The organism is Pseudomonas sp. B20, assembly GCF_020515755.1.
GTDB classification, from domain to species: domain Bacteria; phylum Pseudomonadota; class Gammaproteobacteria; order Pseudomonadales; family Pseudomonadaceae; genus Aquipseudomonas; species Aquipseudomonas syringae.
In genome coordinates, this window is sequence record NZ_JAHPJG010000028.1 from 1 (window position 1) to 55,962 (window position 55,962).

53 protein-coding genes and 1 tRNA gene (1 of these 54 only partly in view) are annotated in these 55,962 nt (G+C 59.8%); 35 read left to right on the top strand and 19 right to left on the bottom strand.

What is annotated here, in order from left to right:
* The first annotated feature begins 323 nt into the window (after positions 1-323).
* A complete protein-coding gene (locus LIX91_RS22965) occupies positions 324-542 on the top strand; it encodes a hypothetical protein (protein WP_226489219.1) in 219 nt (72 codons plus the stop codon).
* A 287-nt stretch (positions 543-829) separates the two neighbouring features.
* Positions 830-1,903 (top strand): PIN domain-containing protein, encoded by a 1,074-nt coding sequence (locus tag LIX91_RS22970; RefSeq protein WP_226489220.1) that lies wholly within the window; start codon positions 830-832, stop codon positions 1,901-1,903.
* A 192-nt stretch (positions 1,904-2,095) separates the two neighbouring features.
* Here LIX91_RS22970 and LIX91_RS22975 read toward each other — a convergent pair whose 3' ends face one another.
* On the bottom strand, positions 2,096-2,878 hold the full coding sequence (locus tag LIX91_RS22975; protein ID WP_226489221.1) for a DUF2786 domain-containing protein: 783 nt from the start codon (positions 2,876-2,878) through the stop codon (positions 2,096-2,098).
* 82 nt (positions 2,879-2,960) lie between these two features.
* On the opposite strand from LIX91_RS22975, the gene LIX91_RS22980 reads away from it, so the two are divergent.
* Positions 2,961-3,794, top strand: coding sequence for a hypothetical protein (locus LIX91_RS22980; protein WP_052810451.1), 834 nt, complete (start codon positions 2,961-2,963; stop codon positions 3,792-3,794).
* Positions 3,795-3,879: 85 nt separating this feature from the next.
* Complete coding sequence (locus tag LIX91_RS22985; protein WP_226489222.1) at positions 3,880-4,470, top strand: hypothetical protein; 591 nt, start codon at positions 3,880-3,882, stop codon at positions 4,468-4,470.
* 213 nt (positions 4,471-4,683) lie between these two features.
* Here the strand turns inward: LIX91_RS22985 and LIX91_RS22990 are convergent, their stop codons facing one another.
* Positions 4,684-4,872, bottom strand: coding sequence for a hypothetical protein (locus tag LIX91_RS22990; protein WP_226489223.1), 189 nt, complete (start codon positions 4,870-4,872; stop codon positions 4,684-4,686).
* 356 nt (positions 4,873-5,228) lie between these two features.
* Here LIX91_RS22990 and LIX91_RS22995 point away from each other — a divergent pair, with 356 nt between their 5' ends.
* On the top strand, positions 5,229-6,071 hold the full coding sequence (locus tag LIX91_RS22995; RefSeq protein WP_226489224.1) for a putative phage abortive infection protein: 843 nt from the start codon (positions 5,229-5,231) through the stop codon (positions 6,069-6,071).
* 477 nt (positions 6,072-6,548) lie between these two features.
* Here LIX91_RS22995 and yejK read toward each other — a convergent pair whose 3' ends face one another.
* Positions 6,549-7,556 (bottom strand): nucleoid-associated protein YejK, encoded by a 1,008-nt coding sequence (yejK, locus tag LIX91_RS23000; RefSeq protein ID WP_226489225.1) that lies wholly within the window; start codon positions 7,554-7,556, stop codon positions 6,549-6,551.
* A gap of 420 nt (positions 7,557-7,976) precedes the next feature.
* On the opposite strand from yejK, the gene LIX91_RS23005 reads away from it, so the two are divergent.
* Complete coding sequence (locus LIX91_RS23005; RefSeq protein WP_103377767.1) at positions 7,977-8,294, top strand: hypothetical protein; 318 nt, start codon at positions 7,977-7,979, stop codon at positions 8,292-8,294.
* A 28-nt stretch (positions 8,295-8,322) separates the two neighbouring features.
* On the opposite strand, the gene LIX91_RS23010 is transcribed toward LIX91_RS23005, so the two are convergent.
* The 9 genes from LIX91_RS23010 to LIX91_RS23055 form a co-directional block, all read right to left on the bottom strand.
* The gene (locus LIX91_RS23010; RefSeq protein ID WP_226489226.1) at positions 8,323-8,634 is read right to left on the bottom strand and encodes a hypothetical protein; all 312 of its coding nucleotides are present in this window, start codon (positions 8,632-8,634) and stop codon (positions 8,323-8,325) included.
* Positions 8,625-8,981, bottom strand: a complete 357-nt coding sequence (locus LIX91_RS23015; RefSeq protein WP_226489227.1) for a hypothetical protein — start codon at positions 8,979-8,981, stop codon at positions 8,625-8,627. Before LIX91_RS23015 ends, LIX91_RS23010 begins: the two co-directional genes overlap by 10 nt.
* Before the next feature lie 210 nt (positions 8,982-9,191).
* Entirely contained in the window at positions 9,192-9,398 is a 207-nt protein-coding gene (locus LIX91_RS23020; protein WP_226489228.1) for a hypothetical protein, read from the bottom strand.
* Positions 9,399-9,621: 223 nt separating this feature from the next.
* Positions 9,622-9,707: transfer RNA gene (locus LIX91_RS23030), tRNA-Leu, on the bottom strand.
* Positions 9,708-9,874: 167 nt separating this feature from the next.
* Positions 9,875-10,945 (bottom strand): DNA topoisomerase IB, encoded by a 1,071-nt coding sequence (locus tag LIX91_RS23035; RefSeq protein ID WP_226489229.1) that lies wholly within the window; start codon positions 10,943-10,945, stop codon positions 9,875-9,877.
* 89 nt (positions 10,946-11,034) lie between these two features.
* A complete protein-coding gene (gene modC, locus LIX91_RS23040; protein WP_003416950.1) occupies positions 11,035-12,123 on the bottom strand; it encodes a molybdenum ABC transporter ATP-binding protein in 1,089 nt (362 codons plus the stop codon).
* Between the two features lie 3 nt (positions 12,124-12,126).
* Positions 12,127-12,807, bottom strand: coding sequence for a molybdate ABC transporter permease subunit (gene modB, locus LIX91_RS23045; RefSeq protein ID WP_226489230.1), 681 nt, complete (start codon positions 12,805-12,807; stop codon positions 12,127-12,129).
* On the bottom strand, positions 12,808-13,575 hold the full coding sequence (gene modA / locus LIX91_RS23050) for a molybdate ABC transporter substrate-binding protein (protein ID WP_226489231.1): 768 nt from the start codon (positions 13,573-13,575) through the stop codon (positions 12,808-12,810).
* A gap of 101 nt (positions 13,576-13,676) precedes the next feature.
* A complete protein-coding gene (locus LIX91_RS23055) occupies positions 13,677-14,756 on the bottom strand; it encodes an NAD(P)H-dependent flavin oxidoreductase (RefSeq protein ID WP_226489232.1) in 1,080 nt (359 codons plus the stop codon).
* Between the two features lie 135 nt (positions 14,757-14,891).
* On the opposite strand from LIX91_RS23055, the gene LIX91_RS23060 reads away from it, so the two are divergent.
* Together LIX91_RS23060 and LIX91_RS23065 are read left to right on the top strand one after the other, a co-directional pair.
* Positions 14,892-15,551: a TetR/AcrR family transcriptional regulator gene (locus tag LIX91_RS23060; protein ID WP_226489233.1), complete on the top strand. Its 660-nt coding sequence runs from the start codon at positions 14,892-14,894 to the stop codon at positions 15,549-15,551.
* A gap of 49 nt (positions 15,552-15,600) precedes the next feature.
* Positions 15,601-16,584 (top strand): MDR family oxidoreductase, encoded by a 984-nt coding sequence (locus LIX91_RS23065; protein WP_003416941.1) that lies wholly within the window; start codon positions 15,601-15,603, stop codon positions 16,582-16,584.
* Positions 16,585-16,589: 5 nt separating this feature from the next.
* Here the strand turns inward: LIX91_RS23065 and LIX91_RS23070 are convergent, their stop codons facing one another.
* Positions 16,590-17,054 carry an antitoxin Xre/MbcA/ParS toxin-binding domain-containing protein gene (locus LIX91_RS23070; RefSeq protein WP_003416940.1) on the bottom strand — a complete coding sequence of 155 codons (465 nt, stop codon included), beginning with the start codon at positions 17,052-17,054 and terminating at the stop codon, positions 16,590-16,592.
* A gap of 223 nt (positions 17,055-17,277) precedes the next feature.
* Here LIX91_RS23070 and xerC point away from each other — a divergent pair, with 223 nt between their 5' ends.
* From xerC to LIX91_RS23125, 11 genes are all read left to right on the top strand, one after another.
* Positions 17,278-18,243 (top strand): tyrosine recombinase XerC, encoded by a 966-nt coding sequence (xerC, locus tag LIX91_RS23075; protein ID WP_103688580.1) that lies wholly within the window; start codon positions 17,278-17,280, stop codon positions 18,241-18,243.
* A 333-nt stretch (positions 18,244-18,576) separates the two neighbouring features.
* On the top strand, positions 18,577-18,969 hold the full coding sequence (locus LIX91_RS23080; RefSeq protein WP_003410749.1) for a cupin domain-containing protein: 393 nt from the start codon (positions 18,577-18,579) through the stop codon (positions 18,967-18,969).
* Entirely contained in the window at positions 18,962-20,461 is a 1,500-nt protein-coding gene (locus LIX91_RS23085) for a methionine--tRNA ligase (protein ID WP_226489234.1), read from the top strand. Before LIX91_RS23080 ends, LIX91_RS23085 begins: the two co-directional genes overlap by 8 nt.
* 14 nt (positions 20,462-20,475) lie before the next feature.
* Complete coding sequence (locus tag LIX91_RS23090; protein WP_003416927.1) at positions 20,476-21,630, top strand: NAD(P)/FAD-dependent oxidoreductase; 1,155 nt, start codon at positions 20,476-20,478, stop codon at positions 21,628-21,630.
* Positions 21,627-22,604, top strand: coding sequence for an ABC transporter substrate-binding protein (locus LIX91_RS23095; protein WP_226489235.1), 978 nt, complete (start codon positions 21,627-21,629; stop codon positions 22,602-22,604). The genes LIX91_RS23090 and LIX91_RS23095 overlap by 4 nt, the downstream gene beginning before the upstream one ends.
* Before the next feature lie 43 nt (positions 22,605-22,647).
* Positions 22,648-23,967 carry a lysine N(6)-hydroxylase/L-ornithine N(5)-oxygenase family protein gene (locus LIX91_RS23100; protein WP_100071776.1) on the top strand — a complete coding sequence of 440 codons (1,320 nt, stop codon included), beginning with the start codon at positions 22,648-22,650 and terminating at the stop codon, positions 23,965-23,967.
* A gap of 5 nt (positions 23,968-23,972) precedes the next feature.
* Positions 23,973-26,153, top strand: a complete 2,181-nt coding sequence (gene sbnB, locus LIX91_RS23105; RefSeq protein ID WP_226489236.1) for a 2,3-diaminopropionate biosynthesis protein SbnB — start codon at positions 23,973-23,975, stop codon at positions 26,151-26,153.
* Positions 26,153-27,901, top strand: coding sequence for an FAD/NAD(P)-binding protein (locus LIX91_RS23110; protein WP_226489237.1), 1,749 nt, complete (start codon positions 26,153-26,155; stop codon positions 27,899-27,901). The genes sbnB and LIX91_RS23110 overlap by 1 nt, the downstream gene beginning before the upstream one ends.
* A gap of 15 nt (positions 27,902-27,916) precedes the next feature.
* Positions 27,917-28,561: a LysE family transporter gene (locus tag LIX91_RS23115; protein ID WP_226489238.1), complete on the top strand. Its 645-nt coding sequence runs from the start codon at positions 27,917-27,919 to the stop codon at positions 28,559-28,561.
* A 23-nt stretch (positions 28,562-28,584) separates the two neighbouring features.
* Positions 28,585-29,739: an iron-containing alcohol dehydrogenase gene (locus LIX91_RS23120; protein ID WP_226489239.1), complete on the top strand. Its 1,155-nt coding sequence runs from the start codon at positions 28,585-28,587 to the stop codon at positions 29,737-29,739.
* Between the two features lie 3 nt (positions 29,740-29,742).
* Positions 29,743-30,933 carry a serine hydrolase domain-containing protein gene (locus tag LIX91_RS23125; protein WP_103697293.1) on the top strand — a complete coding sequence of 397 codons (1,191 nt, stop codon included), beginning with the start codon at positions 29,743-29,745 and terminating at the stop codon, positions 30,931-30,933.
* On the opposite strand, the gene ftrA is transcribed toward LIX91_RS23125, so the two are convergent.
* Entirely contained in the window at positions 30,893-31,846 is a 954-nt protein-coding gene (gene ftrA, locus LIX91_RS23130; protein ID WP_024665331.1) for a transcriptional regulator FtrA, read from the bottom strand. The two genes, LIX91_RS23125 and ftrA, sit on opposite strands and share 41 nt — an antisense overlap.
* A gap of 142 nt (positions 31,847-31,988) precedes the next feature.
* Between ftrA and LIX91_RS23135 the strand changes: the two genes are divergently transcribed.
* From LIX91_RS23135 to treS, 4 genes are all read left to right on the top strand, one after another.
* Positions 31,989-32,594 (top strand): DJ-1/PfpI family protein, encoded by a 606-nt coding sequence (locus LIX91_RS23135; protein WP_226489240.1) that lies wholly within the window; start codon positions 31,989-31,991, stop codon positions 32,592-32,594.
* Positions 32,595-32,823: 229 nt separating this feature from the next.
* Entirely contained in the window at positions 32,824-33,123 is a 300-nt protein-coding gene (locus tag LIX91_RS23140; RefSeq protein ID WP_003400996.1) for a LysR family transcriptional regulator, read from the top strand.
* Positions 33,120-33,689 carry a substrate-binding domain-containing protein gene (locus LIX91_RS23145; RefSeq protein ID WP_230412643.1) on the top strand — a complete coding sequence of 190 codons (570 nt, stop codon included), beginning with the start codon at positions 33,120-33,122 and terminating at the stop codon, positions 33,687-33,689. The genes LIX91_RS23140 and LIX91_RS23145 overlap by 4 nt, the downstream gene beginning before the upstream one ends.
* 164 nt (positions 33,690-33,853) lie before the next feature.
* Positions 33,854-35,917 (top strand): maltose alpha-D-glucosyltransferase, encoded by a 2,064-nt coding sequence (gene treS, locus LIX91_RS23150; protein WP_226489241.1) that lies wholly within the window; start codon positions 33,854-33,856, stop codon positions 35,915-35,917.
* A 50-nt stretch (positions 35,918-35,967) separates the two neighbouring features.
* On the opposite strand, the gene LIX91_RS23155 is transcribed toward treS, so the two are convergent.
* Complete coding sequence (locus LIX91_RS23155; protein ID WP_226489242.1) at positions 35,968-37,731, bottom strand: sigma-54-dependent Fis family transcriptional regulator; 1,764 nt, start codon at positions 37,729-37,731, stop codon at positions 35,968-35,970.
* A gap of 279 nt (positions 37,732-38,010) precedes the next feature.
* On the opposite strand from LIX91_RS23155, the gene LIX91_RS23160 reads away from it, so the two are divergent.
* From LIX91_RS23160 to LIX91_RS23170, 3 genes are all read left to right on the top strand, one after another.
* A complete protein-coding gene (locus LIX91_RS23160; RefSeq protein WP_046235138.1) occupies positions 38,011-39,492 on the top strand; it encodes a benzaldehyde dehydrogenase in 1,482 nt (493 codons plus the stop codon).
* Between the two features lie 86 nt (positions 39,493-39,578).
* On the top strand, positions 39,579-40,346 hold the full coding sequence (locus LIX91_RS23165) for a coniferyl-alcohol dehydrogenase (RefSeq protein ID WP_100071785.1): 768 nt from the start codon (positions 39,579-39,581) through the stop codon (positions 40,344-40,346).
* Positions 40,347-40,430: 84 nt separating this feature from the next.
* Complete coding sequence (locus LIX91_RS23170; RefSeq protein ID WP_226489243.1) at positions 40,431-41,378, top strand: transporter; 948 nt, start codon at positions 40,431-40,433, stop codon at positions 41,376-41,378.
* Positions 41,379-42,030: 652 nt separating this feature from the next.
* On the opposite strand, the gene mhpT is transcribed toward LIX91_RS23170, so the two are convergent.
* Complete coding sequence (mhpT, locus tag LIX91_RS23175) at positions 42,031-43,251, bottom strand: 3-(3-hydroxy-phenyl)propionate transporter MhpT (protein WP_226489244.1); 1,221 nt, start codon at positions 43,249-43,251, stop codon at positions 42,031-42,033.
* Between the two features lie 328 nt (positions 43,252-43,579).
* On the opposite strand from mhpT, the gene LIX91_RS23180 reads away from it, so the two are divergent.
* Positions 43,580-44,902: an OprD family porin gene (locus tag LIX91_RS23180; protein WP_226489245.1), complete on the top strand. Its 1,323-nt coding sequence runs from the start codon at positions 43,580-43,582 to the stop codon at positions 44,900-44,902.
* Between the two features lie 30 nt (positions 44,903-44,932).
* On the opposite strand, the gene LIX91_RS23185 is transcribed toward LIX91_RS23180, so the two are convergent.
* Positions 44,933-45,421 (bottom strand): MarR family winged helix-turn-helix transcriptional regulator, encoded by a 489-nt coding sequence (locus tag LIX91_RS23185; protein ID WP_226489246.1) that lies wholly within the window; start codon positions 45,419-45,421, stop codon positions 44,933-44,935.
* Between the two features lie 210 nt (positions 45,422-45,631).
* Between LIX91_RS23185 and LIX91_RS23190 the strand changes: the two genes are divergently transcribed.
* From LIX91_RS23190 to LIX91_RS23210, 5 genes are all read left to right on the top strand, one after another.
* Positions 45,632-46,462 carry a p-hydroxycinnamoyl CoA hydratase/lyase gene (locus LIX91_RS23190; RefSeq protein ID WP_003401024.1) on the top strand — a complete coding sequence of 277 codons (831 nt, stop codon included), beginning with the start codon at positions 45,632-45,634 and terminating at the stop codon, positions 46,460-46,462.
* A gap of 66 nt (positions 46,463-46,528) precedes the next feature.
* Positions 46,529-47,977 carry an aldehyde dehydrogenase gene (locus LIX91_RS23195; protein WP_226489247.1) on the top strand — a complete coding sequence of 483 codons (1,449 nt, stop codon included), beginning with the start codon at positions 46,529-46,531 and terminating at the stop codon, positions 47,975-47,977.
* Positions 47,978-48,160: 183 nt separating this feature from the next.
* Complete coding sequence (locus LIX91_RS23200) at positions 48,161-50,047, top strand: feruloyl-CoA synthase (RefSeq protein ID WP_180301176.1); 1,887 nt, start codon at positions 48,161-48,163, stop codon at positions 50,045-50,047.
* Complete coding sequence (locus LIX91_RS23205; protein ID WP_226489248.1) at positions 50,044-51,294, top strand: thiolase family protein; 1,251 nt, start codon at positions 50,044-50,046, stop codon at positions 51,292-51,294. The genes LIX91_RS23200 and LIX91_RS23205 overlap by 4 nt, the downstream gene beginning before the upstream one ends.
* A 132-nt stretch (positions 51,295-51,426) precedes the next feature.
* Positions 51,427-51,768, top strand: a complete 342-nt coding sequence (locus LIX91_RS23210; protein ID WP_226489249.1) for a hypothetical protein — start codon at positions 51,427-51,429, stop codon at positions 51,766-51,768.
* A gap of 19 nt (positions 51,769-51,787) precedes the next feature.
* Here the strand turns inward: LIX91_RS23210 and LIX91_RS23215 are convergent, their stop codons facing one another.
* A complete protein-coding gene (locus tag LIX91_RS23215) occupies positions 51,788-52,192 on the bottom strand; it encodes a RidA family protein (protein ID WP_003394156.1) in 405 nt (134 codons plus the stop codon).
* A 157-nt stretch (positions 52,193-52,349) separates the two neighbouring features.
* On the opposite strand from LIX91_RS23215, the gene LIX91_RS23220 reads away from it, so the two are divergent.
* A complete protein-coding gene (locus LIX91_RS23220; RefSeq protein ID WP_046237454.1) occupies positions 52,350-53,285 on the top strand; it encodes a LysR family transcriptional regulator in 936 nt (311 codons plus the stop codon).
* Between the two features lie 12 nt (positions 53,286-53,297).
* Here LIX91_RS23220 and LIX91_RS23225 read toward each other — a convergent pair whose 3' ends face one another.
* A complete protein-coding gene (locus tag LIX91_RS23225) occupies positions 53,298-54,215 on the bottom strand; it encodes a LysR family transcriptional regulator (protein ID WP_003410683.1) in 918 nt (305 codons plus the stop codon).
* 155 nt (positions 54,216-54,370) lie between these two features.
* Between LIX91_RS23225 and LIX91_RS23230 the strand changes: the two genes are divergently transcribed.
* Both LIX91_RS23230 and LIX91_RS23235 read left to right on the top strand, forming a co-directional pair.
* Positions 54,371-55,126 (top strand): 5-oxoprolinase subunit PxpA, encoded by a 756-nt coding sequence (locus LIX91_RS23230; RefSeq protein WP_003416851.1) that lies wholly within the window; start codon positions 54,371-54,373, stop codon positions 55,124-55,126.
* An 86-nt stretch (positions 55,127-55,212) separates the two neighbouring features.
* A protein-coding gene (locus LIX91_RS23235) for a 5-oxoprolinase subunit B family protein (RefSeq protein WP_003344902.1) crosses the window boundary here: on the top strand, positions 55,213-55,962 show its 5' portion. The gene runs 123 nt beyond the window's last position; 750 of the gene's 873 nt are visible here — the first part of the coding sequence; its start codon is at positions 55,213-55,215; the stop codon falls past the right edge of the window.

The following is a 55,962-nucleotide window of genomic DNA, read 5'->3' on the forward strand; positions in this document are numbered from 1 at the left end:
TCTGGGGGCAGTCCAACACATGGGCATGGTTCCTGGCGCGCCGCAGAAATAGCAGCCGGCAGGACCGCTATGGCAGATAGAGTGCAGAACCGGGAAACCGCTATTGCAACGAATGGCTGCGGCGTCGTATTCGACGCAGGGGATTCTTTCGGACATGACAGGTCTCCGCCCGCCGATTACCCGCAGGCTGTAAATGTTTTGGTGGGAGAGTGGACGTGCTTAACGTTTCGAGCTGGCTTTTGTATTTCTACCGCTCGTCAGAGCCCGAGCACGATCAATGAGATGGCTAGTCGATTGATAGCCAATAATTAAAATGGATCTTTATGAACACCAATTATTTCGATACAACCAACGCACATGATTTGGTGGGCGAGCTCGACAAGGCCACTGAAATAATGATGGCCCTGCATGTGGGGCAGGTTGGTGGTGAGCAGTGGAGGGATGCATGCTCGCGTCAGCAGAGCGCCTTTATGGAATGGCGTCAATATCTCTACCGGAAAGCTGATGAAAAACCGACAGCGCGGTTGCTTAGCATAGGCTGACGTCGTTGACGGAGTCTTCCGTCATCAAGCGCGCACCTGGTCGAAGTAAGCCTGCCTTACGGCTCGCACCTGATTGAAAACTCCGCACGGGTCGAGCTTTTGAACTTTGTCCTCGATGCGGCTGAACTGGGATCGGAGCCGATCCGGTATTGAGTGATTGCTCATCTGTGTTCCTTCGCGCATTGCGCATGTTTGATGTGGATGCCTTCGGGTTGTTGTGAAAAAAGCGCAGAGCAGGACTTCGTTTTTTGTGTGTACTATGGTCGAAGGACCGAATAGGAGGCTGTATGGAGCTAAAATCCAGGCTGGTATTTCTTGATACTAATATCTACGAGGGAAAGAACTTTCAGTTCTTAGAACACAGTCTGGGTTCGTTAAAGAAGCTAATAGACGATGCTGAGGTTCATCTTTTAATTACCGAAATAACAAAGCGTGAGGTCGTCTCGCATATAGCTAAGAATGTGAAGTATTCGGCTGCGCAAATAAACAAGATCAAAAAAAGTGCTATGATTTTCCGAAATGTCCCAAATGAGCGTATACACGCAATATTTGAAAAGCTATCTGTGCCCGATATTCAAGCGAAAATTGAAGCCGACTTTGCGCTTTTTCTGAGTTCAGAAAACGTAGAAATAGTTTCAGTTGATGGGGTTGCACCGAGCTACGTATTTGAGCGGTACTTTTCTGTGCTTGCACCTTTTGCTGCGGGCGATAAGGAAAAAGAATTTGCCGACGCGTTTGTGCTAAAAGCACTTTTAGATCTAGCAGAAGCTAGAGGGTATCAGATTCATGTAATATCAAGTGATAGTGACATGGCTCGCTTCGCGGAGCAACATTCACAGCTCATCTGTAATGATTCCATTGATGAGTACATCGATACTGTTAATAAAAGCGTATCTATTGAACCAGCAGAATTCGCTGCCAAAGCTTTGCAGAAGTTTGCGAGCACTCTTACTGAAATCGCCGGGGAAGCTATTCGTGAGCTGGATTATGAATTTCAGCGCTCTGGCGATATACAAGATATTGAGATTTTCGACGTGGAGTTAGTAGATAGTAGTTTGATATCCGTAGATGGCGAACAGTGCGCATATGAACTTAAGTTCTCGTTTAAAGCAACCGTCACTGAGTCTGAGAAAGACTATGACCGTAGTCCGTTTGATCATGAGGACGATAGGTATCCATTCGTGTTAGAGAATATTTTCGAGCGAACACAGGGCGGGGAGGCCACTATGCGGGTGACTCTTTGTTACCAAGATAAGCTGATAGATTCGGTTGAGTTATTCGATTATGAGTCCCCCACATTCGTTAGTCTTTCAGCGCCCTATAATGAAACTGTTCAATACCTGGATATTAATGGCGACTGATCAAGACTGCGCATTTCGGTTGAATCCCTCGTGTAAGGGGTGCGCTGGGCGCGGTTGATGAGCCAGGCAGCGATTGCCGGGCGCGCGAGTAGCTTGGCGAGCAGTCGCCAGAAGAGGTTGATCATGTAATGGCTCCGAATGGGCGTCAGCCTGTCGAGGCGCGCCGTGAATTGCGTGATGGGTAGTCTCGGGTCAGGCGCTGGCAGATAGGGCGGCCGCATGCTCGGCGCCATTGGCCAAGCCTGCATGCAAGTCGACCTTGGTGCCGGCCAGCATCCCGGAGATCTGGGCGTTGAGGTCGAGCTCTGCCTCTCTGACCTTCCTGGCTTTGCCGATCTGCTTGTCTGCGAGGTAGCTATCGATCAGCGCTTGGTGCTGGGCTTCTACTGCTACCAGCCCCTGTCCTGCGCCTTGGTGTTCTGGCGTTGTCGGGTCTTCACCACGTGGCACAAGCTCTTGCAACTTGCTCTCAACCGCGAACACCCAGGCTATGGCGAAGTGATCGCCGGCAGTAGGGGCGGAATAGCTGCTCCGGAACTTGCCGGCACGTACCCCGGAAACGTATGCGTTACGAGCCTGTGTCAGCTTCGCAAGAAGAGTTTCGTAGGCGTAGAGAGCGATATGCTGGGCAGGGCTCACCCCCACAAACTTTGCACGCTCGACGCGATTCTTTTTGGTCTCGCACCAATGGGTGTAACGCAGGGCCTTGACGTTGAACACCTTGGCCACAACCGCGCTCAGTTGTTGATCCCATAATGGGCGACGTGCAGCTCGCGACATCGAGGATTCGGCCTCGCCAACGTCGCTGACCTTTACGTCCGTTTCGCTGAGGTGGTATTCACGCATCAGCGCCTGCGCCTGGCGCATTGCTGTGGCCGCTTCGTTCTCGTTCGAGCTTTGCGAAAGCGCCAGGCAATGCTTGATCTTGCGGATTGCACGCTCAAGCTTTTTCGGGTCAATTGTTTTATCGGACATGGTTGTTCTCCACTTGATCGGATTTTTATGAGTCGTCATACTTGGGTTGTGTATTAACGGAAGTATCAGGCAGGGAACTCATATGATGATTTTTAGTGCTAGGCTATCTCGGCTGGCTAATGAATTAAAGATAAACTGGTTGATATATTCGGCTATAGTGCTTGCGGCTGTTGTAGTAGTTGCAGTATTGACGTTTTACTGTTTAAATTTTCCTTTCAATGTTTCGACCTCTCAAGAGATATGGGGGCAGTTCGGTGACTATTTTGGAGGGGTCTTGAATCCGATTTTGTCTTTTTTTGCTCTTACTGGGCTGATGATTACGTTGCGCGCGCAGCAAGCTGAAAGTAACAAAGCTGAAAAACGGCACGAAGCTTCAGCGTTTGATTCCCGACTTTTTCAACTTCTTTCATTAATGCATACCTCAGTATCTTCAGTTAAATTTGTGCGAACAGAACTTTTTGAGGCTTCGACCGAGTATGACGGTCACCGTGCAGTTGGATATGCGTTGAATAGGTTGCAGGAAGATTATCTTTACCTCGCAGAACGTGGGGTTGGAGAAGAAATGTATGAGCGATTAATGCCGAAATATTCGGCATGGAAAGGAAAGTATTGGTCAGGTGTGGCTAACTATATTGAGTCAGTACTGTTCGTGATTGAATATGTGCTCGCTAGTAAAGCAGGAAAAGATGACCTAGATTTTGCAATGCGAGCTGTTTTTGCACAGATGTCCTCAGATGAAAAACTGCTTGTTTTTTATGTGATGATTTTTTCGTTGCCGCAGAAAATCTTCATTTTTGGAGGTATGATGGATCACGGCTTATTTGGAAGTGCAAGCAAAGATGATTTGATGCCCTATAGAAAAGATCTGATAAATAGCGCTATTATGCAGAGATTATTAAATGGCTCGGTCGGCTAGGGTGACATGCGAGTTGCTCGCCGGGGTGGCGTGAGTCGTTGAAGTGGGGTATCGGTGTGCGTTTATTCAGAATGGAAGCTTGCACGTGACAGCCAAGGAAATACTTAATCGCTTCTCAAAAATTGTCCTAAAAACGCTCTGGATATGCACAGTGATCTGCAGTGTTTTTTTTCTAGCGTTTTTAGGATTGATTCTGGCCATGAAAGGAGCAACGCCAGAAATGGCGGCGTGGGTTCAAGCGGTAGGCTCCGTGGCAGCGATACTGGCGGCAATCTCTATCGCAAGCAGGCAGTCCAGAGAAGCGTTGACGGACAAGCTTGAGCGAGACCGGGTAGTTCTTGAGGCTATAATTGCTTTATCAGAACGTGCTGGCCATGCCGTCAAAAGGCTCTATGAAAAAACATCGCCGAACTCAAGAAGCGCCGAGGATGTAGCCTATGTCCAGGCCAGCTACCAAGCGTTTCTAAGTATCGACTTAATCAGCCTTCCAAATGTCTCAATTTTTGACCAGGTTATGATTGTGCGCAGTAATTTAGAAGTCGCTCTGCAGCAAGAAAAATTAACTTATCAGTATCTTGATAGCGCATCGAAAAATATTGCGCACAATATGATTCATTCAGCAGCGTTGACTATCGGCAGAGCCGTTTTGAACTTGAAGTCACAGCGCGCAGTTTGAAACTCAAAGTCTATTCGTGGAGTTCAGCGCAATAGATGAGGGTGGGTGTTAAGGGTGGTTGTCCGCGCCGCAATTTTGGAAATCGGACAAATAGCATTCGCTGACTGCAATGAAGCGTCCGCAGCCTTGATAGTTAAATACCTGTTTGCGTACGCGGCGTGGCTTGGGCGGTGTGATGCCGGTCCCGCGCAGAGCCTGTTTGAGGTCTACGTCTTACCGATGCATCAGGCGCCGGGCGCGCGCGACGATGTAGTCCAGCGGCCAGATGGTCAGCTCATCGTCGCCGATAGCGATAGCCGCTTCGAGGGTCACTCGGTGCGCGCGCTCAAGCCGGTCAGTGCCGCCGATGGGCCACTTGGCAAAGAAAATGTCGTTGCCGTTCCATTGCTGCTGGATCTGCAAAACGCACTGGCATCCCTCAGTCGGCTGTGCTGCCAAGTCGGTATTGCTGATGTACTGATGGTCGACGCCCAGATGCGCGCGCTCGTCGATATAGGATTTTGGCCACGGGATGTCTGTGTCCCTTTTCGCTGTGGCCTGCTCCAGTGTAAACAGCTCGGCCTTATCCAGGCTGGTCGTGTAACCGCCGCCCAGCGCCCAGCGCCCAGAACGTCAGGCCGTCGCCAACGTAGCTTCGGCTGTCCTGCAGGTAGAACTGGCTCATGGCGTTACTCCATGCATGCGCCGCCCTCCGTTTCCGGTGGTGGCAAATTGGTTAGGGATGCGGTATTACGGGTGACCGGCAAGGAGCCGTGTCAATGAGAGCGCTTTATATGAGTAAACAAAGTAAATCTTGGAAACCTATAGTTTTAGGGGGGCTCGCTGTTCTGTTTGTGATTGCTGTGTATACCGCCTACTACGTTTTTTTGTATTCGGGGTACGAAACATCAATTGATAGTGGCGGTAACTTAACCGGCGTTCGCTCGGGCGTGTTTGGTGATGCATTTGGGGTTCTAAACGCTCTATTCTCAGGGCTGGCGTTTTCTGGCGTGTTAATTACTTTGCTGCTTCAGAGGAAGGATTTGGCTGACAGTCAGCTGCAAAATGCTAAGCAGCAAACCGAGTCGCAGTTTTATAGTATGTTGACGCTGCAGCAGCAAGTCATTCAAGGATTCGATCTGCACGTAAATAATCGTGACCGTCAGTACACTATTGAAGGGCGAGACTGTTTTAGGGATTGGTATAAAAAATTAGGTCGTGAATACATTGCAAACTATGAAGAGGGGCGCAGCGAAAGCTTACGGGCAGTGATGGCGTACGAGGTGGTTTTACAATCTCATCAAGGTGATTTGGGGTTGTATTTCAGAAGTTTATACTCCGTTTTCAGATTTGTTGAGTTGGCTGAGTATGGAGATGAAAAGCACTTGGCTCGGGTTGCTCGGTCGCTTCTGTCGGACTATGAGCTAATATTTTTGTATTATAATTGCTTGAGTCGTAAAGGTGGAGGTTTTCAGAAGTATGCAAATACTTATGAGCTATTCGATAATCTTGATGTCAACTTGCTATTGGAATTGGGTCATGTAATTTTAATGGAGGAAAAGGCTTTTGGTAAAAATGAGGAGGCTCTGGTCGCGATTAATAATTTGAAAGCGTCGGCGTGACGATTTCATCCCCCGGGTCCTGCTGAATCATCCGCATGCTCTTTTGGTGAAGCTGCAGCGCCACGATGCTCGACACTGTGATTTCGTGGCGCTGAACCTCAAGCATCAGGCCGAAAATCTACCCAGCGCCAGCTGCGCCGCTTAACCCACCTGAGCTTCCAGCACCGACTTAAACTCCTGCGCAATTTCTTCGCGCTACACGTTCTCGCCAACCCAGCGCAGCTTTAGTACTGTCTGGGTGGTGTGAGACGTTGAAGTGGAAAAACCCCAAGTGGAAGCGCTTAGGAATGTGGACGAAGCTGCACGCTAACCAGTGAGGACAGTGCCGTGCATCAATTCATGATCGAAGTTTTTCGCGAAATCCTATCCGCTCTGCTTATAGCGGGGGCGCTTGAACTTATCGAGCGGGTAATCCAGATGCCTTGGGTGTAAGTGCACCGCTTGCCGAGGCGTTCAGCGCAATAGGTGAGGTCTGGGTCAAGCGGCTGCGCGCTTGAGCTGGTTAGTGAGCTGGGTGGGGAGGTTGCGCAGCGTCAGCGTACCACCGGCCTCGTCGAACTCGATCTTGTCGCCCAGCAGATGAGATTCGAAGCTGATTGACATGCCCTCGGCCCGGCCGGTGAATCGCCGGAATTTGTTGAGGGTCTTCTTGTCTGGCGGCAGGGATTCGGAAAGTCCGTAGTCCTTTGCCTTGATGAAGTCGTAGAAGTTCTTCGGACGGTCTTCGTCGATCAGGCCTGATAATTCGTCGAGGGTAATGGGCTCGCCCAGTTTGGCTTGCGCCATGGAGTAGCTGACCAAGGTGCTGGTCTTCTCGCGAGCGGCCTCGTCGGCCATGTCCTCGCTCTCGACAAAATCGCTGAACGCCTTCAGCAACGTGCGCGTTTCGCTTGGGCCGTCGATGCCTTCTTGGCAGCCAATGAAGTCGCGGAAGTAATCATTGATACGGCGACCCTGCTTACCCTTGAGATACGAGATGTACTGTTTCGACCGAGAGTTGTTCTGCCACTCGCTCACGTTGACGCGCGTGGCCAGGCGGATGTGGTCGAGGTCGAGGCAGTTCACCGTCATCAGTGCCAGCTCTTCGGTCATGGTCACCGCTTCGGTTTCCTGCACCAGAGCGATAACCAAGTAGTCGGTCAGGCCCTGCTGGTAGTGGCAGAAAAGGGCGTGCCCGCCGGTGGTAAGGTTCGACTCTTCCATCAACTTGGTCAGGTGCTCGACGGCGCTGGCGCTGAATTCCAGGAAGCCGATATCGCCGGCCAGGTAATCGCCGAGCCAGCCGCTAAACGGAAAAGCGCCTGACTGTGGGTGGAAGAACCCCCATCCCTTGCCGGCGGTTGCGTTGTAGCTTTCGTTGAGCTGACTCATCAGGTCATCGCGGGCCTGGCTCTCGACCTGCTCGGCAGCGCCCAGGAACAGAACGGCCGGGCTGCCGTCAGGCTTCTTGTCGATTTTGTGGATGACGCTATGACGTACAGGCATTTCATTTACCTCAGGTAGGCGCCGCCCGCCGAAGCGTTCAGTGCATGGTTGGATTGGGGATTAGCGCTTAGAATGACCTGAGCTACTTCGCGCGTTATCGTGGGTGATGACGGATGACCAAAGGAGCTCTGGAACGTGTGGATTGGAACCGAAAAGGAACGATTTAAGGTTCAGCGACGAATCATGTTCGTCCCTCTAGTTGTCGCTATTCTCTTTTCTGCTGTGAAGGTCGAAGCGTACTTTTCGGGATGCGCGACGCTTGGCGACTTGCTGAAAGTAATCTTCGTTGCCGGCCTTACTGGGGGCATCTTTTACCTTGCCGGGAGGTGGTGACCTGGCACAGTGCTCACGGTGGTGGCAAATAGGTCGGGGGTGAGCTATAGATGATTACCGGCATGGAGCCGGATCAAGGAGATGTGCATGAAGCTGGCAGTAAATGATATAGATCGGGCCAACTTGGCTTGGATTTGTGATGTGTTCGTCATTCAGGGTGATATCAAGGACCCAGGCATTACAGAGTTCCGAAAATTGATAGTTGCTGAACGCCCTGGATCTGTAAAGCCATCCCGCATGGATGAGACCACCCTCAAAATTACGGTGGAAGAGTTCAGTGATGCGGTTTTGGGTGACATCAAAGATAGATTGCTCAAAAACGAATCGCTGTCAGAGGCGCATAAGGCTATCCGAGAGGGCAGGTGGTATAGATCAACAATGGAAATAACTGTTGACCAGATTTGATGCCAAGCGGGATGTATAAAGGGGTGTGCTAATCGTCCCGCTCAATCCGCAGCGCCTTACGCTGATAAGCCAGCTCCAACTTCCGCGCCACAACTGGCGAAACTGTTATTTCGTGGCGCGGAACCCGAACAAACCGCAGCGCTTCAACCGGTCCAAGCGCATGAAGGTGGTGAATCATCAGGGTCATGGCCTCGGCCTGCTCCTCAATCTCCGCCCACTCCATCAGTTCGCTCAGCGCCTGTTTCGTGCCGGGCCGAACCCTTAGCCGCAACTCCTCTTCCCCGGCCTTCTGCCGCTTGAGCGCCGTCCTCTCGTCCCGCTGTTTCTGAGTCAGGGCCATTTATCAGCTCCGTGTAGCCGCTGGGCGGCAAGTGAATGTGTTGCTGTCGTCTGCCGTGGCGAACGCGCATTTGCAGGCGCTTCATTTCGCCCGGCTGCTGCTGGGTAGTCCAGGCTGTACTTCTGAACGATTCGCCTGATGGTGGTTCGATTGATCCCGGTCTGCTTCTCGGCCTGGAAGTGGCTGACGCCCAGATCGCGCATCGCCTTGATGCGCTCAAGCAGTTTCAGGTCTTCCTCCTCCTCAACATACTTCCGGTGATCAGCGCCGTTGTAACGGGGCTTGCGGGGTGGCGGCTCCTTGCGCGGAGGGCGGGGCGCGACCTGAAACGATCCAAGGTCGCGCACAGTTCCACCGCTGCGATGGAACTCATTCAGGGCCTCGGACAGCTCGGATTACTTGGCGCTGTTGGCCTGGATGGTGCTCAGTTCGGTAGTCATCATGCTGCCACCTGCGTGATGGTTACTCCGTCCATTTGGAAATCAGCGCCTTGAATGTGCACCAGATCGTCCAACGTGCCCCAGTTTACGGTGAGGGCCGAGATTGGAGCCTGGCCTTTACCAGCGCACGAAGATCGGTGGCGCTGACATTAGCTTCAAGATTCGTCGGCTTGGGGAAGTTCGACCGGTATGGGCGCCGCAGCGGCTTGTGGTGCGGTTGCGCTGGCTTTCCTTTTTGAGCACCGGCAGCTCTCCCGGCTTTTGCGGCAGCGGCAAGCTTTCCATATTGGCACGGTGCAGCTCCAAATCGGCGGCATCACGCAAGCTCTAGTCATAGATAATAAAGGCGATCGACGACAGGGGCGCAGGTCTTGATCAATGCGTCGACAAGCTGCGTCTGGTGATCCAGCACACAATTCATCAGATGGTTTTTTGTGCGGAGACACCGCCGTCGTTGCAGGCCAGACAGTCTAATAAACGACTATTTTTCCGCACCAAAACAAAAAGGGCCTACCCGGCAAAATGCCCGGTAAGCCCTTCATATATGTGGTGCCCCGAGCCGGGGTCGAACCGGCACGTCCAAAGGACGAGGGATTTTAAGTCCCTTGCGTCTACCAATTTCGCCATCGGGGCGGTAGCGCCAAGAGCAGGGAATATATACACCCGGCCCCCATGAAGCAAGCTTGAAAGCGTCTCGAAAGGTGCAAGACGCTGCTTTTTTGTCTGTCAGAAATGCTTGGCAAATCATGAAGCTACGAAATTTTATTGGCGCAAAGGCTGACGTGCCGTGGTCAGGCCGCTCAGGCTTTGCTGTCTTTCACCACCGCATCCTTAACCACAGCCTCGACCTTGTCAGCCAGTATTCGCAGATAGCTCGCCAGGGCGACTTCTTCCAGGCGCAGGCCTTTGCGTTGTCGGGAGCGGGGGAGTTTGGCCAGGTTGCCGAGCAGGAAGCCTTCCAGAACTGCCGGGTGGATGTAGCATTTTCGGCAGATGGCGGGGGTGTTGCCCAGTTGTTTCGAGACTGCCTTGACCATGTCGACGATGTGCCGTTTGGCGTCGGCCTCTGGCTCCCAATGCAGTTTTTGCAGCGTTGCCAATGCCAGCGCGCTGGCCGCCCAGGTCCGGTAGTCCTTGGCGGTGAAGTCCGAGCCGGTGAGGCTTTGCAGGTAGGCATTGATATCCGATGAGGTCACCGCGTGGCGCACGCCGTCTTCGTCCAGGTACTGGAAGAGGTTTTGTCCGGGCAGCTCCATGCAGCGCTTGATCACGTTGGCCAGACGCCGATCCTTGACGCTGACTTTATGCTCGACGCCGCTCTTGCCGCGGAATTCGAAGAGGATCTGGCCGCCTTTGACTTCGACGTGCTTGTTGCGCAGGGTGGTCAGGCCGTAAGAGCGGTTTTCCTTGGCGTACTGGCTGTTACCGATGCGGATCAAGGTCGCGTCCAGCAATGAGATGACCGTCGCCATGACTTTTTCCCGGCCCATGCCCGGCTGGGCGAGCTGTGCTTCGATCTGCTTGCGCACTTTGGGCAGCGCATGGCCGAACTCGATCAGCCGCGAGTATTTGTCCTGATCACGTATTTCGCGCCAGCGCGGATGGTAGCGATACTGCTTGCGCCCGCGGGCGTCGCGTCCGGTGGCCTGCAGGTGACCTAACGGGTCGGCGCAAATCCACACTTCGGTGTAGGCGGGCGGCACTGCCAGAGCGTTGATGCGCTTGATCTCCGACTCGTCCTTGATGCGCTGACCCTGAGTGTCGTAGTACGCGAATTTGCCGCGCAGTACCTTGCGTGTAAGGCCCGGTTGAGTGTCGTCTACGTAATGCAGTTCACTGGCGGGCTGGCTGATGGCAGTCGAGTCAGGCATGGCTAAGTTCCAAAGGCAGTTAAAAACACTGACCTCGGCCTTTTACGGTGGTGCCGTTTATTTGCTGCGTGGCGGTTTTTTTCGAAACGTCAGGCCAGCACCGCAACCGCCTTGATCTGCGCCCAGAGCGACTGGCCTCTGTGCAGGTTCAGTTGGTCGCTGGAATAGCGAGTGATGCGCGCGAGCAGCGGCGTGCCGCCAGCGTCCAGCTTGACCAGCACGTGTGCCGAATTGTCGGCCAGCGCTTCCTCGATCACCGTGACCGGCAAGCGGTTGAGGATGCTGCTCTGGTAATCGGGTTGCAGGTTGAGGCTGACGTCACGGGCCTGGACCTTGATGCGCAGCAGGGTGCCGACCTGCATCTGCGCGTGGGCGACGCGCATGCTCAGTTTGCTGTCGGGCAGCGTCACGGTGAGCAACTGGTAATGCTGATCATAGGCGCTGACCGTGCCTTCTATGACCACCCCCGCATCACTGCCCATCGCCAGCGGAAGGTCCAGCCGCGCCAGGGTTTCTTGGATCGGACCGCTGGCCAGCACGTTGCCTGCGTCGAGCAGCACCAGGTGGTCTGCCAGGCGTGCGACTTCATCCTGAGCATGGCTGACGTACAGCATGGGGATGTCCAGCTCCCGGTGCAGGCGCTCCAGGTACGGCAGGATTTCACTTTTGCGCCGGGTGTCCAGCGCCGCCAGCGGCTCATCGAGCAGCATCAGCCGCGGGCTGGTCAGCAGGGCGCGGGCGATGCCCACGCGCTGGCGCTCTCCACCGGACAGCTTGTCAGGGTTGCGCAGCAGAAGATGATCGATGCCGAGCAGTTCGCTGGCCTGCGGCAGTTGAATGCGCCGCTGGTGGCGCGGGATACGTTTCATTCCGAACTCCAGATTGTCCCGCACCGACAGATGCGCGAACAGGCTGGCTTCCTGAAACACATAGCCGATCGCCCGCTTGTGCGGAGCCAGGAAAATACCTTTTTCGGTGTCCTGCCAGACTTCATCGTGAACGCGGATGAAGCCCTGATCGGCTTTTTCCAGGCCGGCGATACAGCGCAGGCAGGTCGTCTTGCCCGAACCGGAAGGCCCGAACAGCGCGGTAATGCCCGACCCTGGCAGGCTCAGGTCGGTACTGACGGTGAAATCCGGGTAGGCCATTTGCAGGCGGACTTCTATCGGCGACGCCATGGCTCAGCTCCATCCCGTTCTGGATTTGCCGCTGGAATACAGCGCCAACAGCACCAGAAAGGAAAAGACCAGCATCGCGCCGGCCAGCCAGTGCGCTTGCAGGTACTCCATGGATTCGACGTGATCGAAGATTTGCACTGACACCACACGGGTTTTCTCGGGAATGTTGCCGCCGATCATCAGTACCACACCGAACTCGCCGACCGTGTGCGCGAACCCGAGGATGGCCGCGGTGATAAACCCCGGCTTGGCCAAGGGCAGAATCACGTGAAAAAAAGTGTCCCAAGGGCCGGCCCGCAAGGTGGCTGCGACCTCCAGAGGGCGGGAGCCGATCGCTGCGAACGCGTTTTGCAGCGGCTGCACGACGAAAGGCATCGAGTACAGAACCGAGCCAATCACCAGCCCGGCAAAGCTGAAAGTCAGCGTGCCCATCCCCAGGCTTTGGGTAAGCTGACCCACCGCACCGTTAGGCCCGAGCAGCAGCAACAGATAAAAACCGATAACGGTTGGCGGCAGCACCAGGGGCAGGGCGACAACTGCGCCAATCGGCCCCTTCAGCCATGAATCAGTGCGCGCCAACCACAGCGCAACGGGCGTGCCGATGATCAGCAGGATAACGGTGGTCAGCGACGCCAGTTTCAGCGTCAGCCAGATCGCCGCGATGTCGGCACTCCCCAGCGGCATTTACAGCTGGTATCCGAAGGACTTGATGATCGCGGCGGCTTTCGGGCCCTTGAGGTACTCGACCAGCGCCTTGGCGGCGGCGCTGTCCTTGCCTTTGTTGAGGATGACCGCGTCCTGCTTGATCGGGTCATGCAGGTCATCCGGTACGATCCAGGCCGAGCCGCTGGTCAGCTTGCCATCCTTGTAGATCTGCGACAGGGCCACGAAACCCAGCTCGGCATTGCCGGTGGACACGAACTGGTAGGCCTGGGTAATGCTCTGACCTTCGACGATCTTGGCTTTGGTGGCTTCGGTCAGGCCCATTTTGCTCAGTACCTGAGTCGCTGCCAGGCCGTAGGGCGCGGTTTTGGGGTTGGCGATGGACAAGTGTTGATACTGATTGGCCTTGAGCACCTCGCCCTTGCTGTCGACATAACCATCCTTGGCCGACCACAACGCCAGTGTGCCGACCGCGTAGGTGAAACGCGACCCCTTGACGGTGTCGCCTTCCTGCTCGAGTTTTGCCGGCGTGGTGTCGTCAGCCGAGAGGAAGACCTCGAACGGCGCGCCATTTTTGATCTGCGTATAGATCTGACCGGTAGCGCCAAACGCGGCGACGAGCTTGTGGCCGGTGTCCTTCTCGAAGTCAGTGGCTATCGCCTGGATCGGCGCGGTGAAATTGGCCGCCACGGCGACTTGCACTTCGTCGGCAGACGCATAGGCTGCGGCAGAGGCGGCAAAGGCCAGCACGGAGAACTTGAGAATGGCGCGCAGCGTGGTCGTTTGCATGAAACAGCTCCTTGATGATGAAAACGCACGCCATCGAGATAAGGGCGTTTCGCTATATAGATAAATATATAGCGTCAGCCTGTTGTTCTGAAAGCACTGTTTTATCGCGGAGACAGAATTTTCAGCGCGTTTTCAGCCAGTTGCCGCGTCAGTTCGGTGGCTCCCAGCCGATGTTTGATACCGACTGCCTGGCCTGCCCAGAGGTTCACGAAGTCACTGCTGCCCAGTTTTTCCGCCTGCGCACGCAGCGGCATCAAGGCACCGCCTGCCAGCGGAAACGCCGGGGCGAGCGCGCTGATGGGGCCGGCTTCGCGCATGATCCGATTGACGATGCCTCGCGCCGGACGCCCGGTGAAGAGGTTGGTCAGCGCGGTCTGGCTGCCCGTGGCATCGTGCAGCGCCTGGTGATGCAGGGCGCTGACGCTGGCTTCCGGGCAGAACAGATATGCGGTTCCGATCTTTACCGCCGAAGCGCCCAGGACAAATGCCGCCGCTACACCGCGACCGTCCGCGATACCACCTGCGGCGATGACCGGGATGCTTGTCGCGTCAGCGATTTGCGGGACCAATGCAAAGGTGCCTACCTGGGTGTGTAGTTGATCGCTGAGGAACAGCCCCCGATGGCCGCCAGCTTCATAGCCCATGGCAATCACTGCATCACAGCCGTGTTGCTCCAGCCAGATAGCTTCCTCGACCGTGGTGGCTGACGAGATGATTTTTGCACCCGTGGCCCGGACCCGATCCAGTAACGATGGCTGCGGAAGGCCGAAATGGAAACTCACCACTTCCGGCCTCAAGCGCTCGATCAATGCGCAGCTGTCGCTGTCGAAGGGCGCGCGGTTGGAGACCGGTGTTGGTGCATCGAAATCGGCACCCAATTCCTCGTAATAGGGCTTGAGCGACTGCTTCCAGCGTTCGGCGCGCTCGGCATCGTAGGCAGGAGGCTGATGGCAGAAAAAATTCAGGTTCAGCGGCGCGTTGCCGGTCTGCTGCCTGAAAGTCGCGATTTCCTGGTCGATTTTCTCGGGGGTGAGCATGGCGCAGGGCAATGCCCCCAAGCCGCCAGCCTGAGCCACAGCAATGGCCATCTGCGATCCGCTGGCGCCCGCCATGGGGGCTTGCAACAGCGGCAGTTCGATGGCGAACAGTTCAGTGATGCGGCTATCTGGCCATTGGCTCATGTGGTTCTCCGGCAGGCATTCGGCAGACGCTCATTGAGCGCGAGAATGGCGTGAATGGCAAACGCCACGTCGAGCGTCGACAAGCCGGGAGGGTCGCTCGGTTGACATAAAAAACGATCGGTCTACTATTCATGCATGACTCAGCCAACTATCCCGCTACCGACTCCCTCACTCGCCAGGCCCCGGCGTCCCGGCCGGCCACCGAAGGTTGATCGCGATAACCTCGAGACCCGCGAGGCACTGCTGCGCCGCGGTCTGGAAGTGCTCACCGAACAGAGTTTTTCGGCAACAGGGCTGGATTACATCCTCAAGGAAGTCGGCATTCCCAAAGGGTCGTTCTATCACTACTTCCCCAGCAAGGAGGCCTTTGGCCGGGCGGTGCTGGATGAATATGCACGCTATTTCGCGCAGCGGCTGGACCACTGGCTGCTGGATGAAGCGCTTTCGCCACTGGAACGACTGGTCGGCTTTGTGCAGAGCGCCAAGGGCGGTATGGCGCGACACAACTATCGACGCGGTTGCATGGTCGGCAATCTGGGCCAGGAAATCAGTCTGTTACCGGACGGATTTCGCGAGGTGCTGGAACAGACGCTGCTGGACTGGCAGTCGAAACTGGCGGGTTGTCTTAGGGCTGCGCAGTCAATGGGCGAATTGGCCGCAGACGCTGATTGCGATGAGCTGGCCGCGTTTTTCTGGATCGGCTGGGAAGGCGCAGTGCTACGCGCCCGGCTGGTTAAAAGCGCTACACCGTTGAACACGTTCATTGCCGGCTACCTTCGTGGTTTGCCGCAATGATTTCTCTTCAGGGCTATTTAAAGACGATCAGTCTAAATTGGAGGCGCATATGTTCAAGGGCATCTTGATCGACAAGGATGAGACGGGCTACCACGTCAATCTGACCGACATCGACGAAGCGCGGTTGCCCACGGGCGACGTGACGATCAACGTGTCGCACAGCACGCTCAACTACAAGGACGCGCTGGCGATCACCGGTCAGAGCCCGATCGTGCGCAGCTTCCCGATGGTGCCGGGTATTGACCTGGCCGGTACGGTCGAAGCCAGCGATACCCCTGAGTTCAAGGTCGGGGACAAGGTTCTGCTCAATGGCTGGGGTGTCGGCGAAGGGCATTGGGGCGGGCTGGCGCAAAAGGCCCGGCTCAAGAGCGAATGGCTCATTCCTTTGCCACAGGCCTTCACGCCGGCGCAGGCGATGGCCATCGGCACGGCGGGCTACACCGCGATGCTCAGTGTCCTGGCATTGGAAAAGCACGGTTTGACGCCTGACCATGGCGATGTGCTGGTCACCGGCGCCAATGGTGGGGTCGGCAGCTTTGCCATCGCCATCCTGGCCAGACTCGGCTATCGGGTCATTGCCTCCACCGGGCGGGCCTCGGAAAGCGACTACCTGCAGCAACTCGGCGCGGCACAGATCATTGACCGGCAAACCCTCTCGCAGCCTGGGCGACCGCTGGCCAAGGAGCAATGGGCGGCGGCAGTCGACTCTGTCGGCAGCCATACATTGGCCAACGTGTGCGCCGGTATCCGTTATCGCGGTGTGGTGGCGGCCTGTGGTCTGGCGCAGGGCATGGAGTTTCCGGGGTCGGTTGCGCCGTTCATTCTGCGCGGTGTCACGCTGGCGGGTATCGACAGCGTGACCCGCCCGCGCGCGGATCGGCTGGAAGCCTGGTCGAGGCTGGCGAGCGACCTGGACATGTCGTTGCTGCCACTGATCAGCCGTGAAGTCGGCTTGAGCGAGGTGATCGACCTCGCGCCGCAATTGATTGCAGGGCAGGTTCGTGGGCGGATCGTGGTGGATACTGCACGCTGAGTGAATCACGTCGCGTTCGCACTGGCACACTCGAGTGCGACCAGTGCGCGATGTACTTGCGTGGTGCCGAGCCCGGTTTCGCATAATTGCAACGGCGTGCGACCGCCGAGTGAGGTGTTGCGGGCAACCAGCCATTGGCCGGCACGCTCGGGCGTTGCAAATACCTGCAGGGCGTGGCTGGCAATCATCGCTACACGGTCCAGGCGTTCGGAGGCCACCAGATCCAGTGACTGCTGTTGGCGCTGGCGCCGTTCGAGGGTTGAAATCGATGCGTTGAACAGCGCTTCCATTTGCCGGGGGCCAAGGGCCAGCGCGTCCCGCACTGCGCGGATCCAGCGCGGCGCAAAGCCCGCCTGAATATTAGTCAGGCGTTCGGTTTCGCTGCGCTGACTGAGCTGGTGGGTCAGCAACCAGAAACTGGCCGCCGCTTCACGACGGCCACTTGTTGTGCTCGCAGAGGACGGAATCAAGGTGCGTGCCGGCCTTCGATGGCGGAAAGGACGGCCAAGGCTATCCCAGGCGACGCGTCGTTCAAGCGGCAGGATGTTACCGGGCGTTGCCTGACCGGGAAGGCGGAGCGCTGCAGCGCAGGTGTCGCACCAGAGCCCTCGTGCTAAAGTCGGTCGCCTGAATACGAATGAAAAGCGCCGTGGCTGTTGGCACGCGCTTGCACCAGAAAAGGCGTCGCTTTCTATGCCGCACGACCCTCACACCGATAAGGACACACGCATCGTCAGCCAGCCTTCGCTGCCCGACGTCAACAAGCCGCTGCGCCTCTACCTCGATCGCCTGGCACCTTCAAGCCGCCTGACCATGACCTACGTTCTGCAGGATGCAGCAGACCGGCTGGGCATGGCTGACGTCGATATTCATGATATTCCCTGGCACACCCTGCAACCTGGCCACGTTACCGCGCTGGTCGCAACGCTGCGTCAGGATGACTACGCGCCCAATACCACCTCGCTGTATGTGAACGCCATTCGCGGCGTGATGAACGAAGCCTGGCGACACGACCTGATCAGCCACGATCAACTGCTGAAAATCCGCTCGATCAAACCGGTCAGCGGCACGCGATTGGTCAAAGGCCGCAACATCCGTCGCACGCTGATTCGTGAGTTGATGGAAGCCTGTGCTGCCGACCCCAGGCCGCAAGGGCGTCGCGATGCCGCGATCATTGCCATTCTGTATGGCTCGGGGATGCGCAAGTCCGAGTCGGTCAACCTCGACCTTTCCCAGGTCGACTTCGCCGAGCGCAGCCTGCGGGTGCTGGGCAAAGGCAACAAGCAACTGATCAAGTACGCTCCCGAATGGGCCTTCAAGGCGCTGACCGACTGGCTGGCGTTGCGCCGCTCATGCCTCCAGCCGGGGCAGGGCGACGACCCGTTCCTGTTCAACCGGATCCGCCGTGGCAGCCATATCACCCGCGACAGAATCACCAAGCATGCGATTTACTTCATCGCCAAGCAGCGCGGGCGCCAGGTGGGCGTGAACATCATGCCCCACGATTTTCGACGTTCGTTCATCACTCGGGTGATCGAAGAGTTCGATCTGTCGATTGCCCAGAAACTCGCGCACCACACGCACATCTCGACCACCGCCAGTTACGACATGCGCAGTGACAACGAGCGGCGCAACGTTGTGGACCGGTTTGATCTTTGAGCAAAAAAAAGCCACCTCGCGTAAACGGGGTGGCTTAAAAGATCTAACCAAAGGAGTGATGAAGCAGAGCAGAGATTCACCGGCATCGCGATGCGGATTCGCGGGGCCGGGAGAAATGTTCGTTCATCGCCGGCAACGTTAACACCGCCGTCCCCGATTCAGTTATCAGCGTTATCGATAGCCGTCATTGTCAAAAAAAATAGGACGGCGGGCCTGCCTGCGGATAGCCATCCAAAAACTGGATAGTTCGACCCTGAGCTATCCGGCAATCGGATAGCCAACAATTGGCAACAATTCCATGCTTTGCCGCACTTGAAACGTACGGGACTGAGCATGGAAAAGTTCGATATACACCGTAAAACCCGATTCGACTCGTTGGTACACGAGTACGGTCTGGATGGCAGCCGCTTGCTGCCGTGGGAAGGCTACCCGATGCCGTTCGCTGGCGGCTGGTGCGTGGTCCGTCCGGGCACCTGCAGCGAAGCACACACCCAGATCGATCAGGAAATCTTCATTGCCATCAAGGGCAGTGCGCGTCTGGTTGTCGGTGACCGGCAGATGGATTTCACCGTCGGCGATATTGCTGCCATTCCGAAACACACCAACCATTACGTCATCAACGATTCCGCCGAGGATTTCCACTTCTATGTGGTCTGGTGGGACATGAACTACGTGAACGCGTTCGTGGCGCAGCACAGCGAGACCACGGGGTGCCTCGATGAGTAAGTTCATTGTCACCATCACGCCACCGACCCCCAACGGCGACTTGCACATAGGCCATATCGCCGGGCCCTTTCTGGCCGCTGATGTCTTCACCCGCGTGCAGCGTCAGCGTGGCCACGAGTGTGTGCTGGTGTCCTACTCCGACGACTACCAGTCCTACATGCTGCGCAAAGGGCTGGAGCAGGGCGTCGACCCGGTGGAGCTGGCCGGGCGCAATTCCGACCGTATCGAAGCTTCTCTGGCGGCCATCAACATACAGCCCGATAACTGGATGCGCCCGCACGACAATCCGTGGTTCGCCGAGGCGGTTGGCGAGGTGTTCGGTGCGCTGCGTGATGCTGGCGCGATCGAATGTCGGGATTCCAGCGAGCCGTATTGCCCTGATTGCGATGTCTGGGGCTACGAGGCCTTTGCCCGGGGCAACTGCAATTACTGCGGTGCCGAGTCCGACGCCAGTCAGTGCGAGAACTGCGCCCAGGCGCCTGACGCCGAGCTGATGACGGACTTGCGCTGCAAGCTCTGCAGTCAGCCCTCGCAATGGAAAAACGTCCATCGCGCGTTTCTGAAACTGGCCGGGTTCAAGCCGCAGTTGCGTGACCGCCTGCTGGGCCAGTCATGGCGCAAGCCGCTCGACAGCTGGTTGCGCGACAGCCTGGAGCACCTGCATGACTGGGGCGTCACACGCCCGGGCGACGGCGGGCTCGACCTGCAGGCCGACGGCTCGTGCCGGGTGCACACCTGGTTCATGGGGCTGGCGGGCTACATGGCGGCATTTCGGGAGTATGCCGACCGCGTCGGGCGTCCGGAGCTGTTTCGTCAGTACTGGCAGTCGGGGCAGGGCACGCTGGTGCATTTTCTCGGCTTTGACTGTGTGTTCAGCCACGCCATCGTCTATCCGGCGCAACTGACGGTGCTGCGCGACATCAAGGTCCGCCAGCGCTTCATGCCCAATCAGTTTCTCAAGCTGGACGGCCTGAACCTGTCGACCAGCCGCAACCATGCGATCTGGGTAGGCGACCTGGCCCGTGAAGCCTGCGCCGACAGTGCGCGCCTGTATCTGGCGAGTATCGCGCCGGAGGAAAGCGAGGGTGATTTCCGCCTGGCGCAGTTCCTGGCATGGCGGACAGAGGTGTTCAGCGAGTTTTTCCCGGCCTTGCTGGAGGCCGGCAGCAACCGCGACGACCACTGGTGGAGCGGCCTCTGCGGGGCAGACGCCGGACTCCTGGAAGCGTTGCGCGTGCAGTGGAGCAAAGCCTCGGAGCCTGCGCAGTTTTCGATGAAACGCATGGCTCAGGTGCTGCTCGACGTGATCGCCATCACTCGCGCGCGTCTGGCCGAAGGTCGCCCGGTCAGCCATCTGGCGGCTTTCATCGCAGTGCTTGGCAAGGCGCTGATTCCGGACATTTCAGCGCAGATCATCAGCGCGTTCGGACTGCCCGAAGCCCGCGTCCACGCCACGCTCATGAACGGCCCGGCCGCTGAATACTCCATCTGAACGGATTCACGACAATGCTCATCGATTATGAGATAGCGGTCATTGGCGCCGGGATCACCGGCGCCAGTATCGCGGCGAAGCTGTGCAGCGCCGGTATGTCGGTCGCGCTGATCGACAAGGGCGCAGCCGGCAGCCTGGGCGCAAGCGGCTATTCCGGTGGCCTGGTTCGCCTGTATGACAGCGATCCGCTGCTGATGGAGCTGGCGGCCTATTCCATCAGCCTGATGGACGACGGCATTTTTGCGAGCACTTACGCCAGTGCGTTGCGGCGTACCGGGGTGATTTACCGGGCCGCCACGGACCAGTTGGATAACCTGCACCGCGCCATCGACCAGTACGGCAGCGAACGCTACCCGATGCGCCTGCTGTCAGGTCAAGAGCTCGATGGCCGGCGCTACCCGCATTGCCCGACGCTGGAACGGGCCAACCTGTTCGAGCCGCGCGCCTGCGTCGGCAATGTGCGCCAGGCCGTTGCTGTGCTGTGTCAGTCGGTACGCCAGCAGGGCTTGCTGCTCGAGCATCGCGAGATCAAGTCCATTGACTGCCGGGCACCCGACCTTGTGCACATCGACCTGGGCAGCGCCACGCTGCGTTGCCGGGCCGTGGTGGTCGCGGCCGGTGCGTGGAGCCAGCACCTGGTGCCGCACTCGGGGCTGGAAGCACGCTCGATTCCTCTGGCCCGGGTGCTGACCGAAGGCGACTGGTCAATGCCGGTGATTGATGCGGTGAACCAGAGCTACGGCATACCGCTGACTCGGCATATCGTGCAGACCGGCTGTGGCGCGCGTGACAGCGGCCTGTGGCCCGAGCACCTTGCGCAGCCTGACGCACGGCATGCCGAGGACGCATGCAAGCGCGTCGCCCAGTTGTGCGCCTCGGTCGGCAAGCCGCACGTGCTCGATGTGTTGCCCGGTTTCGACAGTTACAGCGCCGACGGTCGGCCGATGCTGGGGTTCTGTGCCGAGCGCAGCCCGGTGTATCTGGCCGCAGGCATGTCCGGGCTGGGCTTCAAGTTCGCGCCCGGCGTGGCGCACATTGCTGTCGAACAGCTGCGCAGGCATCTGGCCGGAACGGATCGCGCTTGCCCCGGCTGGTCGGCATTGTCACCAGGCAGGTCGATGCCGGGCTTTTCAGCACAAGACCTCGCGCTGGCGAGTGTGCAGTCATGACGTCCTCGGTCGACTCGCGCATACCGGGCTTGCGGGTCGGGGTCAGCGCTCTGTTCGACCCCGACGACACGCCGCATGCACGGACCTTTTTGAGGGCGCTGGCGGTGGCGCGCAATTGCATGCCGGGGCTTGAGCGAGTGCAGTGGCACTTTCTCGACGACGCGGCCAATGCCGTTCGCGGGGCCGATGTGGCCCGGCAAATGGTCGACTGGAAGGCCGATCTGGTCATCGGTCATTTCTCTTCGGATGCAGCCGTCGCTGCCGCGCCGCTGTATCGGCACGCCGGTATTGCCCTGCTGACCCCCGCGGCGACGATCGATTGCCTGACCCTGGAGCATCACAACGTCTTTCGTTTCTGCCCCGCGGACCGGCAACTGGCGGCGGATCTGGTCAGCTGGCTGGCGGCTCGTCAGTGGCCCCGCGTGCATGTTCAGGCCGACGACAGTGCTCACGGGCGGGCCTTGCGCGTTGCCATCGGCGCGGCGCTGGCTAGTGCCGGGTTGCAACGTGTCGACGAGCTCGAGCAGGCCGATGTCGAGGTGTTTGCCGGACGCCTCAAACCCAGTCGCGAGCATTGGCAAGCGCGGCGGCAAGCGGGCAGTGCCCGACCGCTGGTGCTGACCGACGACGCTGCCTCGCCGTATCTGGGCACCGCAGGGCACGACGGCAACACCTTCGTGATCGGCTTCGGAGCCCCGGACAGCGCCGGACATCGCTGTCAGGCCCAGGCACTGCACCGGTCACTGTTCGCTGCCGAGCCACAGACTTACTTTCGCGAAAGCCTGCTGATGCTTTACGTGCTGGCCGAGGTGGCCCGCAGCGGTCTTCGCGCCGGGCAACTGCCGGATGCGTTTCGGCACAGCACCTTCAACACACCGCTGGGCACGGTCAGCTTCGATCAGGGCGAGCTGCGCAGCGCGACGACCTGCCTCTGGACGCCAGGCCCCACCGGGCTGAGCCGCATCACCCCATAGCCCCAAAACACCGCTTTATACCAACTCTAAGGACAGGAACTTCATGGGTAACTCGACACCACACACCTTGCATTCGGACGCCGTCTGTATCGGCTTCGGTCCGGCCGGTATCGCGCTGGCCTGCGCGTTTGCCGATGCGCGAGAGGCCAATGACCCGCTGGGCACGCTGTCCGTTCGCTATCTGGAAGCTGCGCAGGACAGCCAATGGCATCGCGAACTGCTGCTGGCCGGAACGGACATCAACCATCACGTCTTTCGCGATCTGGTGACCCCGCGCAATCCGCGCAGCCGCTTCTCGTTCGCTATGTACCTCAAGGCACACGGGCGAATGTTCGATTTCGGCCTACTGGGCCGCCCGGCCAGTCGTCATGAATGGTCGGATTATCTGGCCTGGGTCGCTGCGCAGGTAGACAGTCAGACCTGCTTCAACACGCCGGTCACCGGAATTGACCCGGTGCTGCGTCATGGGCGCCTGCATGAGCTACGCGTGTGCACGCCGGATACCAGCTTCACGACGCGCAATGTCGTGCTGTCCAGCGGCAGTGCGCCGCGTATTCCGCCCGCGTTCGAGGCGCTGATCGGCCCGACGCTGTTTCACACGTCGCAGTTTCTGAGCCGCCTGCAAGCCTTCGGCGATCAGTTGCCCAAGCGTTGGCTGGTGCTCGGTTCGGGGCAGAGCGCCAGTGAGTCGGTGCTGGAGCTGGTCAGCCGCGACGCCGGCATCGAAGTGCATTCAGTGCATCGCTCGGCCGGTTTCAAACTCACCCAGCTTGGCCAGTTCCCCAACCGGGTATTCGCCCCGGATCACGTCGATTATTTCCATAGCCTGGACCCGGCCGCGCGGCAGCGTTTTCTCGACTGGAGCCGCTCGACCAATTACGCAGGGATCGACCCGGACGAAAGCCAGAAGCTGTTTTCGTTGATCTACGAAGACTCCATCGCTGGTCGCAAACGTCTGCAGACCTACGCCTACAGCGTGATCAGCGCCATCGAACCTGTCGCCGAGGGCTACCGGGTCGAGCTGACCGACACCTTCAGCCAGCGCACTCAGGTGCTGGAGGTCGATGCCGTGGTACTCGGCACCGGGTATCAGCAGTACCTGATACCGCCGTTGTTGAGTGGTTTGCAGCCATGGCTGCAGGCCGATGTCGACGGGGGGCTGCTCATCGATCGGGATTATCAGGTCGCCACCCAAGGCGAGTGTGACGTGAATATCTGGGTCAATGGTCTTTCCGAACGCAGCCACGGAATCAGTGACAGTCAGTCATTTTCACTGATGGCACTGCGCGCCGAGCGTATCGCCACCGCCCTTCAGCAGGCCGTAGCACCGGCCGCCGAACCCTTGCTGGCACAGTGGAAGTGAAGCCCATGTACAACTCTCTTTGCGAAATCGTTCACGATCAGACCTTCCTCAAGGTGACGGGCCTGGGCGCCGATTTTTTCCTGAAAATGGAATCACTCAACCCGGCAGGCTCGATCAAGCTCAAGACCGCCGTGGGGTTGATCAATGACCTTCAGGCGCGGGGCCTGCTGGGCCCGGAGACGATTCTGATCGAGTCCTCGTCGGGCAATCTCGGGGTGGCGCTGGCGATGATCTGCGCTGAACGGGGCATCCCGTTTACCTGCGTGGTCGACCCCAACAGCTCCAGCCATAACATCCGCATGATGCGCAGCTACGGCGCCGAGGTCATCCAGGTCGAAATCCCGGACGCCAACGGCGGGTTCCTCGGGACGCGCATCGAGTTGATTCGCCAAAAAGTGGCCAGCGACCCGCGCTACGTCTGGCTCAATCAATACGAAAATGCGGCCAACCCGCGTGCCCATGCGCGAACCACGGCGCGTTCGATCAGCCAGCATTTCGGCCATGTGGATTATGTGTTCGTCGGTGCCGGGACGACTGGCACCTTGATGGGCTGCATTCAGCATTTTCAGCGCCATCATCCGACCACCCGAATCATTGCTGTGGACAGCGTCGGCTCGGTGACCTTCGACACCCCGGCCAGCCGGCGCTTCATTCCCGGACTGGGCACCAGCCAGCGCCCGCCGATCTTCAAGGCTGATGGTATTTACGCGCTGGAAATGGTCCCGGAATCCCGTACCGTCGCCATGTGCAGAATCCTGGCGCGCAGCAAGGGCCTGCTGGTCGGCGGGTCCACCGCAACGGTGATCGCTGCGGTGCATGCCTGGCGCGAGCGCATCGAGCCCGGTTCAGTGGTCGTGGCGTTGTCGCCGGACTGGGGCGAGCGCTACCTGGATACTCTTTACGATGATCAGTGGGTCGAGCAGCGTTTTGGCCATGAAGTGCTGAGCATGACCTTGGCGGATCTTTCCTCATCAGAGGCTGCAACATCTCCGGGACGCGTGAAAACGCCTTCGCGAGCAAGCTCGCTCCCACAGAATAGGTGTGTAAATGTCGTGCGCGCGCACGCAACGCCTTGTGAGACCGAGCTTGCTCGCGAAAACGGCGGTTCAGTCGCAGCGCCTTCGGGTGCAAGCGCGCTTGCGCAGGAGCAGAGTTCAACCTTCTGGCTGGCCGCCGAGCGGCTGAAGCGGGCGGCGTTCCATGTGGTCGATGGCGAGGTGGTTGCGCGCCTGCTGGCGGCAGATCCGCTGGCCTGTATCGATGATGTGCAGGCGGCGTATCTGGCCCATGAGGCTGGCCACACGATCAATCCCGACAGTTACTTTCTGCGCTTTGCGCAGGCGCCGGCCAATCGCATCATCGCCTTGCCCGCCAGCCTGTCGGGCAAGCAGCCGGTCAGTGGCATCAAATGGATTTCCAGCTTTCCGGGCAATATCGACACGGGCCTGCAGCGCGCCTCGGCAGTGCTGATCCTCAACGATCCGCTGACCGGCTATGCCTTTGCCTGCCTGGAAGCCTCGCGCATCAGTGCCATGCGCACGGCAGCCTCGGCGGTGCTCGCTGCGCGCTGGATGAACCGCCAGCAGCGTCATGTCGGGCGAATGTCGTTCATCGGTGCCGGTTTCATTGCCCGCACCATCCTCGACATGTTCGTCAGCGATGGCTGGACGATGGACGCGGTCAGCGTCTTCGATCAGCACCAGGATTCGGCGCTGGCGCTGGTCGGGCATGCCAGTCGCCATGGACTGCACAGCGAGCCGAGCGACCTGGCGACGTGCCTGCAAGCCGATGTGGTGGTGTTCGCCACTACTGCGCCAAGCCCTTATGTGCTGGAGTCGGTGTTTCAGGCGGGGCAGCTGGTGCTGAACATCTCGTTGCGCGATCTGGGGCCGGAGGTCATTGCCCAGGCGAACAACATCCTCGATGACGTCGAACACTGCCTCAAGGCTCAGACCTCGCCTGACCTCGCCGTGCAGCAGTATCAGCATCGCTCGTTCATTACCGGGACGCTGGCACAGCTGATGACCGGGCAAGTGGAGCTGAGCCCGGACAAGGCTTCGATCTTTTCGCCGTTCGGGCTAGGCGTGCTGGACCTCGCCGTGGGGCAGCGGGTGTATCGCCAGGCGGTGGCCGAGGGCAGCGCTTTGCCGGTGCCGCAGTTCTTCTTTGAATCGGCGCGCTGGTGATGGCCATGCACACGCATACCGTTGCCATTATCGGCATGGGCTCACGCGGGTTGAGCATTCTGGAGCAGTTGATCGGCATGGGTCGCCAAGACGTGCGGCAACCGCTGCATATCGAGGTGTTCGATCCGCAGCCGCCGGGCAGCGGGCTGCACCATGCGCAGCAGCCTGATTACCTGATGCTCAACACCATGGCCGGTCAGTTGTCGGCGTTCTCCTCGGCATTCCCGGCGTGTGAACCGCCAGGCCCGACCTTTTTGCAATGGTGCAGCCGGGAGGATGTACGCGTGGACGAGCGCGGCCATGTCAGCCCGGATGGGCAGGGCAGAGCGGTGGCATTTGGCGACTTCGTGCCGCGTGCATTGCTCGGGCGCTATTTGCAGGACAGTTACCGTTTCCTGCTGCAACGCTGCCCGGCGCATGTGCAGGTTAGCCACCACGCCGAGCAGGTGCTGAGCTGCCAGCCAAGGTCGCAAACGCCGGGTTTCCGGCTGCGTACCGGCAGTCTGGCAATGGACGTCGATGGCGTATTCCTCTCCAGCGGACACGCACCTGAAAACCCCGCGCAGCAGGACGTCGGCGATTGCGTGGTCATCGAAGGCGTGGGACTGACGGCCATGGACACACTTGCGCATCTGACTGAGGGGCGCGGCGGGCGCTACGTGCGCGATGGCGGCTTCGCCGGCTGGCGTTACCTGCCGTCCGGACGCGAGCCCAGGGTGTTGATGTATTCGCGTAGCGGATTGCCGTTTCATGCCAGGCCGCAATGGCATGCCTGCTGTCACGCACCGTTGCCAAGGCTGTTTTTTACGGCCGACGCCATAGCGCGTTTGCGCGAGCAGAGGGAAGGCGGGCGGCTCGACTTTCGCGCCGATGTGCTGCCCCTGATCAAGGATGAGATGCGTGCCGTGTTCTATCAGGCCAGGGTCCGCATGGAGGCGCCTGGGCGGTTGGACTCTGTTCAGCGCCTGCTGCGCGAGTCAAGCACCAGACCGGCAGTGTTTGCCCGTCTGGCAGAACAATGGGGTGCATTCGAGCCTGAGCACTGGCTGAGCACTCAGCCCTGGTCTGGCGCCGAAAGCTCGTATGGGCAGTGGTTCGTCGACTGGATCAAACGTGACCTGGCCCTGAGTCGGCTGGGCACCGTGCACAGCCCGATCTGTCAGGCGCTGGAGGTCTGGCGCGATTATCGCGACCTGTTGCGTCTGGTCGCCGATCGCAACGGCCTGACTGAATCCTCGACGCTGGAGTTCTATGGCACCTGGGCGGGACTGAGCAACCGTCTGGTCGGCGGGCCACAGAAGGAACGCCATGAGGACCTGCTTGCGCTGATCGAAGCCGGGGTCGTGACGGTTCTGCCGCCGATGAGTGACGTGCAGGAGCCGCATAACTGCCTGTCTGCCCGCGTTGCCCACAGCGGCGTGTCGGGCAGTCGTCAGGGGTTGATCAACGACCTGCGCGAGCGCGGGCTGATTCGCGCCGCCCATGCCTGGCCTGCCGATGGCATCGATACCGACGCCGTGGGTCGCGCAATCGGTGGCGACGGTGAGGTGCAACAGCGGCTCTGGGTTCTCGGGCCCGCCGTGGAAGGCTGCACGTTCTACAACCACTACGTACCGACACCTGATCCGACCTGTCGCGCGCTGATCGAGGCGCGCCGGGCGGTCGAGTCCTGCCTGGATACGCTGACAAACACAACTTCAAGTGGCATCACATTTCAGTTGAGCAAAGCCACTCAAGCTATTAATTAAAAAGGAATTATTTCTATGTGCGAAATCACTTTGCTGACCGCTCTCGCTGGTGCGTTCATCGTGCTGATCATCAGCCCCGGTCCGAATTTTCTGGTGATCACCCAACTCTCGTTCAGCCAGTCGCGGCAGCAGGGTATCTGTGCCGGGCTGGGGGTTGCCTCGGGCAGCATTCTCTGGGCCTTGCTGGCAGCCACCGGGTTGGGGCTGGTGTTTCAACAGTTGCCATGGCTGCAACCGACCCTGCAATTGCTCGGCGGTGCCTACCTGACCTGGCTCGGCAGCAAAAGCCTGCGCAGTGCCGGCAGCCAGCCCAAACCCAGGGACATCGCTGCGCTGGGCATTGGCAGTCTGAGCCGCGCCTATCGGTTCGGCCTGCTGACCAACCTGACCAATCCCAAGGCGCTGGCGTTCTACACCAGCGTGTTCACCACCGTGACCACGCCAGGCATGCCGATGTGGGTGCGCACTGCAGGTGTGTCGATCATCGCGGTACTGGCGATTTCCTGGTTCGTGCTGCTCGCCACGCTGTTTTCGATACCTGCGGTACAGGCGCGTTATCAGCGCATGAAAAAGGCCATCGACATCGTCACCGGCCTGTTCATGATCGCCTTTGGTCTGCGCCTGCTGATCGGTTTGCTGCCGGCTGGCTTCATTCACTGAAACATCTGTAAAGGAATACCTGCATGCATCGCAACGACTGGCACTACCCGACTTCCATCCGCGCAGGCGCAGGACGCGTCAACGAACTGGCCGACGCCTGCAGGGTGACCGGCATACAACGTCCGCTGCTGATCACCGACAGCTTTCTCGGCAGCACCGACATGATCGCCAGCGCCGTAGAGGACTGCCGCAGCCAATTGGGCCACTGCGGCCTGTTTGACCGGGTCAAGGGCAACCCGATCGGCACCAACGTCGCCGAGGGGCTGCACGCTTACAGAACCGGAGGCTACGACGGTGTGATTGCGTTTGGCGGCGGCTCGGCGCTGGACGCTGCCAAGGCAGTCGCACTGATGTCGGGCCAGACCCGCCCGTTATGGGATTTCGAAGACATCAACGACAACCATCTGCGCGCCGATCCGGATGGCATTGCGCCGGTGATTGCGCTGCCGACGACGGCCGGGACCGGCTCTGAAGTCGGGCGTGCGTCGGTGATTACCGATGAACAGGCGCAGGTCAAACGCACCATCCTGCACATTCGCATGATGCCGCGCATCGCGATTCTGGATGCCACGCTGACACTGGACCTGCCCAGGCACTTGACCGCCGCCACCGGGGCCGATGCCTTGACCCACTGCATGGAGTCCTGGTGTTCGCCGGCCTGGCACCCGTTGGCCGAAGCGGTTTCGGTCAAGGGCATGCAGATGATCAAGGCGTTTTTACCGCGTGTCGTCGCCGACGGGCAGGACCTTGAGGCGCGACAGCAGATGCTGGTGGCCTCCAGCCTTGGCGCGGCCGCGTTTCAGCGTGGTCTGGGCGGCGTACACGCAATCGCGCAGAGCCTGGGGGCGCTCTACGATCAGCATCACGGCTTGCTGAACGCGATCCTGCTGCCCTACGTGCTGGAGGCCAATCGCTCGGTGCTGCAGACGCAAATGGACGATCTTGCGGTTTACCTGCGGTTGCCTTCGCCCGGTTTCTCCGGGGTGATGGACTGGTTGCTGACGCTGCGCGAGCAGATTGGTATTCCACATACGCTGAGCGAGATCGGCATCGATGATCGCGAAGCCGAGCGGGTAGGGCAGATGGCCTTCGCCGATGGCTGCTCGCACACCAACCCTATTCGCCATTCGGCGCAGGTCTACGGGCAGATTTTCAGCCGTGCAGTGAGGGGCGAGTGAACCATGGCTGCGCTGAACGAGGCGGGCATACAGCGTCTTGATCAGGTCTGGCGCGGTTTCGTCGAGCAGGGCCGGATCGTCGGCGGCGTGCTGTTGCTGGCTCGCCAGGGCCGCGTGGCATATGCCAGTGCGCGCGGCTGGGCCGATCGCGAGCAGCAGCTTCCGGTCACTCGCAGCACGCGTTTTCGCCTGGCCTCATTGACCAAGCTGTTGACCTCGGTCGCGGTGTTGCGGCTCTGCGAACGGGGTGTGCTGGATCTGCACGCTTCTGTAACGCACTGGCTGCCAGCCTTTCGACCGCGTCTGGCCAATGGCCGCGAGCCACTCATCACGTTGCAGCACCTGCTGTCACATACGTCGGGTCTGAGCTATGGCTTTGAGCAGGCGCCCGATAGTGCCTATCAGCGGGCCGGGGTGTCGGACGGGCTGGACCGGGTAGCGTTCGACCTGCAGGAAAACCTGACGCGTTTGGCGCGTGTGCCCTTGCTGTTCGAGCCCGGCAGTGCCTGGGGATATTCGCTGGCCACTGATGTGCTGGGTGCAGTGGTCGAACAGGCTACGGGTCTGGCGTTGTCAGCAGCCATCGATAAATGGGTCACCGCGCCTCTGCGCATGCATGCGACCTCATTCAGGCATCTGCCGGAACGGCCGCTGGCCAGCGCCTACAAGGACGGGGTCAGCGGCCCGCAGCGTATCGACGATGACGATGGGGTGCTGCTCGCCAGCGGCAAGGCGCAGCTGTCCGCAGCCCGCGCCTTTGACACCGATGCGTATCAGTCAGGCGGGGCTGGAATGCTGGGCACGGCGGATGACTATCTTCGGCTGCTTGAATGCCTGCGTCTTGGCGGAGCGCCTCTATTGAGTGAAGCCAGTACCGCGCGTTTGCTGGGCAATGCGATTGGCCAGATGAGCATCGCCAGCCGCGGGCCCGGCTGGAGGTTCGGGCTGGGGCCGATGATCCTCACCGATCCAGCGCTCGCCGGGCAGCGGCAGGGCGCTGGAACCTGGTCATGGTGCGGGCTGTATGGCAGCCATTACTGGGTCGATCCGCGTGCTGCGCTGAGCATGGTGGTTCTGACCAACACGGCGGTTGCCGGCGCGTGGGGCGAATTTGCCGACGCAATCGTCGATGCGCTTTACCCGGAGCCCGTGGTCAGGCCCGGGCAAATTGCTTGCGGTAACTGCTCGGGCTGATGCCCACCAGATTGCGGAAGTGCCGGCGAAACGACTCTTCGGAGCCGAAGCCGGCGCGGTCCACCACTTCGTTCAGGCGTAATTTCGACGATTCCAGCAGTTCCTTGGCGTAGGCAATACGCTCACCGAGCAGCCAGTCGTAAGGCGTCAGCCCGGTGCTTTCCATGAAGCTGCGGTGCAAGGTGCGGGTACTGAGCGCCGCGCGTGAGGCCATCTCCTTGATGGTATGTGGGCGCTGCAAGTCGCTGCGAATCCAGTCCATGAGGTTGGAAATCGGCCCGTCGCTGGCCGATACCAGTTGCCGGGATGCGTATTGCGATTGTCCACCTTCGCGATGCGGCGGGATGACCATGCGCTGCGCAACCATGTTGGCGACGCGCGAGCCGTGATCGTTGCGCACCAGGTGCAGCATCATGTCCAGCCCGGCGGCCGAGCCTGCTGCGGTCACGATGCTGCCCTGATCCACATACAGTTCGTTGGGCTGAATGGTCAGGCCCGGGTACATGGTGGCCAGCAGGTCGGTGTAGCGCCAGTGGGTCGTTACCTTGTGCCCGTCGAGCAGACCGGCCGCCGCCAGTACGAAAGCCCCGGTACAGATCGAGCAGATTCGCGCGCCGCGTGCATGAGCCGCCTTGAGCTGTTCGATGAGCCGTTGCGGGACCTCGGATTCCACCCCGCGCCAGCCCGGCACGATGATCGTGTCGGCGTTTTCCAGCAGCACCTCGCCGGGTGTCGGCACGATGGTGATGCCCCCGGCAGCGGTGATCGGGCCGTCGTCGACCGGGAAGGTCGCGAACTCGTACCAACTGACGCCCAGCTCGGGTCTTTTCAGCGCAAAGACTTCAACCGTGCAGCCAAATTCGAAGGTGCACAGCTGGTTGTAGATGAGTGCGACAACGAGATGATTTTTCATGGCGCGATGTTACCGGATATTGGCATTTCAGCCAGTAGTTTGGCGTGATGCTACTGAGTAATCTGCTCTGTGTCACCGCTGAAACCCGCTTAACCCTCACTATGATGCAAGTGGTCTGCCATGCAGGCCCTGGAGCCAACTCGTGCCACTCAATATCGGTATCTACGTTTATGACGACGTCGAGGTTCTCGACTTCGCTGGCCCCTATGAAGTGTTCACCACCGCAACCCGCATGCACGCCCGCAATAGCCGTGATGACCGGCAGTTGTTCAACGTGTTCACCATCGGCCGCAGCACGGCGCCGGTGCGTGCCCGCGCCGGGCTCAAGGTCGATCCGGATTTCTCGATCAACGACCATCCGCCCGTCGACTGCCTGATCGTCCCGGGTGGCGTGGTGACCGCCGAGCTGGAAAAATCCGACGTGATCCACTGGATCAGCGATCAGTCGGAGCCCGGTCGCGTTGTCGCTGCCGTGTGCACCGGCGCCTTCCTGCTGGCCAGAACAGGCAAGCTGGCCGGCAAGCAAGTGACTACTCACTGGGAAGACATCGACGACCTCAAGGAAATGTTCCCGTCGGTGGACGTGCTCAGCACGCTGCGCTGGGTCGATGAGGGCTCGTTCGTGACGTCGGCAGGCATTTCTGCCGGCATCGACATGAGCCTGCACCTGGTCGAGCGCCTGCACAGCCGTGAACTGGCCGAACGCACCGCGCTGCAGATGGATTTCGACTGGACCGAGAACGACTGAGTCATCCAGTCGCGCTGCGGATACCCCTGAAGAGGCTATGTGCGCGAAATGTGCATAGCCAGCGCTTCAACGCGATAGCCAGCGTCCGCCTTACCCCCGCTTGAGACATTCATTCGAACAGCCGATAAACCGGCCAGCTCGGTGTTTCGGCGGGGGTTTCCTGTATTCCCGAGCCTTTGGCTCAGCGGCAGGACCGCACCCACCTTTGCAAAACCAGAGTGCAGGACACATGAAAACCCACTTCTTCAAAGTCGTTCAAACCGTTGCACAGCACGGTTCGTTCTCCGAGGCCGCCGCCATTCTGGGCTGCAGCCAGTCGAACATCAGCTATGCCATTAAGGAGGTCGAAGATTTTTTCGAAAAACGCCTGTTCATTCGCAGCCGCACAGGCTGCACGCTCACCCCTGAAGGCAAGGTCATCAGCCAGACCCTGGGAAATATCATGGCCACGCTCGAACAACTAAAAAAAATGGGGTCAGTGGCAGCGTCACCATTCATTACCACTCGCACATCCGCGAGACCGGCCTGAGCGCCTCGCTGGACTTTCTCGCCCATCATTACCCCGATATCCACCTGAACGTGCTGCACCGCAGCGAACAGCATCCGTCGCTGGACGCATTGATAAAGGGCGTGGCCGATATTCTCATCCTGCCGGGCCCTGTGCTGGACGAGCATTACCTCGAACACCATTGCTGGTCGGACCATTACGTACTGGTGGCGGCGCGCAGCAAGCAGGGCGCGGCGCAGTGTTTCGCCGAGCTTGCGCAGGTGTCGCGCTATGTGGCCTGGCGGCATCCGGGTGTGGACCGCCTGCACCAGCAACTGGCATCGGCACAGGTACGGCTCAATCAACGTGGCGAACTCAGTTGCCTGGAAACGCTGCTGGACCTGGTCGGCAAGCGCCATTGCATCTCGATTGTGCCAAGCGCGCTGCTGAACGAACGGCTTCGCGAGCTGGAGTCGATCCCGCTGCCGCTGACCGTGATGCGCCAGATCAGCGTCGTGGCGCGGCCTGCTTCATTGCTGTCCAACGCCGCCAATGCCGTGGTTCAGGCACTGAAAAAACCACCGGCCTCGAACACTCGGCCTGATTGACCGAGGTGTCACAAAACACTGTCACAGTGCCCTCAACGAACGTTTGAACGCGATACGAATGCAACGAATCGGGCCGGCAAGGCTCATATCCGTAAGCAATACATTCAGGACGCTCCGCACGCGGGGCGTCTCAGGTCGCCGATTCGAGAGGAAGACTGAACGCTATGACGATACCGGACAAGCAGTACGTGGAATGGCTGGTCGAGCAATCGATGCTGAACGCCGCAAGACAGCGCGCCAAGACCTATTCGGGGCAGGGCAGGCTCTGGCAGCGTCCTTTCGCCCTTGCCCGTCCCAGAGACGCCTCCGCTATCGCCTCGGTCTGGTTTACCGCCTACCCGGCCTCCATCGTCACCCGCGAAGGCGGCTCGGTGCTCGAAGCGCTGGGTGATGAAACACTGTGGCATGCATTGTCGGAAATCGGCATTCAGGGTATTCACAACGGGCCGCTGAAGCTGTCCGGCGGACTGCAGGGTCGCGAGCGCACGCCGAGTATCGATGGCAACTTCGACCGCATCAGTTTCGGCATCGACCCGGACCTGGGCACCGAGGCGCAGTTGTTGAGCCTGACGCGCATTGCCGCAGCGCACAACGCGGTGATCATCGACGACATCATCCCATCGCACACCGGCAAGGGCGCAGACTTCCGCCTGGCCGAGATGGCGTATGAGGATTACCCCGGTCTGTTCCACATGGTCGAGATCCGTGAGGAAGACTGGCAACTGTTGCCTGAAGTGCCTGCGGGCCGCGATGCTGTCAACCTGATGCCCGATGTGGTGGATCAACTGCGCGACAAGCACTACATAGTCGGCCAGTTGCAGCGGGTAATTTTCTTCGAGCCCGGGGTCAAGGAAACCGACTGGAGCGCCACTGACGTGGTACAGGGCGTTGATGGCAAGGCCCGCCGTTGGGCTTACCTGCATTATTTCAAGGACGGCCAGCCCTCCCTGAACTGGCTGGACCCCAGCTTTGCCGCGCAGCAGATGATCATCGGTGACGCGCTGCACGCCATCGATGTCATGGGCGCCCGGGTGCTGCGCCTGGACGCCAACGGCTTCCTCGGTGTCGAACGTCGCGCCGAAGGCACCGCCTGGTCGGAAAGCCATCCACTGTCGATCACCGGCAACCAGCTTCTGGCCGGTGCGATCCGCAAGGCGGGCGGCTTCAGCTTCCAGGAGCTGAACCTGACCATTGATGACATTGCCTCCATGGGGCAGGGTGGCGCGGATCTTTCCTACGACTTCATTACCCGGCCGGCCTATCAGCACGCGCTGCTGACCGGCACCACAGAGTTCCTGCGCCTGATGCTGCGTCAGGTACATGCCTATGGCATCGACCCGGCCTCGTTGATCCATGCCTTGCAGAACCACGATGAACTGACCCTGGAACTGGTGCACTTCTGGACGCTGCACGCCCACGATACTTTCCATTACCAGGGCCAGACGTTCCCGGGCAACATCCTGCGCGAGCACATCCGTGAGGAGATGTACGAAAAACTGTCCGGCGAACATGCGCCGTACAACCTCAAGTTCGTCACCAACGGCGTCTCTTGCACCACGGCGAGCATCATCACTGCAGCGCTGGGCATTCGTGACCTGAACACCATCACCGATGCCGACATTCAGCAGATCCAGCACATCCACTTGCTGCTGGTGATGTACAACGCCATGCAGCCGGGCGTGTTTGCTCTGTCGGGTTGGGACCTTGTCGGTGCCCTGACGCTACCGGCCGACCAGGTCGACCATCTGATGCAGGATGGCGACACGCGCTGGGTTCACCGCGGTGCTTACGATCTGGTCGATCTGGACCCGGAAGCCGAGTTTTCTGCGGGTGACATGCCGCGTCCCAAGACGCTGTACGGCAGCCTGGTCACTCAGCTCCAGCGTCCCGATTCGTTTGCCTCGCAGCTCAAGAAAATTCTCGCTGTGCGCCGCGCTTATGACATCGCCGCAAGCCGCCAGATTCTGATTCCGGATGTCGAGCATCCAGGGCTGCTGGTCATGGTCCATGAATTGCCGGCCGGCAAGGGCACGCAGATCACTGCGCTCAATTTCAGCGCCGAGACCATCGTCGAAACGCTGCAACTGCCCGGTATCGCGCCGGGTCCGGTGGTCGACATCATCAACGAGCGTGTTGAAGGCGATCTGACCGAGCAGGGCGAGTTCACTATCACCCTGGACGCCTACGAAGGGCTGGCCCTGCGTGTGGTCAGCGCCTTGCCACTGTAAGGTGTAACGCGCAGCCGGATCGGCTGCGCGTTACCGCTGAGTCAGGCTGCTCAGGGCTGACGCTTTTTCAGGCGGTAGGCAAACTGGGCGCGGCTCAGGCCCAGCAAGCGCGAGGCGGCCGCCAGGTTGCCTTCGCTCTTGTCCAGCGCCTCCTGGATCAGGCGCTGTTCGAGATCGTCGATGGAGAACGCCTGATCCGACTGATTAAGGGAATCCAGCAGGGAGCTAGCAGGTGCCTGTTGTGCACCCGCAGCCGATGCCTGACGCAGTGCGCCGTGGTGATTCAGCGAGTAAGCATCCCGCGGTAATGATTCGTTGCGGAAAATATGCACCAGATCGATGGCCTGGCCTTCATCACTGGCAATCAGGCCGCGCTCGATCAGGTTCTGCAATTCGCGCACATTCCCGGCAAAGTCATAACCCAGCAGGGTTTTCAGCGCGCGCATGGTCAATCCGGCCGGCGTCCTGCCGTACTCCTGACAGAAGCGCTTGAGAAAGAAATTGATCAGCAACGGGATGTCATCGCGGCGCTCGCGCAATGGCGGCAGGGTGATCGGGTAGACGTTAAGGCGATAGAACAGGTCTTCACGGAAATCGCCATCGGCCACCGCCTTGCGCAGATCAACGTTGGTCGCCGCCACCACTCGAACGTTGACCTTGATGCCGTGCACGCCCCCAACACGCTCGATCTCCCGTTCCTGCAAGGCGCGCAGCAGCTTGCTTTGCCCGGCAAGGCTCAGCGAAGTGATCTCATCGAGAAACAGCGTGCCACCGTTGGAGCGTTCGAAACGCCCGGGTCTGGAGTGCGTCGCCCCGGTATAAGCCCCTCGTTCCACACCGAACAGCTCGGCCTCAATGAGGTTGTCGGGGATGGCTGCGCAGTTGAGCGCCACGAACGGGCCTTCGCGGTTGCGGCTGAGCTGGTGCAACTGGCGGGCGAACATTTCCTTGCCGACACCGGACTCACCGCTGATCAAGACGGTTGCCGGGGTCATCGCCACCCGTTGCAAGGCCTGGGTGGCCGCATTGAAGGCAGCGCTTGCGCCGACCAGCGGCTGGTCGGTGGCCGTCGGTGGGCTTGCCTCATAGCTCGCTGCTGGCGTTGGGACGCTGTGCACTGGAGCAGGTGAGTTGACCGCTCTCAGGTAGCTCAGGTCGCGCTCGACATCGCCCCATTGTTCCGAGGTTTTGCCGACCACACGGCAGCTCACATGCCCCATGCCCCGGCATTCGACTTCGCGGAAAACCACCATCTGCCCGAACAGGCCGCTGACAAAACCGGTGGCGTAGCCGATTTCGGTCCAGCACACCGGGTCCTGGCCGATACCATAGGCCGCGACATGCTCGTCGGCTTCGCACGAGTGATGCCAGAGAAACTCGCCTTCGTAGAACCCTGACTCGGCGTCGAATTTAAAGTGCAACGGCTCGACCTTGGTCATACCTTCCAGGGTATGCAAGTGCGTACCGGCCCGAAACGCCGAGGAGGCGTCAGCCTGTGGCCAGCGCTCGCGAATCAATCGGGCGTCCCGCGCGCCAGACAGGTACCCGGCACGGGTGAACATCCCGCGTGCCTGCTCCTGGCCCAGCCGCTCGATGATCTCGCGGCGCAGGGTGCCGAACGATGAGGTGTGCAGCAGCAACATGCGCTGGTCGTTGAGCCAGATGCGCCCGTCGTCAGGCGAGAAGAACAGGCAACTGGTCAATTCCTCGGCGGTTGGCGAGCCGCCTGCGTGCGTTTGACTGCTGTCGCCGCGAGGCGAGAAATGCTCGGTGGGAACGCTGTGATCGGGCAGCTCGCAGTGAGGGTTGTTCATGGGTGTACCTCGGCCGGGCGATGGTCGAAATGATCAAATCGAGGCTTGATTAATAAACATAACTTCATCAAATGAACAAGCGCGTCCGCGTAGAGTTTTCACTGAGGGGGCTCGACACTTCAGCAAGGTCGTCGCAAACCCTCGTTCCAAAGCGGTTGAGTGATGACATGATGGTCGGATTACAATCCCGGCACAGGCTTTGCTCTGACGTAAGTACGGCGCATGCTTCCCACGACAAAAGGGGCAGGCGATTACAACCATAAAAGCCGGAGTCTTTATATGTCAGCGTCTGATGGCACCCCTCTGTTGCAACGCGCGATTGAAGCCGAATGCGTTTTCAATGGCGACTGGATTCCTTCCTCGTCTCCTTCATTGCCCGTCATCGAGCCTGCGACCGGCGAGCTATTGATGAACACCGCCATGGCCGATGCCGCGGACATCGCCGTTGCCTGCCGTGAGGCTGCGCTGGCTCAACCTGCCTGGGCGGCTCTGGGACCACGTGAAAAGGCCGACATATTTCTTCTGGCCGCCGATCATGCGGTCTGTGCGTTCGATGAACTGGCCCTGTATGTCGCCCGCGAGACCGGCGGCAGCTTGCAAAAGGGCCAGCACGAAGTGAACGAGACCATCGTGTTGTTGCGTCAGGCTGCGGGGATGCTGTCGCAGGCCCATGGTCATGGCCTGATACTGCCGAGTCAGGCCGGTCGTCTGTCCTATGCGCGGCGTGTCGCGCACGGTGTGGTGGGGGTGATATCGCCGTTCAATTTTCCTCTGGTACTTTCCCTGCGCTCGGTCGCTCCGGCCCTTGCTGCCGGCAATGCCGTCGTGCTCAAGCCCGATCCACAGACGCCGATCAGCGGCGGTTTCCTGATCGCCCGGCTGTTCGAAGAAGCCGGCCTGCCCAAGGGACTGTTGCACGTGCTGCCGGGTTCGGCCGATGCCGGCGAAGCGCTGTGCCGCGACACCAACGTGCAGATGATCACCTTTACCGGCTCGACTGGTGCCGGACGCAAGGTTGCCGAGGCTGCGGGTCGCAATCTGAAGAAAGTGTCGCTGGAGCTGGGCGGCAAGAATCCGCTGGTGATTCTTGAAGACGCCGACCTTGATCTGGCCGCCAGCAATGCGGCGTTTGGTGCCTGGCTGCACCAAGGGCAGATCTGCATGGCCACCGGGCTGATCCTGGTCCACGAATCCATCGTCACCGAGCTGACCCGCAAGTTGGCGGACAAGGCGCGGGCGCTGACGGTGGGTAACGCGGCACGCGGTGAGGCTGCTCTGGGGCCGCTGATCAACAAACGGCAATTGCAGCACGTGCATCAGGTGGTCAGTGACAGCCTGCAGGCCGGCGCGCAACTGGAAACCGGTGGCGAGTATGAAGGCCTGTTCTATCGACCGACCGTGCTCAGCGGCGTGAAACCCGGCATGCGCGCATTCGACGAAGAGATATTTGGCCCGGTGGCGGTTGTGGTTAGTTTTTCCACCGACGAGGAAGCCATCGAACTGGCCAACCGTTCCGAGTATGGCCTGGCAGCTGCGGTGATTTCCCCTGACATCGGCCGCGCGACGGCGCTTGGCGACCGACTCAGGTGCGGCATGTTGCACATCAATGATCAGACGGTGGCCGATGAGTGTGTCAATTCGTTTGGCGGGCGCGGTGCGTCGGGCAACGGCAGCAGCGCTGGCAGCCCCTCGGACTGGGATGAATACAGCCAATGGCAGTGGGTGACGGTGAAGAACCAGGCGCCGGCCTATCCATTCTGAATCTGACTGATATTCCATGCTTCATTGCAGCGGGTTATGTGATTTAACGGCAAGACGTGATCCAACAACAATAAGAGCGCGTGACTATGAATCTGAATAACAAAACACTGATCGTCACTGGTGTGTCATCCGGTATCGGCGCTGAGCTGGCACGTGTGGCACGCTTCCAAGGTGCCCGAGTGATCGGCATCGATCGTCATGAACCGCAGCTGACCGTTGACAGTTTCTTCCAGGCGGACCTTGCCGATCCAGGCAGTATCGACGCGTTGATCGAGCGCTTGCCCAAGCAGATCGACGGCCTGTGCAACATCGCCGGTGTACCCGGCACAGCGCCCGTTCAGGCGGTCGCCCAAGTCAATTACCTCGGGCTGCGTCACCTGACCCAACGCGTGTTGCCGCGCATCGTGTCGGGCGGCAGTATCGTCAACGTGGCGTCGATACTCGGTTCGCAGTGGCCGGAAAGGCTGGAGCTGCACAAGGCGCTGGCCGCCACCGAAAGCTACAGCGAAGGGCAGGAGTGGCTGGCGGCCAATCCGGTCGCCCATGAAACCTGCTACCAGTATTTCAAGGAAGCGCTGATCGTCTGGAGCTTCAAGCAGTCGCAGGAATGGTTTCGCGATCATTCGGTGCGCGTCAACTGCGTCGCGCCGGGGCCGGTGTTCACACCGATTCTGGGCGATTTTGTCAGCATGGTTGGCCAGGAGCGGGTCACCCGCGATGGCCTGCACATGAAGCGTCCTGCGCTGGCCGATGAGGTGGCCGAGGTGATTGCGTTTCTGTGTTCCGACGCCTCGCGCTGGATCAACGGTGTCAACTTGCCGATAGATGGAGGGTTGGCCGCTTCCTACGTGTAATGGCTGCACGTGTTGCAACCCCGGCGACGCGTTCGTGGCGCCGGGGCTCTTGAAAACAACAACAATAAGTACAGGAATCACAAGATGCCCAAGTCTGTCTTGCGTACCGTTGCGACCGTATCATTCATCGCCTTGTCATCGACTGCATACGCCTATGACTTGCCCGGCCTTAATCTGGGCAACACCAGCTTCTACGACGGCTCCCCGGCGCCTGCGGGCCCGGGCTGGTATCTGGAGGAGTATCTGAACTATGCCAAGGCCAATCGCTTCAATGACGTGAATGGCGACAAACTGCAACTTCCCAAACAGGATGTGGATGTATTGGCGGTGACCACGCAGATCATCTACGTCGGTCAGCCAATGGCCAATGGGGCTATGCCCGGTATTACCGCAATCAATACGTCGCTGGCGCATGTCGACGTGGATGACGGTCTGGGCAACACCGCCCTGAGTTCGCGCGCCGGTTTCGGCGATCTGGTCATCGGTCCGTTTCTGCAGCTGCCGACGATCACCCGTGCCGATGGCAGCCCGCTGCTGACCCAGCGTGTCGAGGCGGACATTGCGATTCCGGTCGGCGCCTACGATCGCAATCGCTCGATCAACCCCGGCAGTAATTTCTGGTCGTTCAACCCGTACTACGCCGCGACTTACTGGTTCTCGCCGAAATGGTCGGCCAGCGGGCGTTTCATGTATTTATGGAACGGTAAGAACGATGACCCGCAAGCCGGGTTTGGCAATGTTTCCGATACGCAGGCAGGGCAGGCTTTGCACGCTAACCTGACTCTGCAATATGCAGTTAACGAGCAACTCTCGCTGGGGCTCAACGGTTACTGGCTCAAGCAGTTCACGGATACCCAGGTGGACGGCCACGATGTCAGTGGTCGCAAGGAAAAGGTATGGGCCATTGGACCCGGCTTCCTGTATGCCTTCAGCAAGGAGAACGTGCTGACGGTCAATAGCTACTTCGAACAGGGCGCGGAAAACCGCACCGAAGGCAACAAGGTGGTGCTGAATTTTCTGCACAAGCTGTAAGGCATGAGATTATTTTGACTATCGTTCCAACGCTCCGCGTTGGAATGCAGTTCGTGACGCTCTGCGTTACACCTCTCAGGTGCGGCGCAACAGCATGACTTGCCGTTAGCCGTTGCCACAGGAGTACTTTTCGATCGCGATCGCGATCGCGATGGCGCTGACGACGCAGAGTGCGACGTTAGTGACGGCTGAGTCCTGGCGCTGATCCGGGGGTAGCCTGGCAGGACGCCAGGCTAGCCGCACCGTGCCATGGATGGCGCGTTGCGGCGACCCCCGGATCAGTGACAGGGCGAAGGAACCCGACGAAGTCGGACCGGAAACCGGAGCGAAGGGATTTGCCTACTTTGGCCCCATCAAAGTAGGTCGCCGAGGGGCGAAAAGGTGACCTGAGTCGAACCCCAATCTACCTGACAAAGAAAAACCGCTGTGTGTCCTGATAAGCCCGGAAAGTAAGGGCCAAAACCGCAGAATCATGCGGCGTACAGATATCTGTGGGGCTGACCGTTGCGGCGATCCGCATAGCTCACAAAGACGTTAGTCCAAACGCTCTATTTCTGGAGGCTGTACCGACCTCTTCGCGAGCAAGCTCGCTCCCACACGACTTGTGCATAACGGTGGGTGCAGAGCGTGGGGACGATGGCATAGCGTCTGATCAGCTCGACTCTGCAGTCTTGAGCTCACGCTTCTCGACGGTGATTGATCTGGACAGCACGGTGATCGCCGCCAGTGCCGCAATCACCAGGCCTGGCGAGGTGGCCAGCAGTACGCCGGCGGTTCCGGCGCCAGCGCCCAGCAGTTGCCCGGCCGCCAGCGGACCTGCGACCGAACCGAGACGGCCGATGGCCACTGCAGCCCCCACACCGGTGGCGCGTACCGAGGTCGGGTAGGAGGGTGGGGCCAGCGCATACAGCACCAACTGCGCGGCGATGACAAACACCCCGGCTGCAAACCCGGCAATGGCCATCGGGACGATACCAACCGACAAACCCACGCCTGCCAGCGCCGCGAGCAAACCGGCATAGACGAACAGCACGACCTTGATGCCATTGCAGCGATCGAGCAACAGCCCGCCCAGCAACGAGCCCAGTGCGCCGCCGATATTGAACAGCATCTGCACCATGCCCGCCTGCGGTTTGCTGAAACCCTGACCGATCAGCAGTGAAGGCAGCCAGTTGAGGAGCATGTACATCACGGTCAGGGTGAAGAAGTAGCCGAGCCACAAGGCCAGCGTCGTGCGCGCCCGGCCTTCGCCGAACAACGCAGTGGCGCTTGAATGCCGAACGCTGTCAGCAGTGGTCTGCTGTTTGAAAGCGCTGGACTCGGGCAGCAACAGGATCATCAGCGGAGCTACCAGTAGCGGCACCAGACCGCCGATGATGAACGTGGTCTGCCAGTGCTCGCTGGTGAACATGGCCACAACCGCGGCCAGAGCACCGCCCAATGGAACACCGGCGTACATGACGCTGATGGCCAGCCCGCGGTGGCGTTCACTGACGGCTTCGGCGCACAAGGCAATCAGGTTGGGCAGTGCTGCCCCAAGACCCAGGCCGGTCATGAAGCGCACCAGCAGCAGGCCGGAAAAGCTCTCGACATACGCAGTGCTCAGCGAAAAGACCCCGAACAGCAGCACTGCGCTCACCAGAATCTTCTTGCGGCCGATGCGATCGGCAATCCACCCGCCAAAGAAAGCGCCAGGTAGCAGCCCGATGATCCCTGCGCTGAACACCCAGCCCATCATTTTCGGATCGAGGGCGAAGGTCTGGCGCAATCCGGCGGCGGCCGTTCCCGCAGCCTGCAGGTCGAAGCCTTCGATGAGCGCAACGATAAAACACAAGACAATGGTCAGCGTCGATCGACGTAACGGACTGTTCATGGCAAGCCTCATTGTTGTTTTTGTTGTGGAGAAAAGCCTGTTCCCGAGCGCCAATCGACGCGCTGTGACAGGTAGTTATCAAGGTAACAAAAATAACTAAAAATTGAATCTGGTCGAAAAGCTCGTAAAAAATGAATCTTAGTCTTTAAAAAACATTGAGTTAGAAGATGAATGTCGAGCGACTGATAAAGTAGTTAATAATATTAATGTTCGATTATCGGTCAATTCGGATTGACGTGGCCGCAGAATCTTTCAATTCTCTGCTCACGGACCTGCAATCAAGCGCCGGACCGACTCCAAAAACAACAACAATAAGTGGACACCGAACATGTCGAAGCTCGCTCATGATGCAGCAAGCGCTGTGTCAGCTCCCTTTTTTCGTGGAAAACGTTGTGGCCTCGCGCTGGGCCTGCTGGGTATCAGTGCCATTCCCGACCCTGCACAGGCGCAGGGTTTTCTGGATGACAGCCACGGCACCCTGACGCTGCGCAATTACTACATGGACCGCGATTACAAGGATGATGGCGCCAAGACTGCGACTCGGGAGTGGGCGCAGGGCTTCATCATGAACGCGGAATCCGGTTTTACCCAGGGACCGGTAGGGTTCGGACTGGACGCGCGAGCGATGGTCGGGGTGAAACTGGATTCTTCGCCAGACCGCAGCGGCACCGAGCTGTTGCCGGTATCCGCCAGTGATGGCCGGGCGGCTGACGAGTATTCGCGGCTGGCTCTGACCGGCAAGCTGAAATTCCACGAAACCACGGTCAAGACCGGTGATGTGTCGATTTTCCTGCCGTTCGCTTTCGCCAGTCCCTCGCGACTGTTGCCACAGACCTTTCGTGGTACCACGCTGACCTCGAAGGACATTGATGACCTGACCCTCAACGCGGGCTACATCGACCGGGTCAACAAGCGTGACTCCAGCAACTACCAGGCCATCAGCATCGCTTCACCGAACCGCCGTTTCAATGGTGCGGCAACGTCGTCGCATATGGCTTATGCCGGTGGCGATTATCAGGTCGACAAGGACCTGAGCCTGCGTGCGTATCACGCCGAGGTAGACGATCTCTATACCCAGAACACCCTGGCCCTGTTGCACAAGCTGGCGATTGGCGACGGCGTGCTGACCACCGACCTGCGCAGCTTTTTCAGCCGCGATACCGGCAGCGCGAAAGCCGGCGAAGTCGACAACCAGAACCTGTCCGCGTTGCTTGGCTACAAGTGGGGAGGGCACAGCGTCAGCCTTGGCTCCATGCATTCCAGTGGCGACACGGCGACGCCTTATGTCTCGGGCACCGAGCTGATGGGGTTGAGCGAGATGACCATGAGCTCGGACTTCCTCAACGCCAAGGAGCGCACCTGGCAAGCCATCTACGACTATGACTTCACGGCCATCGGGCTGGTCGGGCTGCGCAGTCGCCTGCGCTATGTGCGCGGCGACAACATCGAGCTGGCCGCTTTCAATGCCGATGATCGCAAGGAGCGTGAGTTTCAGATGGAGCTGGGCTACGTTGTACAAAGCGGTCCGCTGAAGAATGTCGGGCTGCTGGCGCGCAAGTCGATCTATCGCAACGACTTCCCGGCAGGTGCAGCGTTTCGTGACGAGAACCAGACACGCTTCATCGTGCAATACAGCTTGCCGCTCTGGTAACTATCCCCGCTTTGACGGCAGGGAAGCCGTTTACAATTGATACACCTTTTTCAGCAACCTGAGCAGGTCCTGACGTTCCTTTTGATCCAGCGCTGCGGTGGATTCGAGGTCGCTGTCCACGGCGATCTGTTTCAGTTCGCGCAGCAATGTTTCACCGCTTTTGCTGAGAAAGATGCCGTACGAGCGTTTGTCCGGCTTGCAACGCACCCGGACGGCCAGCGCGCGTTCTTCGAGCTTGTTCAGTAACGGGACGACCTGAGGCGGTTCGATCGCCAGCGCCTTGGCCAGGTCTGCCTGCATGAGACCCGGGTTCTGTTCGATGATCGCCAGTGCCGAGAACTGCGCCGGGCGCAGGTCGTGTGCGGAAAGACGTCCGATCAGGTTCTGGAACAGCTTGAGCTGTGCGCGGCGCATGGCATAACCGATCAGATCATCCAGCGCAGAATCCGTTGGCAAACGTGCCTCGGCAGCCTGTACGGGGGCCTGGCAAACGTCGGCGATGTCAGATGGCTTGGCCATTGAAAATGCGGTCCTTGTGGTTTGATGGGTCAATCAGCCGATCAGTTTGCCGAGGTTGGCGAACGATAGCTATGGGGTTAAGTGACTGTGACCCGCCTGTTCGGACGGAGTGCCGAGATTTTGATTAATATTAATAACAGTTAATTGACATAACTATATTTGCGGTTTAGCTTTGAGTCATCTTCAAGCCCAGAACAAGAGAGCATCGCCATGAGCAAATATGAAGGCCGCTGGTCAACCATCAAGGTCGAGATCGAGCAAGGTATTGCGTGGGTCATCCTCAATCGGCCGGAAAAACGCAACGCCATGAGCCCGACCCTGAACCGCGAAATGATCGATGTGCTGGAAACCCTTGAGCAGGATCCCGATGCGGGCGTTCTGGTGTTGACCGGTGCGGGTGAGGCGTGGACCGCTGGCATGGACCTCAAGGAGTACTTCCGCGAGGTGGATGCCGGACCGGAAATTCTTCAGGAAAAAATCCGTCGCGAAGCCTCCCAGTGGCAGTGGAAGATGTTGCGCATGTACGCCAAGCCGACCATCGCGATGGTCAACGGCTGGTGCTTCGGTGGCGGTTTCAGCCCGCTGGTGGCCTGTGATCTGGCGATCTGCGCCGATGAAGCGACTTTCGGGCTGTCGGAAATCAACTGGGGCATTCCGCCCGGCAACCTGGTGAGCAAGGCCATGGCCGACACCGTGGGCCACCGTCAGTCGCTGTACTACATCATGACCGGCAAAACCTTCAACGGTCAGAAGGCCGCTGAAATGGGCCTCGTCAATGAAAGCGTACCGCTGGCGCAACTGCGTCAGGTGACCATCGATCTGGCCAACAATCTGCTGGAAAAAAATCCGGTGGTACTGCGCGCCGCCAAGCACGGCTTCAAACGCTGCCGCGAACTGACCTGGGAGCAGAACGAAGATTACCTGTACGCCAAGCTCGACCAGTCACGTCTGCTGGACAAGGAAGGCGGGCGCGAGCAGGGCATGAAGCAGTTCCTCGATGACAAGAGCATCAAGCCTGGTCTGGAAGCTTACAAACGCTAGTCGGGTATCCAGAAGTTTTAAAACCGAGTCTGTAGTTCCTGATAAAGATAATAAAGAGGAATCACCATGCTGGACGTGCCCCTGCTGATCGGCGGCCAGTCGTGCCCCGCGAGTGACGGACGTACATTTGAACGCTGCAACCCGGTGACTGGCGAGGTGGTTTCGCGGGTGGCCGCGGCGACTCTGGAAGATGCCGATGCGGCGGTCGCAGCCGCTCAGGCTGCGTTCCCCGGCTGGGCGGCGATGGTGCCCGGCGAGCGTCGGGCGCGTCTGCTCGAAGCTGCCGCGCAGTTGCAGGCCCGCAGCGCTGAATTCATTGCCGCTGCCGGCGAAACCGGAGCAATGGCCAACTGGTACGGCTTCAACGTACAGCTGGCCGCCAACATGCTGCGCGAAGCGGCATCCATGACGACGCAGATTACCGGCGATGTCATCCCCTCCAATGTTCCCGGCAATTTTGCCATGGCGCTGCGCCAGCCCTGCGGTGTGGTCCTGGGTATCGCGCCGTGGAATGCGCCGGTGATTCTTGCCACGCGTGCTATCGCCATGCCACTCGCCTGTGGGAATACCGTGGTGCTCAAGGCTTCGGAGCTCAGCCCAGCCGTGCATCGGCTGCTCGGCCAGGTGCTGCAGGATGCCGGGCTGGGTGACGGTGTGGTGAACGTGATCAGCAACGCGCCGGCCGATGCGCCGGCGATTGTCGAGCGCCTGATTGCCAACCCGGCAGTGCGACGGGTCAATTTCACCGGTTCCACTCATGTAGGCCGCATCGTCGGTGAGCTGTCGGCGCGGCATCTGAAACCGGCACTGCTGGAATTGGGTGGCAAGGCACCGTTTCTGGTGCTCGACGACGCCGATCTCGACGCAGCAGTGGAGGCCGCAGCCTTTGGCGCCTACTTCAATCAGGGCCAGATCTGCATGTCCACCGAACGACTGATCGTGGACCACAAGATCGCCGACGCCTTCGTTGCCAAGCTGACGGCCAAGATCAAAACCTTGCGCGCCGGTAATCCGGATGACAGTGAATCGGTTCTCGGGTCGCTGGTCGACGTGGGTGCCGGGACGCGCATCAAGGGCTTGATCGACGACGCGGTGGCGCTTGGCGCAACGCTGGTAACTGGCGGGCAACTGCAAGGCAGCATTCTGCAACCGACGCTGCTCGATGGTGTGACAGATGCCATGCGCCTGTACCGCGAAGAGTCCTTCGGCCCGGTGGCCGTGGTGCTGCGCGGCGACGGTGACGAGGCGCTGTTGCGGCTGGCCAACGATTCGGAGTTCGGTCTCTCGGCGGCGATTTTCAGTCGTGATACCAGCCGGGCCCTGGCGCTTGCGCAGCGGGTCGAGTCCGGGATCTGCCATATCAACGGACCCACCGTGCACGACGAGGCACAAATGCCCTTCGGCGGGGTGAAGTCCAGTGGCTATGGCAGTTTCGGCGGCAAGGCTTCGATCGAGCACTTTACCCAGTTGCGCTGGGTGACGTTGCAAAACGGGGCACGGCACTATCCGATATGAGGCATCCGATCTGAACCCTCCGATCTGAACCCTTCCAGGCCGGCGGCAACGGTCTTTTGCACAAGACCGTGTCGCCGGTGAGTCAGGCACAACAATAACAAGGCTGCAGCCTGGTGCTGCAACGCTTGGCCCGAACCGCTGCATGGCGTTTGGCGCCTGCGTACCTTGATGGAGAGAACGCACGTGAGTTCCGATATCAGATCGTCAACGCTGCAGAGTGAAGATAATCAACCGCGCTACCGCCAGGTCTCCATCGGCCACCCGCCCATCGAGGTGCGGGAAGAGCAGGGCGTTCTGCACATGCGTTCCCTGGAGCCCCTGGCACGATTGCCCGACCGGCTGCTTGACCGACTGGTGCACTGGGCGCAGTTGCGTCCGCAACAGACCTTCATTGCCGCCCGCGACAGCCGTGGCGGCTGGCGCAAGGTCAGTTATGCCGAGATGCTGACTGATGTGCGCGCTATCGCACAGAGCCTGCTGGCGTACGACCTTTCCGCCGATCGACCGCTGGCGTTGCTGTCAGGTAACGACATCGAGCATTTGCAGCTCGCTCTGGGCGCCATGTACGCCGGCATTCCCTACTGCCCGGTATCACCGGCGTATTCGGTCATGTCTCAGGATTTCGCCAAGTTACGCCACGTCTGCGACGTATTGCGGCCAGGATTGGTATTTGTCAGCGATGCCGCGCCGTTTCAGCGTGCCATCGATGCGATCATTCCTACGGACACGCCCGTCATCACTGTACGCGGACAGCTCAATGGCAGGCCTCAGCTGAGCTTCTCCAGCCTGCTCGAAGAGCCAGGTGGCAGCGAGGCCGAGGCCGCTTTCCTGGCCAGCGGCCCCAACACCATCGCCAAGTTTCTGTTCACCTCGGGCTCGACCAAACTGCCCAAGGCGGTGGTGACTACCCAGCGCATGCTGTGTGCCAATCAACAGATGCTGTTGCAGACGTTCCCGGTGTTCGGCGAAGAACCGCCCGTGCTGGTCGACTGGCTGCCCTGGAATCACACCTTCGGCGGCAGTCACAACATCGGTATCGTACTGTACAACGGCGGCACGTTCTATCTGGACAACGGCAAGCCCACCGCTCAAGGCTTCGCCGAGACCCTGCGCAACCTCAAGGAAATTTCGCCTACCGCTTACCTGACCGTGCCCAAGGGCTGGGAGGAGCTGGTCAGCGCACTGGAGCAGGACGCCGAGCTGCGCGAGCGATTCTTTTCACGCATCAAGCTGTTCTTCTTCGCCGCTGCCGGCCTGTCGCAAAGCATCTGGGATCGTCTTGACCGGGTGGCCGAGCAGCATTGCGGCGAGCGGATTCGCATGATGGCCGGGCTGGGCATGACCGAGGCTGCGCCGTCCTGCACCTTTACTACCGGGCCCCTGTCGATGGCCGGGTACATCGGCCTGCCCGCACCGGGATGCGAAGTGTGTCTGGTGCCGGTGGATGGCAAGCTCGAAGGGCGGTTTCGTGGTCCGCACATCATGCCGGGCTACTGGCGCTCGCCGCAGCAGACGGCCGAAGTGTTCGACGAGAACGGCTTCTATTGCTCCGGCGATGCAATCAAGCTTGCCGATCCTGCGGCACCCGAACTGGGCCTGATGTTCGACGGGCGTCTGGCCGAGGATTTCAAGCTGTCGTCGGGCGTGTTCGTCAGCGTCGGACCGATGCGCAACCGCGCGGTGCTGGAAGGCTCGCCGTATGTGCAGGATGTGGTCATCACTGCGCCTGACCGCGAATGCCTCGGGGCGCTGGTGTTTCCCAGGGTGCACGAGTGTCGGCAACTGGCCGCGCTGGATGCACAGGCCACGGATGCACAGGTACTGGCCAGTGCGCCGGTACGCGAATGGTTCGCCGACTGGCTGGCGCGCCTGAATCAGGGCGCGAACGGCAACGCCAGCCGGCTGGAGTGGATCGTGCTGCTTGATCAGCCCGCTTCCATTGATCGTGGCGAAATCACCGACAAGGGGTCGATCAACCAGCGCGCTGTTCTGCAGTGGCGCGCAGACAAGGTCGAAGCGCTGTACCGTGATCAGGACCCGGACAAGCTCAGTGCAGCGCCTAAGGCATGAGTGGCGGCGGGCAGTATTCGGCATTCAGTGACGTGGCCATCTTCGATGCCGTGCGCACGCCCTGGGTGGATCTGGGCGGCGCTCTGGCGGCTGTCTCGCCCATCGACCTGGGTATCAAGGTCGGCCGCGAGGTGTTGGCACGGGCCGCCATCGAGCCGGATCAGGTCGACAGCGTACTGGCCGGTTCGATGGCGCAGGCCAGTTTCGATGCGTACCTGCTGCCCCGGCATATCGGCCTGTACAGCGGCGTCGCGCAAAGCGTTCCGGCACTGGGTGTGCAGCGCATCTGCGCCACCGGTTTCGAATTGTTGCGCCAGGCCGCCTTGCATGTGGGCGAAGGCGGGCAGATGGCGCTGTGCGTCGCCGCCGAGTCCATGTCGCGCAACCCGATCGCGGCCTATACCCACCGCAATGGCTTCTCGCTCGGTGCCGCCGTGCAGTTCAAGGATTTTCTCTGGGAAGCGCTATATGACCCTGCACCGGCGATGGACATGATCGCCACGGCAGACCACATCGCCAAACGGCATGGGTTGAGCCGTGAAGCAGTGGACCGCTATGCCTTGCTCAGCCATGAGCGGGCGCTGCAGTCGCAGGTTTCCGGCAAATGGACCGAGGAAATTGTCCCGGTCAGCAGCGAGCGCTTTGCGCTGGAAGGCTATCAGCCGCGTGGCATCGAGTTGCCGCGAGGGGTTGAAGTGGTCGCGCAGGACAGCCATCCGCGTGCGACCCATCTGGCAGCGCTGTCGCGTCTGCGCGCCATTCACGCGAACGGGGTGCAGACCGCAGGCAATAGCTGTGCGGTGGTCGATGGCGCGGCGGCGGCCCTGGTGGGGCGTGCTTCACAATCGACGAGACCGGTGTTGGCGCATCTGCTGGCCAGCGCGGTGACGGGTGTCGCGCCAGAGTTCATGGGCATTGGCCCCGCACCTGCGATCCGCTTGCTGTTACAGCGCAGCGGGCTGGCACTGAGCGATATCGGTCGACTGGAAATCAATGAAGCGCAGGCCGCTCAGGTTCTGGCGGTGGCACAAACGCTGGAGCTTGACCACGAGCGGCTCAACTGCCTGGGTGGATCACTGGGCCTGGGTCATCCATTGGCCGCCACCGGTCTGCGCCTGGTCATGACCCTGGCCCGGCAATTGCGCGATACGGGCCTGCGCTACGGTATCGCTGCAGCCTGCGTCGGCGGCGGGCAGGGCATGGCGCTGCTGATCGAGAATCCCCGCTATGCGTCCAGCCGTGTCTAGCCAGGAAAATACCCGCAAATGCGACATTTTCCTGCTTTAAACGCTACGCCTCACGCAGGTCATCCTTTAGCGCTTGACCGAATCGTGGCGAACGGTGAATCTCGCACCTCTCGACCCCAGGGAACCCCGTCTATGCGTGCCCTCGCTGAGCTTTCTTTCGATTTCGTCTGGCATTTGATGTTCACGGATGACAAGCAGCTCGACCAGGATCTGGCGGTGCGCTCGCTGGAAAATCTTTCCGATTGCTTTTCGTCGATGTCCGACGAGGAGAAGCGGGCGTTCATTGCGGTGGCTCATGAACGCAAGGCGCGCCTTTTCGCTGTGCCCGATGCCGACGGCTACTCGCCGATACGCCTGGCCACCGAAGAGCAGGCGCAGTTTCTCGATCATGTGGTGTCCGGGCAGTTCTTCCAGCATTTCGAAGAGCCTTTGGCAGCGGATGCAAGCGAGCGCGTGGTGCCGATTCGCCGCTGAGCGGACCTGCGCCGCCCGGTTATTGCTCGACGGCTTCCGGCAGCCTGGCGATGACCTTGATCTCGAAATCGAAGCCATACAGCCAGGTTACACCGACGCCGGTCAGGGTCGGGTGCGGCGCGTCGCCCCAGAACTCTGGAATCACTTTCCATATCCGCTCGAACCTTGCCTCGGGATCGACAATGAACACCGTCACGTCGACCACATCGTCGAACGTGCAACCGGCGGCCAGCAGGATGGCATTCAGGTTGTTGAACGCCAGGCGCACCTGCTTTTCCAGATCCGGCTCGGGTGAGCCGTCTTCGCGACTGCCGACTTGTCCGGACACGAACAGAAAACCATTGGAGCGTAGGGCGGGCGAATAGCGATTGCGCTCGTAAAGCGCCTGGCGGCCAGCCGGAAAAACGACGTCACGTTGGGTCATGGGTGTCTCCATCAACACTTGGGTAAGAAAGCTGAAATCAGCGTTGAAGCCACAGTAGGGTCTTGCGTCAGCGCGATAAACCAGCAACCGTACTCAGCACTGTTTGGGAAACCCAAACAATCGATAGGCTGATGAGGCAAGACAGGCGGGGGCGAGGATGGATCGTTTCGACGCAATGCAAGCGTTTGCCCGCGTGGTGGAAACCGGCAGTTTCACCAAGGCTGCGGCTACGCTGCACATGAGCAAGACCAGCGTGACGCAACTGGTGCAGCAACTGGAGGCCCGTTTGCGGGTCAAGCTGCTCAATCGCACCACGCGGAGGGTCAATGTGACTGCCGACGGTGCGGTGTTTTACGAGCGCGTGGTCAGGCTGCTGGCCGACATGGATGACGCCGAGACCAGTCTGTCCAGTGCAGCGTCGCTGCCCAGAGGACGATTGCGCGTGGACGTGCCCAGCCCGCTGGCCAGCATGCTGCTGATGCCCGCCTTGCCAGGCTTTCATGCGCGTTATCCGGACATTCAGATCGATATGGGCGTCAGCGACCGTATGGTCGATCTGATTGGCGAGAACGTCGACTGCGTGGTGCGCGGTGGCGAAATAGCCGATCAGTCGCTGATGGCGCGGCGGGTGGGCGACCTGCAACTGGGCGTTTACGCCGCGCCGGAGTATCTGCAGCGTATGGGCACGCCTGTTCATCCGCAAGAACTCGAAGACTCGGCCCATCGCATCGTCGGCTATCTGTGGGCGCGCACCGGCAAGGCGCTGCCCTATGCCATGCACCGCGACGGAGAAAAGGTCCATGTACAGGGGCGCTATACGCTGGCGGTGGATGATGGCAATGCCTACGTTGCCGCTGGGTTGGCCGGAATGGGCATTCTCTGGCTACCGGACTACATGGCCAGGCCGTATCGGGAGCGCGGAGCCCTTGTCCCGTTGTTCGAAGACTGGCAGCTGGACAGCATGCCGATGTACGTGGCCTTCCCGCCGAACCGGCACATCAGCATCAAGGTCCGCGTGTTTATCGGCTGGATCACCGAGCTGATGGCCGAGCATGCGCCTGTCGCTCGGCCACCGGCACGCCATCAGCAATAGCGTACGGGTAGTTCAACGCCGTGCCGACAGCTGCTGCGGGGCCAGAAATGCGTCATGAAAATAGTTGCGGAAGGCCTGCATGGCCGGGCTCAATTCACGTTCGCGGTGCCAGGCCAGGCCGACGCTCATGGGCGTTACCGTGTCGGTGACGGTGATCGTTTCGATACGCTTGCCTTCCAGCGACCAGGGACGATGCACCAGATCGGAAAGGATCGCCACGCCGCTGCCGTTGGCGACCATGCTGCGTACGGCTTCCACCGAGCTGGTGCGGATTCTGACGTTGGGCTGTTGCCCGGCCAGTTCCCAGTAGCGCATGGCGCTTTGTTCGGCTTCGTCGACGGTCAACAGGATATAGGGCTCCTGCGCGACATCGGCGAGGCTGACAGAAGCGCGTTGGCACAGTGGGTGATGGCTGGACAGCCACAGGCGGCGCTCGGAGTTGAACAACGTTTCCGAGATGATATCCGGGTGAGTGATGTTTGCCGTCAGCACCACCGCCATGTCGAAGCGACCTTGCAGCAGGCCTTGTTCGATGGCTTGTCGTTCCTGCTCATGCACCTCGATGGCGACGTCCGGGTGCCAGTGTTCCAGGCGCTGTAAGTGATGCGGCAGGAAGTAGCCGATGACCGTGTAGCTGGCGGCCAGGCGCAATACGCCGCTGGCGCGGATATCGGGCAGCGGGCTGTTCAGCGCATCATCGACGCTGCGCAGGATGACGTAAGCCCTGTTGAGAAAGTGGCGGCCTGCTTCAGTCAGGCTCATGCCCTGCGCCGAGCGCTGAAACAGCAGGGTGCCGAGCATGCCCTCCAGTTCCTTGATCGCCGTGGTGACCGCCGATTGGGAAATGTTCAGGTGAATGGCCGCCTGCGATATCTGCCCGATCTCGGCAGTTGCCACGAAATAACGGACCTGGCGCAGGGTCAGGGACATAAGCACTCCAGACAGAGGTTCTACCGGGCGGGGTATCTGTTTTTCAGAAGATAGCGTATCTGTTAATAGATCTACCCAAGGGGTGCGACTGAATTTAACGTGGTTTGCATGAAGCCGGATAGCCCCTTGTCCGGCCAGCCACAGGAGCAACAGCCATGCAGGTGGATTTCAACTCGGACATGGGTGAAAGCTTTGGCGCGTGGACCATTGGTGACGGCGTCGATACTGAATTGATGACCTATATCAGCTCCGCCAATGTTGCGACCGGTTTTCATGCGGGTGACCCTGGCACCATGCGCCGCACGATCGAGCAGGCAAAACGCCTGGGCGTTGCCATCGGCGCACACCCGGGGTTCCGCGATCTGGTCGGCTTTGGTCGCCGGCATATCAACTCGACGCCCCAGGAGCTGGTCGACGACATGCTCTACCAACTGGGCGCCCTGCGCGAGCTGGCGCGGGTTCAGGGCGTGGCCTTGCAGCATTTCAAACCCCATGGTGCCTTGTACATGCACCTGGCCAGAGACGAAGCCGCAGCCCGCCTGCTGGTGGAAAACCTGCAGCGCCTGGAGCCTGATTTGCTGCTTTACTGCATGCCCGGTTCGGTTATCTGCAAGATCGCCGAGGAGCTGGGCCAGCCGGTGATCCGCGAGTTCTACGCTGATCGCGCTTACGACCTCAGCGGCTCCATCGTCTTCACCCGTCACGTACGCGCCCTGGACCCGACCGAAGTCGCAGCCCGCGTGGTGCGCGCGTGCCTGCAAGGTCTGGTGCGTACTGTCGAGGGTGAGGACCTGAGCATCGAATTCGATTCGATCTGCCTGCACAGCGACACGCCGGGCGCGCTTGACCTCGCAGAAGCGACACGCCTGGCGCTCGACGCTGCGGGCATCAAGGTGCGTGCACCGCGTTGAATAAAAGGCATCGTGTGCACAGACGCACGAGCCGTGTTACTGATTTTTGCCTGCCGTTCTACAACGATTTCAAGAAAGGAACAGACATGGCTGATCCGATTCGCTACAGCTTTGGCGCTGATGAACATCTGTTCGCCGAGGTCAGTGACAGTATGTCGCTGGAAGCATTTTTCAAGGGGCTGGCGGTGACCCGTGCGGTCGAGCGTCTGGCGCTGGACGGTGTGCTGGACGTGTGCCTGGCCAACGCGTCATTCCAGATTCGTTTTGACCCGGACCGTATCGCACCGCACGTCTTACTCGAAGCGGTAAGGGCGGCCGAGGCCGGTGCGGTCGCCGAACGTACCTTGCAGACCCGGATTATCGAAATCCCGGTGCTGTACAACGATCCATGGACCCACGAAACCCTGATGCGTTTTCGTGATCGTCATCAGGACCCTGGTTCCACCGACCTGGAATACGCTGCGCGCATCAATAACCTGGCGGATGTCGATGCTTTCATCGCCGCGCACAGCGGAGCACCGTGGTTCGTTTCGATGGTCGGTTTTGTCGCCGGTCTGCCGTTCATGTTCCAGATGGTGGAGCGCGAGCGTCAGCTGCAAGTGCCCAAATACCTGCGTCCGCGCACCGATACGCCCAAGCACACACTCGGCCACGGCGGCTGCTTCGGCTGCATCTATTCGGTACGCGGAGCGGGCGGTTATCAGATGTTTGGCGTCACTCCTGCGCCGATCTATGACCCGCAGCAGAAGCTGGCCTACCTGAAAGAGCACATGGTGTTCTTCCGGCCGGGCGATATCGTCCAGTTCAAACCGCTTGACCGGCAAGCCTATGACGAG

Excerpts from the sequence above, each read along its gene's own strand:
- LIX91_RS22965 (WP_226489219.1), top strand. The coding sequence starts at position 324 with ATGAACACCAATTATTTCGATACAACCAACGCACATGATTTGGTGGGC.
- LIX91_RS22970 (WP_226489220.1), top strand. The coding sequence starts at position 830 with ATGGAGCTAAAATCCAGGCTGGTATTTCTTGATACTAATATCTACGAG.
- LIX91_RS22975 (WP_226489221.1), bottom strand. The coding sequence starts at position 2,878 with ATGTCCGATAAAACAATTGACCCGAAAAAGCTTGAGCGTGCAATCCGC.
- LIX91_RS22980 (WP_052810451.1), top strand. The coding sequence starts at position 2,961 with ATGATGATTTTTAGTGCTAGGCTATCTCGGCTGGCTAATGAATTAAAG.
- LIX91_RS22995 (WP_226489224.1), top strand. The coding sequence starts at position 5,229 with ATGAGAGCGCTTTATATGAGTAAACAAAGTAAATCTTGGAAACCTATA.
- yejK (WP_226489225.1), bottom strand. The coding sequence starts at position 7,556 with ATGCCTGTACGTCATAGCGTCATCCACAAAATCGACAAGAAGCCTGAC.
- LIX91_RS23005 (WP_103377767.1), top strand. The coding sequence starts at position 7,977 with ATGAAGCTGGCAGTAAATGATATAGATCGGGCCAACTTGGCTTGGATT.
- LIX91_RS23010 (WP_226489226.1), bottom strand. The coding sequence starts at position 8,634 with ATGGCCCTGACTCAGAAACAGCGGGACGAGAGGACGGCGCTCAAGCGG.
- LIX91_RS23035 (WP_226489229.1), bottom strand. The coding sequence starts at position 10,945 with ATGCCTGACTCGACTGCCATCAGCCAGCCCGCCAGTGAACTGCATTAC.
- modC (WP_003416950.1), bottom strand. The coding sequence starts at position 12,123 with ATGGCGTCGCCGATAGAAGTCCGCCTGCAAATGGCCTACCCGGATTTC.
- modB (WP_226489230.1), bottom strand. The coding sequence starts at position 12,807 with ATGCCGCTGGGGAGTGCCGACATCGCGGCGATCTGGCTGACGCTGAAA.
- modA (WP_226489231.1), bottom strand. The coding sequence starts at position 13,575 with ATGCAAACGACCACGCTGCGCGCCATTCTCAAGTTCTCCGTGCTGGCC.
- LIX91_RS23055 (WP_226489232.1), bottom strand. The coding sequence starts at position 14,756 with ATGAGCCAATGGCCAGATAGCCGCATCACTGAACTGTTCGCCATCGAA.
- LIX91_RS23060 (WP_226489233.1), top strand. The coding sequence starts at position 14,892 with ATGACTCAGCCAACTATCCCGCTACCGACTCCCTCACTCGCCAGGCCC.
- LIX91_RS23065 (WP_003416941.1), top strand. The coding sequence starts at position 15,601 with ATGTTCAAGGGCATCTTGATCGACAAGGATGAGACGGGCTACCACGTC.
- xerC (WP_103688580.1), top strand. The coding sequence starts at position 17,278 with ATGCCGCACGACCCTCACACCGATAAGGACACACGCATCGTCAGCCAG.
- LIX91_RS23080 (WP_003410749.1), top strand. The coding sequence starts at position 18,577 with ATGGAAAAGTTCGATATACACCGTAAAACCCGATTCGACTCGTTGGTA.
- LIX91_RS23085 (WP_226489234.1), top strand. The coding sequence starts at position 18,962 with ATGAGTAAGTTCATTGTCACCATCACGCCACCGACCCCCAACGGCGAC.
- LIX91_RS23090 (WP_003416927.1), top strand. The coding sequence starts at position 20,476 with ATGCTCATCGATTATGAGATAGCGGTCATTGGCGCCGGGATCACCGGC.
- LIX91_RS23095 (WP_226489235.1), top strand. The coding sequence starts at position 21,627 with ATGACGTCCTCGGTCGACTCGCGCATACCGGGCTTGCGGGTCGGGGTC.
- LIX91_RS23100 (WP_100071776.1), top strand. The coding sequence starts at position 22,648 with ATGGGTAACTCGACACCACACACCTTGCATTCGGACGCCGTCTGTATC.
- sbnB (WP_226489236.1), top strand. The coding sequence starts at position 23,973 with ATGTACAACTCTCTTTGCGAAATCGTTCACGATCAGACCTTCCTCAAG.
- LIX91_RS23110 (WP_226489237.1), top strand. The coding sequence starts at position 26,153 with ATGGCCATGCACACGCATACCGTTGCCATTATCGGCATGGGCTCACGC.
- LIX91_RS23115 (WP_226489238.1), top strand. The coding sequence starts at position 27,917 with ATGTGCGAAATCACTTTGCTGACCGCTCTCGCTGGTGCGTTCATCGTG.
- LIX91_RS23120 (WP_226489239.1), top strand. The coding sequence starts at position 28,585 with ATGCATCGCAACGACTGGCACTACCCGACTTCCATCCGCGCAGGCGCA.
- LIX91_RS23125 (WP_103697293.1), top strand. The coding sequence starts at position 29,743 with ATGGCTGCGCTGAACGAGGCGGGCATACAGCGTCTTGATCAGGTCTGG.
- ftrA (WP_024665331.1), bottom strand. The coding sequence starts at position 31,846 with ATGAAAAATCATCTCGTTGTCGCACTCATCTACAACCAGCTGTGCACC.
- LIX91_RS23140 (WP_003400996.1), top strand. The coding sequence starts at position 32,824 with ATGAAAACCCACTTCTTCAAAGTCGTTCAAACCGTTGCACAGCACGGT.
- treS (WP_226489241.1), top strand. The coding sequence starts at position 33,854 with ATGACGATACCGGACAAGCAGTACGTGGAATGGCTGGTCGAGCAATCG.
- LIX91_RS23155 (WP_226489242.1), bottom strand. The coding sequence starts at position 37,731 with ATGAACAACCCTCACTGCGAGCTGCCCGATCACAGCGTTCCCACCGAG.
- LIX91_RS23160 (WP_046235138.1), top strand. The coding sequence starts at position 38,011 with ATGTCAGCGTCTGATGGCACCCCTCTGTTGCAACGCGCGATTGAAGCC.
- LIX91_RS23165 (WP_100071785.1), top strand. The coding sequence starts at position 39,579 with ATGAATCTGAATAACAAAACACTGATCGTCACTGGTGTGTCATCCGGT.
- LIX91_RS23170 (WP_226489243.1), top strand. The coding sequence starts at position 40,431 with ATGCCCAAGTCTGTCTTGCGTACCGTTGCGACCGTATCATTCATCGCC.
- mhpT (WP_226489244.1), bottom strand. The coding sequence starts at position 43,251 with ATGAACAGTCCGTTACGTCGATCGACGCTGACCATTGTCTTGTGTTTT.
- LIX91_RS23180 (WP_226489245.1), top strand. The coding sequence starts at position 43,580 with ATGTCGAAGCTCGCTCATGATGCAGCAAGCGCTGTGTCAGCTCCCTTT.
- LIX91_RS23185 (WP_226489246.1), bottom strand. The coding sequence starts at position 45,421 with ATGGCCAAGCCATCTGACATCGCCGACGTTTGCCAGGCCCCCGTACAG.
- LIX91_RS23190 (WP_003401024.1), top strand. The coding sequence starts at position 45,632 with ATGAGCAAATATGAAGGCCGCTGGTCAACCATCAAGGTCGAGATCGAG.
- LIX91_RS23195 (WP_226489247.1), top strand. The coding sequence starts at position 46,529 with ATGCTGGACGTGCCCCTGCTGATCGGCGGCCAGTCGTGCCCCGCGAGT.
- LIX91_RS23205 (WP_226489248.1), top strand. The coding sequence starts at position 50,044 with ATGAGTGGCGGCGGGCAGTATTCGGCATTCAGTGACGTGGCCATCTTC.
- LIX91_RS23210 (WP_226489249.1), top strand. The coding sequence starts at position 51,427 with ATGCGTGCCCTCGCTGAGCTTTCTTTCGATTTCGTCTGGCATTTGATG.
- LIX91_RS23215 (WP_003394156.1), bottom strand. The coding sequence starts at position 52,192 with ATGACCCAACGTGACGTCGTTTTTCCGGCTGGCCGCCAGGCGCTTTAC.
- LIX91_RS23220 (WP_046237454.1), top strand. The coding sequence starts at position 52,350 with ATGGATCGTTTCGACGCAATGCAAGCGTTTGCCCGCGTGGTGGAAACC.
- LIX91_RS23225 (WP_003410683.1), bottom strand. The coding sequence starts at position 54,215 with ATGTCCCTGACCCTGCGCCAGGTCCGTTATTTCGTGGCAACTGCCGAG.
- LIX91_RS23230 (WP_003416851.1), top strand. The coding sequence starts at position 54,371 with ATGCAGGTGGATTTCAACTCGGACATGGGTGAAAGCTTTGGCGCGTGG.